This is a genomic window from Nonomuraea sp. NPDC046570 (genome assembly GCF_040645915.1).
Taxonomy (GTDB): Bacteria; Actinomycetota; Actinomycetes; order Streptosporangiales; family Streptosporangiaceae; genus Nonomuraea.
Map to the genome: position 1 here is coordinate 1 of NZ_JBEYZF010000011.1, position 54094 is coordinate 54094.

The window sequence follows — 54094 nt, forward strand, 5'->3', positions numbered from 1 at the left end:
CACTGGCACCGGTGGCGACAACGCCACCAGACCCGCGCCCGACGAAGCCACTACCAGCGACGACAACTCAAAGATCGGTAAGTGCGGCTGGAGTACTAGGCTAGAAACATATGATCCAAAGTATTCAATGCGAGGGGAGCGTGTGATGTGAAACCAAAAGAATCTATTCTGCCCGAGAGCAGAGTCAAGAGCACCCCAAAGGCCGAACCCGCCACTAAGCCCACTAAGGAGACCGGCACTCCCCCCGAAGATACAGACGACTTAGTCAAAGACTTTGCCCTAGAACGCTACAAGTACATTCTTCAGCAGATCAACGCGGTAAACGAGAACGTATATCGATTTCTCGCGATATACCAGGCCATGGCCAGCACCCTGGTAGCCGCCGGGCTCGCACTATTCGTTGGATACCGAACATGGGGCATAGCGCCCTCCGTCACACGGTCAGGAATAGTCGGCCTCATGCTCCTGATCACCGTGATCGGACTGTTCACCATACTGCTGATATTCATCGGGATACTGTCCTGGCTGGACTACAGAAGAGAGGAGTGCGCACTCACCGACAGCATCGTCTACACCGGCTTCCGCAAGAAGCCCAAGCTGGGCAACTTCTTCCGCTGGTACGAAACCTACATCGTGCTCTTCATCACCTTTTCACTGGGCTTCATGTGGTGGTACGCAACGGCCTACATCCTCCCTTTCGTCAAGTAGGACACCCATGACCACACCAGGAATTGACTATGTCGGCGTAGGAGTCGGCGCCGTCGTATTCGACGGCACGCGTCGCGTCTTCCTCGCCCAGCGTGGCCCGCGAGCGCGCAACGAGACAGGCACCTGGGAGTTCCCAGGCGGAATGGTCTCCTTCGGAGAAACGCTCGAAGAGGCGATCAAGCGGGAGTTCGACGAGGAGTACGGCATGAAGATCGAGCTGACCGGCATGCTCGGCGCCTTCGACCACATCCTGCTCCTGGAAACCCAGCACTGGATATCGATCACCTACTGCGCGAATCACATCGGCGGCGACCCGGAAATCCGAGAGCCGGAGAAGTGCAGCGCCATCGGCTGGTTCAGCCTTGCCGACCTCCCAGCGGAACTGTCCGAGATAAGCAAGAAGAACGTCAGCGCACTGGCCCGCTTTGATCAGTCTCCGTGAAACGGCCTACCCGAGGCCGCGCAGGTGGAAGAGTTCGGACGGCGAGATGGGCATCTTGTCGATCGGGAAGCCCTCCGCGTCCTCGATGGCCGACGCGATCACCGCCGAGACCGGGATCACGCCCGCCTCCCCCGCCCCCTTGACCCCCAGCGGGTTCAACGGCGAGGGGGTCTCCAGGTGGGCGGTCTCGATGTGCGGCACCTCGGTGGCGTACGGCATGAGGAAGTCCATGAAGGACGCGTTCAGCAGCTGGCCGTGGGAGTCGTAGACCATCCGCTCGTAGAGCGCTCCCCCCACCCCCTGGGCCACCCCGCCGTGGATCTGCCCCTCGACGATCATCGGGTTGATCAGCCGCCCGCAGTCGTGCACCACCGCGTACCGCAGAATCCGGATCTCCGCCGTCAGCGGGTCGGTCTCCACGATCGCCGCGTGCATCCCGGACGCGAACGTGGACCGCAGGGGCGAGTAGTAGTCCCGCCCTTCCAGCCCTGGTTCCTCCCCTTCCGCGATCGGCGGCCGGTCGTAGGAGGCCGTGCCGGCGAACTGGGTCGCCTTGGCCGTCTCCGCGTCGAAGGAGTAGCGCAACGGATTGGACAGCACCGCCACCGTGGACAGCGGGATCGACGCGGTGGGCGAGCCGGTCACGTGCACCACGCCTTCGGTGATCTCCAGGTCGCGCGGGTCCGCCTCCAGGGCGTCGGCGGCGATGCGCAGCGCCTTGTCGCGTACCTTGCGGCAGGCCAGCGCGATGGCGTTGCCGCTGACCACGGCCGCGCGGGAGGCGAAGGTGCCCACGGCGTACCCGAATCTGCGGGTGTCGCCGGTGACCACGGAGACGCGTTCGATCGGGACGCCGAGTTCGGTGGCGGCGATCTGCGCGAACGCGGTCTCGTGGCCCTGGCCCTGGGAGGTGAGGCCGGTGGAGACATGCACCCGGCCGTCGGAGGTGACCTGGACGTGCCCGCCCTCGTACGGTCCGACGCCGGTGCCCTCGACGTAGCAGCCGATGCCGATGCCGAGCCCGGGGCGCCGCTCGAAGGTGTCCCAGCCGATGAGTTCCTTGAGCAGCCGCAGCGACTCGGGGTAGTCGCCGCTGTCGTAGATGAGCGGGCGGCCGTCCTGGAAGATCATGCCCTGGTCGTAGGGGAACTGGTCGGGCTGGATGAAGTTGGCCGCGCGCACGTCGGCCCGGTCGAGCCCGAGCGCGGCGGCGATCTTGTCCATGGTCCGCTCCATGCAGAACACGGCCTGCGGCCGGCCCGCCCCACGGTACGGCGTGACCTGCACGGTGTTGGTGTAGACGGAGGAGAACTCGACCCGGTAGGCCCCGATCCGGTACGGCCCGAGCAACTGCGTCGAGGTGATGATCGGCACGATGATCCCGTACGGCGTGTAGGCCCCGTGATCGTGCAAGATGGTCACGTCGAGCCCCTGGATCCGCCCCTCGCCGTCGAAGCCGACCTTGACGTGCTGCACCTGGCCGCGCTCGTGCGCCGAGGAGATGAAGTGCTCGCGCCGGTCCTCGGTCCACTTGACCTCGCGGCCGAGTGTCATCGCCGCCCACGGGACCAGGATCTCCTCCGGCCACGGGTGCACGATCTTCACACCGAATCCGCCGCCGACGTCCGGCGCGATGACTTCGACGTTGGTCAGCGGCAGCTCCAGTTTGGCGGCGATCGCCATCCGGACGCTGGTGGAGGTCTGGGTGCTGGAGTAGACGCGCAGGTCGCGGCCGTCCCAGCGGGCGAACACGCCGCGTCCTTCGAGCGGCATGGACGCGCTACGCTCGATGTCGAGCCGGAAGGCCAGCGTGTGCGGCGCGCTCTCGATCGCCTGGCGGGCGTCCCGGCCGTCGGCGGCGGCGACCTCCTGCACGAGGTGGGCGCCCACGTTGCCGGGGACGTCCTCGTGGACGAGCTGCGCGCTCTGGACGGCCTCCTCGATGCCGACCACGGCTTTGAGCACCTCGTAGTCGACGTTGATCAGCGCGCACGCGTCCTCGGCGAGGTACCGGTCCTCGGCGACCACCATCACGACCGGTTCGCCGACGTGCCTGACCAGGTCGCGGGCGAGGGCGAGCGCGGTGCGGCCGTGGGTGAGCGCGGGGTGCGGGATGAGCAGCGGCAGCGGCTGGGCGAGCTGTCCGGGCAGGTCCTCCCAGGTGTAGACGGCGACCAGGCCCTCGACGTCGAGGACGGCGGAGACGTCGATGTCGAGGATGCGGGCGTGCGCGTGCGGCGAGCGGACGAACGCGACGGCCAGCGTGCCGGGCCCGCCGAGGTCGTCGACGTAGCGGCCCTGGCCGGTCAGCAGCCGGGCGTCCTCCCGTCGTTGTACGGGCTCGCCGAACAGCTTTGTCGTCACGATTCCTCCGCCATGATCTCCGCGGCGCGGTGCACGGCCTTGACGATGTTCTGGTACCCGGTGCACCGGCACAGGTTGCCCGAGACGCCTTCGAGCACTTCGTCTTCGGTGGGCGTCGGGTTGTCCCTGAGCAGGGCGGTCGCCGTACAGAGGAAGCCGGGGGTGCAGAAGCCGCACTGCAGGCCGTGGCATTCGGCGAAGGCGCGCTGCACCGGCGACAGGCCGTCCGGCCCGGCCAGTCCTTCGACGGTGGTGAGGGAGTGGCCGTCCACGCTGACCGCGAAGGTGAGGCAGGAGCGCACCGGGTCGCCGTCGAGCAGGACGGTGCAGCAGCCGCACACGCCGTGCTCGCAGCCCACATGGGTGCCGGTCAGGCCCAGGTCGTGGCGCAGGCAGTCGGACAGCAGCCGCCTGACCGGCACCGTCACCTGCCTGGTGACACCGTTCACGACCAGCGTGATCTCACGCTCCACCCGCGGCCTCCCTCAATGCCTGCTCTGCGATGACCGCGACGAGGTGCCGCCGGTACTCGGCCGTCGCGTGAATGTCCGCCTCAGGTTCCGTCCCGGCCTGTACGGCCCGCGCCGCCGCCGCCCAGTCGACGGCCGAGGGCGGCCGGTGACCGCATTGTTCGGTGACGTCCACCACGAGGGGGACGGGGCCGACGCCGATGCAGGCGGCTCTGGCGGAGCCGACCAGCAGGTCGTCGTCGAGGGTGACGACGGCGGCCACTCCGGCCAGCGCGTAGTCGCCGTGCCTGCGGGCCACCTCCCGGAACGACACTCCTGACCTCTCCGGCAAGTTCGGGAAATATGCGGAAACGGCTAGTTCGCCGGGTTGGATGGCGGACTCCAGCGGGCCCACGAAGAACTCCGAGGCGGGGACGTCTCGCCACCGTGTGCCGTTCGCGGGCGTCCCGGGCCCGGTGAGCGGGTCCTCGGGCGAGCCGCGCCGCGCCAGCCGTACCGAGCCGTCGAGCAGGGCGAGGACCGCGGGCAGTTCCGCGGCGGGGTCGGCGTGCACCAGGCTGCCCACCACCGTGCCCCGGTTGCGGATCACCGGGTGGGCGACCAGCCGCAGCGCCAGGCGCAGCAGCGGCTGCGCGTCCGCCGCCTCCGGGGACCGTTCCACCTGCGCGTGCCTGGCCAGCGCGCCGACCGTGACGCCGTGCTCGTCCACGTCGATGGTGGCCAGTTCCGCGAGCCCGTTGATGTCGATCAGGTGCTCGGGCGCGGCCAGCCGCATGTTCAGCAGCGGGATCAGGCTCTGCCCGCCCGCCAGGACCTTGCCGTGCTCCCCCGCCCCGGCCAGGTCCGCGAGGGCCTGGCCGAGGTCGCGTGGAGCGTGGTACTCGAAGGGCGCGGGTTTCACCCGGTGGTCTCCCTGATCTCCGCCGGACGGCCCGCGATGACACGGAGCAGGTGGTAGCCGCCCACCACCACGATGGTGCCGAGCGCGATGCCCTCCAGCGTGAACTCGCTGCTGATCACTTGCTTGACCGGTCCGATGGCCAGGATGATGCCCGCGCCGATCGGAACCATGTTCACCGGGTCGGAGAAGTCGACCCGGTTCTCGATCCAGATCTTGGCGCCGAGGAGGCCGATCATGCCGTACAGGATCACCGTGACGCCGCCGAGCACGCCGTTCGGCGTGGCGGCGATCAGCGCGCCGAACTTGGGGCACAGGCCGAACAGGATCGCGATCACACCCGCGATGTAGTAGGCGGCGGTGGAGTAGACGCGGGTGGCGGCCATGACGCCGATGTTCTCCGCGTAGGTGGTGGTCGGGGAGCCGCCGACCGCGCTGGTGATCACGGTGCCGATGCCGTCGGCGGCGACGGCCCGGCCCATGTACGGGTCGACGTCGGTCTTGGTCATCTCGCCGACGGCCTTGACATGGCCGATGTTCTCCGCGATCAGCGCGATGATCGCGGGGAGCACGAGCAGTACGGCCGAGGTCTTGAAGTCGGGGAGGTGCATGTTCGGCAGGCCGATCCAGTCGGCCTGGGCGACCGCCTCGAAGCTCACCCGGGGGTGCGTGTCGACCTTGCCGGTGGCCGCGTTGAAGGCGGTGATGTCGCCGAACACCCGGTCCGCGCCCCAGGACAGGCCGAACCCGACGATCAGCCCGAGCAGGATGCCGATGCGACCGATGAACCCCTTGAAGGCGACGATGAACACGAACGTGACCAGCATCGTGACCAGCGCCATCCACTGGTCCGACGGCCAGTAGATGTCGGCGACCACGTACGCCAGGCCGAACCCGATCAGCATGACCACGGCCCCGGTGACCACCGGCGGGAAGATCCGGTTGATGATCTGCACGCCGAGGAAGTGCACCGCCAGGCCGACCAGCGCGAGCAGGAATCCGACGACCAGGATCGCGCCGGTCACGATCGCGTCGACCGCGGGCGTGTCGCCGCCGAACAGCGCCCTGATCGCGAGCACGCCGCCCACGAACGACGCGCTGGTGCCGAGGTAGCTGGGCACCTTGCCCTTGACGATCAACAGGAACAGGATGGTCGCGACACCCGACATCATGATCGCGACGTTCGGGTCGAGCCCCATCACCAGCGGGAACACGAACGTCGCGCCGAACATCGCGATGACGTGCTGGGCGCCGAACCCGACCATGCGCGGCCAGCTCAGCCGCTCGTCCGGTCTGACCACCTCGCCCGGGGCCAGATGTTTGCCGTCTCCGTGTTTGGTCCAGCCCACAACCATTGAGAGCCCCTCATTCACCGGGCCGTCGGTTCGGTGGCCACCCCGCAGGCTCCTCCGCGGCGGATCCTCGTGCTGCCGTTGCGGGCACATTAGGCCCGCAGCCGGTCCCTTACACGGGCATGATCTGCCAAATCTGCGACGATTACCAGGAACCGCCTCGCGCACGTCGCGCGTTGATCGCCCGCAGCGCGTGGTAGCCGAAGAGCAGGACGACGGTGCCCAGCGCGATGCCGCTCAGCGCGAAGGTGCCGGAGATCGGCAGGGCGACCGGGCCGATCGCGCAGATGATCCCCGCGCCGGTCGGCACCATGTTCACCGGCTGGGCGAAGTCGACCTTGTTCTCGATCCACATCTTGGCGCCGAGCAGGCCGATCATGCCGTACAGGATGGTGGTGACGCCGCCCAGCACGCCGTTCGGGGTGGCGGCGATGAGCTCGCCGAACTTGGGGCTGAGGCCGAACAGGATCGCGATGATCGCGGCGATGTAGTAGGCGGCGGTGGAGTAGACGCGGGTGGCGGCCATGACGCCGATGTTCTCCGCGTAGGTGGTGGTGGCGGGGCCGCCGACCGAGGTGGCGACCACGGTGCCGATGCCGTCGGCCATGACCGCCCGGCCCAGGTAGCCGTCGACGTCGGCGCCGGTCATCTCGCCGACCGCCTTGACGTGGCCGACGTTCTCCGCGATGAGCGCGATGACCACCGGCAGCACCAGCACGATCGCCGACACCTCGAACACCGGGCCGTGCAGCGTGGGCAGCCCGAACCAGTCGGCCTCGGCGACCTTGTCGAGGTTGACCCGGAAGTGGTCGGCGACCACGCCGTCGGCTCCGGGCGAGTGGATCTTCCCGCCGACCCGGTCCCACACCCAGGAGAGCACGAAGCCGAAGATCAGGCCGAGCAGGATGCCGATCCGGCCGAGGAAGCCGCGGAAGACGCCGACGAACACGAAGGTGGCCAGCATGGTGATCAGCGCCACCCACGGGTCCTGCGGCCAGTACACGTCGGCGGCCACGTAGGCCATGCCGAAGCCGATGAGCATCACCACGCCGCCGGTGACCACCGGGGGAAAGATCCGGTGGATGATCTGCACACCCAGCCGATGGATCGCCAGCCCGCACAGCGCCAGCACCACGCCCACGACCAGCAGCGCGCCGGTCACGGTCGCGCTGTCGCCGCCGGCCGCCCTGATCGCCACCACCGCGCCGACGAACGAGGCGCTGGAGCCGACGTAGCTGGGGATCTTCCCTCTCACGATCAGCAGGAAGACGATCGTCGCCACGCCGGACATCATCACGGCCAGGTTCGGGTCCAACCCCATGAGCAGGGGGAACACGAAGGTGGCGCCGAACATCGCGATGACGTGCTGGGCGCCGAACCCGACCATGCGCGGCCAGCTCAGCCGCTCGTCGGGTCTGACCACCTCGCCCGGCGTGAGATTCTTCCCGTCGCCGTGCACCTTCCAGCCGAGCGCCATCCCGCCACCTCTACTCGCCACCCGCCTGACCAGCGGGTACCCGTCTCTCCTATGTAATGTCGGAGAGCACAATAGAGCGTGCGCCGGCGCGCGCCTCGGTCAGGTCACCCGGATGGCGAATCCCTCGCCGGTCACCGTCTGGCCGGAGCGGATCTTGCAGGTCTTGCGGAGCTCGACCTCCCCGTCCACCAGCACCATCCCCTCCGCGATCAGGTGCTTGGCCATCCCGCCGGTCTCCGTCACGCCCATGTACTTGAGCAGGTCGCACAGCGGGATGTAGTCACTGGACAGCTCAAAGGTCTCCTCCACGCGGGTCAGCCTACGGGCACGGCTCAGATGCCGCGCATCCGCAGGACGTGCAGCGCCAGGGTCAGGTTGAGGCGCAGGTGCGGGTCCTCGGTGAAGTTGCCCAGCATGCGCTCCAGCTTGCCGATGCGGTAGCGCAGCGTGTTGTAGTGGAAGTGCAGGCGCCTGGCGGTCTCGGCGACGTTGAGGTTCGTCTCCAGCAGCACCTGCAGGGTCCTGCGCAGGTCGGCGTTCTCCCCGTCGGCGTCGGTGGCCAGCGAGCCCAGCGTCTCGCGGACGAACGCGTGCAGTTCGGCGGTGTCGTTCACCAGCGACAGCAGCCGGTAGACGCCGAGCTGGTCGAAGTGCGCCACCGCGCCCGGCCCGTGCAACTGGCGGCCCACCCGGGCCGCCTTCAACGCCTGCGCGTACGCCTCGGGCAGCCGCTCGGCCCCCGGGCAGGAGCGGCTGGTGCCGGTGGAGAACGTGGCGGGCATCGCGTCCGCGAACGAGGTGGCCGCGTCCCTGGCCACCCGCTGGGCGTCCACCGAGGCGTCGACCACCGCGACCACCTCGTGCGAGAAGCCCGCCACCGCGCCGCGCTGGTCGTGGCGGCGCATCGCGGCCGTCCACGAGGTGACCAGGCGGTCCTGGGTGACCCGCTCGTCGCCCTCGGGGTCGAGCTCGGCCACCAGCACGGTGACGGGGCGCTGCAGGTCCCAGCCGAACGCCCGCGCCCGCGCGGCGATCCGCTCGGCCGTGCCCGCCCGGCCGGTGAGCACGTCGCGCAGGAAGTCGGCCCGGTACTTGCTCTCGACCGCGTTGACCGCGTCCTGCCGGGTGACGACGAGGGCGGCGACGGTGGCGGCACGTTCCAAGATGCCGATGTCGCTCTCCCGGATCGTTCCCGCGGGGCTGTGGGCGACGATCCGGCCGTGGTGGTGGCCGCCGGCGACGACCGGGACGGCGGCGAAGCCCGCGGTGCGCCCGGCCGTACCCTTGGCGCCTTCGCGGGACAGGGCCTCGTGCAGGCCCGCGACGTGCTCGGGCGGGCCGGCCGCGGCCAGCACCCGGCCCGCGCCGTCGACGGCCGCGACCGTGACGTCGAGCAGGCCGGCCACCTCGGCCGTCACCTCGCCGAGCCCGCCGCCCGCGAGCACCACCTGGACCAGCGCGCGGTGCGCCTCCTCGGCGCGGACCAGTACGGCCGCCTGCCGGTTGAGGATGTCGGTGAGCACCTGGTTGAGGATGTCGTCGAAGCCGACGTCGTTGGGCAGCAGGATCAGCGGGAAGCCGAGCCGGTCGGCCTGCTCCACCATCTCCTCGGGCAGTTCGTCGACGTAGCGGCCGAGCTTGATGGCGAGCGCGGCCAGCCCCCGCTCGTCGAGGTCGGCGACCAGCCGGCCCAGCGACTGCGGGGTGTTGCGTAAGGGGTAGCCGGTGGTGAGCAGCAGCTCGTGCGGCTTGACCCAGGACAGGATGTCGGGCACCTCCATGACGTTGAGGCGCTGCACGATCCGGTCCAGTCCGCGCTCTCCCGCGATGAGCTTGGCGTCGGCGAGCGTCGAAACCCCCAGCACCTCCCCGACCGACACTCCATGAATGATCGTTCCGGTGCTGGCCAGGCGAACGGGGGGCTCCATGCGGTGATTGTGACCGATGAAGCCGTCTGTCAGGAAGAGCCAACCTTCAGGCTCACTGTTGGCAAATTTCTCCGTACGGAGGGTTGGAGGGCCGTTCTACGGTCAGGACCATGACCCACAGGGAGGTTCGTTGACGCTCGGTACCCAGCGGAGGGCCTTGCCGCGCACGCACGTGACCGGGGCGGCCAGCTCGGCGGTCCGCCCCGCGCTGGAATCGCCGCGCCGGCCCGCACGGGTCCTGGCCACCTTTCCCCTCTGCGTCTACCTGGAGATACGCACCGAGCAGGAGCCGACGACGATCGCCGTGATCACCGGCGACGCGACCCGGCTGCCGAACTCGCTGCTGACCTCGGGCGCACTGCCGCAGGTCACTGTGGGTGACGACGCCTCGGTCGGCGACGGCTCGGTCGAGCTCGGCCGCCAGAGCCTGCGCGCCCGCCGCTGGTGGGACCCGGCCCCGGCCCTGCCCCCCGTCGAACTGGTACGGCTGGCCGAGTCGGCCACCCGGCTGACCGCCTGCGCGGGCCGCAGCCCCGGCCTGGCCGGCAACGGCGCGATCGCCCTGCTGGCCGAGGGCTGCGCGGCAGGCTCGCTGGTACGCGCGGTGACCGCGGCCGAGCAACTGGTGGGCCTCGGCCCCGGCCTGACGCCGAGCGGCGACGACGTGCTGGCCGGGCTGCTGCTGGCGCTGCGGCATCTGGGCGCCGCCGCCCGGGTCGGCAGGGCCGTCTGGCTGGCCGACTGGCTGGCCGCGACCGTCACCTTCGACGCGCGTACCCGCACCACGCCCATCTCCGCGACGCTGCTGCACTGCGCGGCCAGGGGCGAGGCCAGCCCCGAGGTGACGGCGGTGCTGCGCGCCCTGGCCGAGAGCCGGCCGCCGGAACCGGCGCTCGGCAGGCTGGCCCGCCTCGGGCACACCTCGGGCGCCGACCTGACCCAAGGGCTGCGCATCGGCGTCGCCTCCGTGCTGGCGCTGGGCGAGGCCGCGTGAGCAGGGACCTGGTGGCCGTCCGCACGGGCGTCTACCACGACTCGGTGAGCCTCATGCGGGTCAGCTCAGCTCTGTCGGAGCTGGCCGGGGTCGAGGTGGCGATCGTCGCCATGGCGACCAAGCTCAACCTGGGCCTGGCTCGCGACCTCGGTTTCGAGCTGCCCCCGGCCGATCCGTCCGACCTGCTGGTGGCGGTGCGGGCCGACGACGTGGACGCCGCGACCGGTGAGCTCGACCGCCTGCTGGGGGCGCTGTCGAGCCGCCAGGTCGCGGAGTCCGCCGACTACCCGCCGCGCACCACCAGGTCGGCGGCCAGGCGCGGCGGGGCGAGCGTGGTGCTGGTGTCGGTGCCGGGCGAGTACGCCTTCGCCGAGGCGGCCGACGCGATCGAGGCCGGGCTCGACGTGATGGTCTTCAGCGACAACGTGCCGCTGGAGCAGGAGGTGCGTCTCAAGGAGCTGGCCGCGGAGCGCGGGGTGCTGGTCATGGGGCCCGACTGCGGGACGGCCGTGATCGGCGGGGCGGGTCTGGGTTTCGCCAACGTCCTGCGGCCGGGCCCGGTGGGGGTGGTGGCCGCCTCGGGCACCGGGGCGCAGCAGGTCACGTCCCTGCTGGACCTCGCGGGCGTCGGGGTGAGCCATGTGCTCGGGGTGGGCAGCCGGGATCTGTCGGCCGAGGTGGGCGGGCGCTCGACGACTGCCGCGCTGCGGATGCTGGACGAGGACCCTGCCACGGAGCTGATCGTGCTGGTGTCCAAGCCGCCGTCGGAGGAGACGGCTCGGGCGGTGCGGGAGGTCGTGGAGAAGCTGCGCACACCTGTGGTGACCGCGCTGCTCGGCACCGGCGGACCCGACCTGACCGCGGCGGCCGAGGCGGCGCTGCGGGCGCTCGGGCGGGAGGCGCCGCGGTGGCCGTCCTGGCCGCGTCCCGCGGTGTCCGGGCGGCTCAGGGGGCTGTACTCCGGCGGGACGCTGTGCACCGAGGCGAGGATCATCGCGGGGGGCGGCGAGTTCGTCGACTACGGGGACGACGCCTACACCCGGGGGCGCGCGCATCCGATGATCGATCCGACGCTGCGGCTCGAGGCGCTGGCCTCGGCCGAGCCCGGGGACGTGGTGCTGATGGACGTGGTGCTCGGGCACGGCGCCGAGGCCGATCCGGCCGCGCGGCTCGCGCCCGCGATCGCCGCCGCCGGGGTGCCCGTCGTGATCGCCCTGATCGGCACCGAAGGCGACCCGCAAGGGCTGCGCCGCCAGGCGGAGGCGCTGTACGCGGCCGGAGCGTCCGTCTTCACCTCCAACGCCGAGGCCGCCCGGCATGTGGGCACACCTACTGACAAGCGAGGCCGCTCGTGACCCTTCTGTCCGGCGAGCCGCACGTCATCACCGTGGGGGCCGACCTGCTCGGGGAGGCGCTGGACGCGCAGGCCGTACCGAGGACCGCCGTGGACTGGCGGCCGCCGCTGCCGGGCACGTCGGCCGCGCTGGCGCGGGTCCTCGCCGACCCGCGCCGGGCCGCCGCCAACGAGCGGGCCGTCGGCCGCCTCACCTCCGCGCGCCCCCAGCTCGTCGGGGTACGGCCCGCGGGCGAGGTGCTCGGCCTGGCCCCGGGCACGTTCCTGCACGCGGGGCCGCCGATCACCTGGGAGCGGGCGTCGGGGCCGATGCGCGGCGCGCTGATCGGCGCGATGCTGTTCGAGGGCCTGGCGAGCGACCCGGCCGACGCCGCGGACCGGCTCGCGGCGGGCCGGGCCACGCTGGAGCCGTGCCACCACCATCGCACCGTCGGGCCGATGGCGGGCGTGGTCAGCCCGTCGATGTGGATGTTCGAGGTGGACGACGCCGAGCACGGCGGCACCGCCTACTGCTCGCTCAACGAGGGCCTGGGCAAGGTGCTGCGCTACGGCGCGTACGGACCCGAGGTGCTGGCGCGGCTGCGCTGGATGGGCGAGGTGCTCGGCCCGGCGCTGGCCGCCGCGCTGCGCCTGACCGGGCCGCTCGACCTGCGCGCGCTCATCGCCCAGGCGCTGCAGATGGGCGACGAGCTGCACAACAGGAACCGGGCGGCCACCTCGCTGCTGGTGCGCGAACTGGCCCCCGCGGTGGTCGACGCCGCGCCCGCGCACGCCGCCGAGGTGCTGCGCTTCGTCAACGGCAACGACCACTTCTTCCTCAACCCGGCCATGGCGGCGGGCAAGGTCAGCACCGACGCGGCCAGGAACATCCCGGGCTCGTCGCTGGTGGTGGCGATGGCCCGCAACGGCACCGACTTCGGGGTACAGGTCTCCGGCCTGGGCGACCGCTGGTTCACCGGGCCCGCGGGCGTGCCCGACGGCCTCTACCTCGGCGCGTACGGCCCCGCCGACGCCAACCCCGACATCGGCGACTCCACCATCACCGAGACCTCGGGCCTCGGCGGGTTCGCCATGGCCGCCGCGCCCGCCATCGTGCGCTTCGTCGGCGGTGAGGTGTCCGACGCGATCACGGCGACCAGGTCCATGTACGAGATCACGCTCGCCGAGCACCCCGCCTACCAGATTCCCGGGCTCGGATTCCGCGGCACGCCGGTCGGCATCGACGTGACGCTGGTGGCGCGGACAGGCGTGCTGCCGGTGGTCAACACCGGTATCGCCGGACGGGTGGCGGGGACCGGCCAGGTCGGCGCGGGCCTGGTCAGCCCGCCCGCCGAGGCGTTCGTGGCCGCGTTGAACGCACTCGCCGATTGATTCTTTAAGTATATTTCGCGCTTCCATTCTCGAATGGCCGCCCACTATCGTGGCCAACCTCGCAATCTGGAAGAATCGCCAGCCGCGCTCGACGACGCATGGTGAGAATGAGGTTGGAGATGGGGGACGACGCATGATCGGTAAGGTCCCCGCCGAGGGGCAGCGCGCGCCCGAAGGCACCGCGCGCGGCCAGGGCCGCCTGGTCGGCCGTCGCTACCGGCTCATGTCGCCGGTCGGCCGCGGCGGCATGGGCGTCGTCTGGCACGCCCACGACGTCCTGCTCGACCGCGACGTCGCCGTCAAGGAACTGATCCTCCCCTACGGCCTCGACCACACCGGCGCCCAGGTGGCGCACCGCCGCGTCCTGCGCGAGGCCCGCTCCGCCGCCCGCCTCGGCCACCCCGGCATCGTCACCGTGCACGACGTCGTCGAGGAGGACGGGCGGCCGTGGATCGTGATGGAGCTGTTCCGCGCATGGTCTCTGGAGCAGGCCGTACGGCAGAGCGGGCCGCTTCCCGTGGTCCAGGCCGCCGAGATCGGCATCCGGGTGCTCGACGCGCTCAGCCACGCGCACGCCGCCGGGATCCTGCACCGCGACGTCAAACCCGGCAACGTGCTGCTCACCGCTGACCGGGTCGTGCTCACCGACTTCGGCATCGCCGCCATCGAGGGCGACGTCTCGATCACGCAGACCGGGCTGCTGATGGGGTCGCCCGCCTACATACCGCCCGAACGGCTGTCCGGGCAGCCGATCACCCAGGCGGCCGACCTGTGGTCCTTCGGGGCGACGCTGTACGCGGCCGTCGAGGGCCGGCCGCCCTACGAGGGGCCCGACGCGATCGCCGTGCTCGGGGCCGTGCTCACCCAGGAGCCGGTCAGGCCGGTGCGGGCCGGGGCGCTGCTGCCCGTCATCGAAGGGCTGCTGCGGAAGAATCCGGCCGAGCGGATGACGTCCGAGCAGGTGAGCGACCTGCTGGAGGCGGTACTGCGGAGTCACGGATCCAGTACGACAAGGGGGACGGGGCACATTCCGACGCCGTCGGACTCGACGCCCATGCATCTGCTGCCGCCGCTCGATCCGCCTTCGGGGCCGCTGCCGTCGCGGATCGTGGAGACTCCCTCGGGGCCGGTGCGGGTGGCCTACGATCCGGCGGAGCCTTCGGGCGGGTACGCGATGCCGTACGACTCGTTGTCCGGTTCCGCGGCGCATCGGACGGAGATGATCATTCCGCCTGCGCAGGGTGGGGCGGGGTTCGACGCGTTCGGCTCGGCGTCGGGTGGTGGGACGGCGTCGGGCGGATACGACGTGCTGAACAGCCCGTCCGGCCCTCACGGCGCCGCCCCGTCCGGCCTCGCCGCCTCGGAGTCCCATGAGGCGGCCACATTCGGCGGTCCCTCAGGGCCGCACTCCCTCGGGGGCCCCTCAGGCCCGCACTCCTTCGGGGGTGCTTCAGGCCCGCACTCCCTCGGGGATGCTTCCGGGCCGCACGACCTGGCCTCCTTCGGCTCCTCTTCCGGCCCGTACCAGCTTCCCGGGTTGGGCGGGTCTTCGGGACCTCACGAGGTCGCCGGATTCGGCGGTCCCTCAGGGGCGCACGAGGTCGCCGGCCCGGCGGACAGCGGGCGGGGGGCGGCGCGGCTGCCCGGTTCCGATGGCGTTTCCGACGCCCGTCTCGCCTCTGGAACGCCCTCGGGTGCGCGGCCCGCGTTCGACCCGCCGCCGGAGCCGCAGCCCGTGCTGCCGCCCGGCGTCGACAGCCGCGACCTGCGTTCGGCCGCCGACGGCGATCATGTGACGGTCTCTCCGTGGCCGCTGTCCCCCGAGGACGTGGTCCGGCGCCCCGGCGCCCGCTCCGGCACCAGGGGGAAGCCGAGCGAGGGCCCGCCATCCAGGAGGAGCCGCAGGTCAGCCGGGAACGGGTGGACCCGAGACGGCCGCCCGACCGCGCGCCTGATCGTGTCCGCGCTGGGCGCCGTGGGCGTCGCCGTCGTGGCCCTGATGCTCGTCACCTCCGGCAACCCCCCCAGCGAAACGCTGCCCACCACCTCGAGCGCGCCCCCCGCCCAGCCGCCCGCGACGATCCCCGATGGCTTCAAGGAGCACACGCCGGACGGGTTCAGCGCGGCGGTCCCGTCCTCGTGGAAGCTGTCCACCTCCGGCGGAGAAGCCACGTTCACGGGTCCGAAGGACTCGGGCATGAAGATCACCGTCGAGCAGACCACCCCGCAGGCCGACGGCGGCGTGTCGGATCTGACCAGACTCGAGACCGACAGCGGCGTCGAGGCCTACATCCAGGTCCAGCTCCAGCCGGTGGCGTACAACGGCTGGAAGGCCGCCGACTGGGAGTACACCTACACGCTTCCCAACGGCGTCCCCATGCAGACTCTTACCCGTCACGTCACCCTCGACGACAAGACCGCCTTCACGATCACCTTCACCATGCCCCAGCTGAAGTGGTCCGACGAAGCCAAAACCCGCCAAACCTTCTTCAACACCTTCCGCCCCACCACCTGACCTCCCGGAAGAGGCACCGGCCAAGCGCTGTCAGGCGAAGCGCGGAGTGATCTGCCAGACCCTCATTTTCAGGTCGGTGTCCTCGGTGTACTCGTGGATCAGCAGGTTGAACTCGGCGGCGAAGACGCCATCGTTCCCGGTCGGGCGTTTGTTGTGGGTCAGGACGAGCATGGGATGCGAAAGCGCTCCGGCGTGCTTGATGTCCTCGTCGCTCGGACGCACCCCGCTTCGGCGAGGCCGGGATGCGTGTGGAACTCCAGGACGATGCGGCCCTTCTCCGCCGCCTGCTTCCGCGCGGGGTTCATGTTGATCGCGCTGTCGCCCACCGCCACTCCGGCCTGGAGGTAGACGAGGTCGCCGTTGGTGATCCGGTAAGGGGCAATATTCCAGAAAGCCATCATCGTGTTCCTGCGATGACCCGAATCCCCCCGGTGCGGGCAGGGAGCGCGGCTGGGATAGCGTCCTGGCCATGCGAGTTGCGAGCGTCCACATCTACCCCGTGAAGTCCACCATGGGACACGACGTCGAGGCTGCCGACGTCGAGCCGTGGGGCCTGGCCGGGGATCGCCGTTACCTGGTGATCGACGGGAAAGGCGAGATGCTGACCGCCCGCCAGCACCCCTGGTTGCTCTCCTGCCGGGCCGAGGTGGACGCCGACGGCCTGACGCTCACCGGCCCGCACGCCGCCCCCCTGCGGGTGACGCCGACGCCCAGGACGTACACGATCAAGGTGCGGCGTACCGAGGTGGAGCTCACCGACTGCGGCGACGACGCGGCGGCGTGGCTGTCGACCCTGGCGGGCGAGCCCGTACGGCTGGCGTGGCTCGACGACCCCACCCGCCGCCCCGTGAACCCCGAGTACGGCAGGCCCTCCGACCGGGTGAGCCTGGCCGACGGCTACCCCTTGCTGCTCACCTCCACCTCCTCGCTGGCCCGGTTGAACGACTGGATCGCCGAGACGGCCGCCGAGCGCGGCGAGGAGGTGCCGGTGCCGCTGGCGATGCGCAGGTTCAGGCCGAGCGTGGTGGTCTCGGGGGCCGGGGAGCCGTTCGAGGAGGACGGGTGGACGCGGGTGCGCGTCGGCGAGGTGGACTTCCGGGTGGCCAAGCTCTGCGACCGCTGCGTGATGACCACGATCGACCCCGGCACGCTCGCCAAGGGCAAGGAGCCCCTGCGGACGCTGGCCAGGCACCGCCGCTGGGACGGCAAGGTCTGGTTCGGCGTCAACCTGATCCCCGACGCGCCGGGCCGCGTCTCGGTGGACGACCCGGTGACGCTCCTCTGAGCGAGTCCGCGGCCTCCTCCGCCGAGGAGAACACCGCGCCGCCTGCGAGGACACGAGGTCGAGGATCCCGCTGAAGTCGATCTCAATCCAGTTGCAAGTGGCCTCGCTAGCATCGCCGCCATGATGAAGAAGTTGATCACGTTGACCGCTGTGGCCGGGACTGTCGCGCTGACGGCTCCGGTTCCCGCGTCCGCCTCCGTCACCACGATGTTGCGCCTGCGCGGCGGCCTCACCCTGGAGATCCCGAGTACCTGGCAGGTCTACGGCAGCGCGGACCGGGTCCGGGTGGTGACCGGCTCCTGCGCGCGCCCGAAGGGCGGATACTTCGAGCCCCGCTGCGACAGCTTCTGGGTGATCGGCCCGAAGGCACTCAAGACAGGCGCCGAGGGCTTCCGCCCCTACAACCCCGACCAGGGCCCGTTCTACCCGGCTTCCGATGTGCCGCCGTGCCCGACGAACCCTCGGTACGGCCAGGTCATCGGCAAGGCGATCGCGGTGGGCTACCGCAACATCGGCGTGGCCACCAAGGCGCACTACCGCGTCTGGCCGGGCCGGTGCGTGAGGCATGACAACGGCGAGCAGAAGTCGACGTTCAACCAGCGCGAGTGGTACCTACCGAAGACGAAGACCCTGATCGTCGACCAGTGGGCCACCCCCGGCCTGGCCGCCATCCTGAAGAACGCCGTCTGGGAGAACTGACCCCCCGGCCTGCTCCGTGGTTTCGCCGACGGCGTCCTGAAACAGCAGGACGCCGTCGATCCATTTGATCGGACGATCGCCGTCGCAGGGGGAATCGGCTTTTCCGTCAGGGCCATGCCAGCAACTGGAACCAGACGGACTTGCCGGCGGGGTTGAGGGTCCAGCCCCAGTTGTGGGAGAGGTTCTGGACGATGGGGAGTCCTCTGCCGGACACGCCCAGATAGTCGGCTCGCCGCATCCGGGGGATGGCGACGCAGGAGTCGTGGACGTCGACAATCATCAGTTCCTTCTCCCTGCTGACTGTGACGCGTATGGCATCCCGAGCGGAAACGCCTGACGAGCCGTGCGAGAGCGCGTTGGTGACAAGTTCCGAAGTAAGGAGTTCGGCGATTTCTCGCACCTCGCCGTCCACCTCCCAGTCGGCGGCCACATCTCGAACGAATCGGCGGGCGGATGCCACGTTCTTCGGTGCGCACGGTATCCATTTCTCACCCAGGAAGGCTTGCGCGAAGTGCGACCCGTAGCGACATTCGGCCCGTACCGCGCATGCCATGAGAGTTGCTTTCCTGGTGTCACCGACTTCTTCGGTTTTCATATGTGCATAATGCCAAGAGGCGGTTACGCTTAGCGCTGGAACGGTTACCAAGGGCGAGCGCTGGGATTCATGCAGCCGTTGTTGAAGTCCGGCAAGGAGGGCATCGTGGCCGACCTCTATACACCCCAGGCGATATGGGGCAGAGAACTGCGCCATCACCGCAAATCTGCGGGCCTCACCCAGGGCCAGCTCGCCGAAAGGATCCACTTCAGCGAGTCCCTGATCAGCGGAGTGGAGACGGGCCAGCTCCCGGCCAGCCCAGAGTTCGCAGAGACATGCGACAAGATCCTCAACACGAACGGAGTCCTCTACCGGCTCCTCGACTGGAGGAAGGCCCAAGCCCTCCCGTCCTGGTTCGGGAAGTGGAAGGACAAGGAACAGGACGCCGTCACCCTCCGAATCTACGAGCCGATGGTGATGCCCGGCCTCCTGCAAACCGAGGCTTACGCGCTTGCCTTGTTGGGCAACGAGGCGGCGACCGCTGCCCGTCTTGAGCGTCAGACCATTCTTACCCGTGACAACCCGCCACCCCCGACCCTTCGATGTGTGATTGACGAATTGGCCCTACATCGTTTGGTCGGGAGCCCCGAGATCGTGCGTGACCAGCTAGAACGCTTGGTCGCGATTGCCAGCTCCCAGGTGAGCGTGCAGGTCGTGCCGCGCGGATGCGTGCGCACAGGCATTCTGGCGGGGTTCGCGATCGCCACGCTGGAAGGCGGAGCCGAGGTAGCGTATCTGGATACAGCCATCCGCGGACTCACGACCAGCGATCAGGACGACGTCACAGCGGCAGTGGCCCAATTCGAGGCCATTCGCATAGAGGCACTTCCGCTGGGCATGTCGATAGATCTCATTAAGAGAACGGCAGAGGACAGATGGACCTGAGTGAAGCGCAGTGGCACAAGTCAAGCTTCAGCGGAAACAACGGTGGGAACTGTGTCGAGGTCGCGGAACTCCGCGACACCATTGATGTCCTCGGCCACAAGGCCGAACGCTCCGCGCTGATCGCCGTACGCGACTCCAAGGACCCCGACGGCCCCAAACTCTTCTTCACCCCCACCGAATGGGAAGCCTTCCTCAGCGGCGTGAAGGCCAACGAGTTCGACCTACCTCACCACCCCTGACATCTCGGTATCCCCACCACCCTCACCAAGCTCCGGTGATGTGATTCCGAACCACCGTCGAGGCAGAGGCGCATGCCGTCGGCGGCGACGGCGCGGAGGGCCGCGCCGAGCGGGCACCCTGACGCCCGGGTGCATGTCCCCTGAGGCTTCCGCGCTCTACGGCTCGCCGTCACGGCGGAGGCAGCGCGGGTGGCTCACCAAGGGGTGGCGAGCCGAGCCGGATCGGCTCTCGCCGGGCACAGCGTGGACTCCGGCAGGCGAGCCAGCAGATCTGGCCACACTTATAATCATTTTCCAACTAAATCATCTTTCTTGCGGTTCCATTTTTTCGATGATATGGAAGGAATGAGGCTCTTCAGACAGGAGCGGGGGTCACATGAAGGCAGTTCGGCGACTCGGAAAGACTCCGTTGGAGCGTGGCGACACGACCTCCGTATCGGGGTCGCCGGATATCATCGAATTGGATGACGGAAACTTCGCCGTCATCGGGACCGATATCACCGACCAGCTCGGCGTCAATCCCCTGCACGACGCGAGATGTGCGGCGGACGAACGGATCGTGTGGATCTCACGCGCCACGCTGATCTCGGCGAAGAGTGACATTCCGGAGCAATAAATGCGTCCCCCGCAGTGGGCAACCGTGACCGGCAGGCGACTCGATCTCGACGGATTCGAGGCGTGTTTCCTGGACGCCTGGTCACGTGTGGAGTCGCGGTTCCTCAAACTCGAGTGCTGGCAGAGCTATCGGGAGCGCGAGGTCACCACGTCCCAGGCCGCCTACGAACGGGGTGCCGTCCAGGAGGCCGAGCGGCTGCTGCGGCGGGAGGCGGAGGCCGAGCGACCGCTCTACCAGGATGTCCAGAGCAGAGGCATCGACTACGCCCGGATCCGTCTGGTCCAGGAGCCGCTCACGCCGTACCTCGGCTACGAGCTGATCGCCTACCGGATCCGGGTGAAGCTCGGCGAGAACATCGAAGTGGTGCGCTGCGATCCGGCCATGAACCTTCCCGGCACGGAGTTCTTTGATTTTCTCCTTTTCGACCGGCATACCGCGTTGATTCACGATTACGGAGAGATCGGACTTCAGTCGGGAGGGTGGGTGACGAACGACGTCGCCGTCATAGCTTCTCTAGAGAAAAAGGCAATAGAGCTTAGGCGGCAGGCCGTACCGCTCGAGGAGTTCTTGGCGGCGGTGTGACGGGAAATTTGGACGAGGACATACGCTGCGGATAGGTTCCGACAATGGGTCGTCCTCGGCGACTGAGAGCCCTCACCGTTTTCTCCGCTCCGATACTCGGCATCGCGCTGGTGGCGATTGTGCTGGCCGTACCCGCGTTTCTCCTGTTTCGCTCCGACGAGACGACACTCGATCGCTGGTGACGAAGAAGGACCATTACTGCAACCTGATCCGCAACCTGCAGAAGGTCGCGTACGAGCTCGCCGAGCTACGCGGCGAGGCGTCCAGGCGCTGAAGCCAGGGACCCTGCCGTGGCGGGTATCACAGACGTCCCATTTAGGCTAATGTGCGACACTTCATCGGTGACGACCGCTCCCGCCAAACCCCCGGTGACGGCACCCTCCATTCAGCGCCGAACCCTCGCCGTCCTCTCCTCCGCGCAGATCACCGGCGGCGTGGGCGTGGCCGTCGGGCTCGCGCTCAGTTCCGTCGTCGTCGACGAGCTGTCCGGCTCCGTGGTCATCAGCGGCTTCGCCGGCACCGCCACGGTCCTCGGCGCCGCCCTGCTCGCGCTGCCCATCGCCAGGGCCGCGGCCGGTACGGGCGGGCGCAGGGCGGGCCTGGGCCTCGCCTACCTCGCCGCCCTGGCCGGCTGCCTCATCTCGGTGGTGGCGATCACCATCACCTCGTGGCCGCTGCTGCTGGCGGGGCTGGTGCTGGTGGGCGGAGGCAGCGCGGGCAACCTGGCCGCGCGGTACTCGGCCACCGACCTGTCGCCGCCCGGACACGCGGCCCGGCACCTGTCGCTGGTGGTGTGGGCGGCCACGATCGGCTCGGTCGCGGGCCCGAACCTGGCCGACCCCGCCGACCGTATCGGCAGGGAGCTGGGCCTGGTCGGCACCGCGGGCCCGTTCGCGTTCGCGGCGCTGGCCTTCGCCGCCGCCCTGCTGATCATCATGGCGGGGCTGCGACCCGACCCGCTGGTGCTGGCCCGCTCGGTCGACGGCGTGGCGGCGGTGAAGCCCGGCAAGCACAGGACGATGCGGGACGGCTGGGCGACCCTGCGGGACACGCCGGTGGCCCGCCGGGCGCTGATCGCGATCGCGGTCAGCCACACCGCGATGGTGTCGGTCATGTCGATGACCCCGGTGCACCTGCGCCACGAGGGCGCGGAGCTTGAGGTCATCGGCCTGGTCATCAGCCTGCACATCGCCGGGATGTACGTGCTGTCGCCGGTGGTCGGCTGGCTGGCCGACAAGGTGGGCAGGGTGCCGGTGCTGGTGCTCGGCATGGCCCTGCTGCTGGCCGCGTCGGTGATGGCGGGTACGGCGGGCGAGCACCGCGTGGGGCAGGTCACCGCGGGGCTGGTGCTGCTCGGCGTGGGCTGGTCGTGCGGGCTGGTGGCGGGCTCGGCGATGCTGAGCGAGGCGGTGCCGATCGAGCGCCGCCCGGCCGTACAGGGGCTGTCGGACCTGCTGATGAACGTCTGCGGCGCCACCGGGACGGTGGTCGCGGGGGCGATCGTCGGCGGGCTGTCCTACGGGTTCCTCGGGATGGCGGTCGGCGTGCTGGTGACGGTCACCGGGGTGTGGCTGACCCTCACTTGGCGTCTGCGTAGCAGCTGACCGCGACCGCCTCCATCGGGAAACGGACCGGTGTGACGCCGAACAGCAGGCGGCTGGCCTCGGCGGCGGCTTCGGTGACCGCGGTGATCACCTGGTCGGCCTGGTCGAGCGGGCAGTGCACCATGACCTCGTCGTGCTGGAAGAAGACCAGCCTGGCGGGGTCGGGCAGCAGCCCGCGCAGGACCGCCATCAGCGCCAGCGCCCATTCGGCCGCGGTGCCCTGGACGACGAAGTTGCGGGTGAAGCGGCCCCGGTCGCGGGCCGCGCGGCTGCCTTCGGGGCCGGAGACGAGCTCCCTCCAGCCCGCGGAGGGCGGCGGGCTGGTACGGCCCAGCCACGACCTGACCAGGCGGCCCTCCTCCCCCGCCTTGGCCGCGTCCTCGACGAACTGGTAGGCCCGCGGGAAGCGCTGGCGCATGACGGCCAGCAGCTTGGAGGCGTCGCCGCTGGTCCCGCCGTACATGGCGGACAGCATCGCGATCTTGGCGTTCTCGCGTTCACCGCCGAAGGAGCGGGCCAGCGCGGAGTACAGGTCGATCTCGCCGGCGGCCCTGGCCAGCCCGTGGTCTCCGGCCATCGCGGCCAGCACCCTGGGCTCCAGCTGGGCGGCGTCGGCGACGATCAGGACCCAGCCGTCGTCGGCGACCACCACCTTGCGCATCACCTTGGGGATCTGCAGCGCGCCGCCGCCGCTGGTGGCCCAGCGGCCGGACACGACGCCGGCCACCACGTACTCGGCGCGGAAGCGGCCGTCGCGCACCCACTGGTCGGCCCAGGCCCAGCCGTGGAAGCTGAACAGCCTGGCCAGCTCTTTGTAGGCGAGCAGCGGTTGGACGGCGGGGTGTGCGAGCTGCTTGAGCTCCCACGACCTGGTCGACTTCAGCGCGACGCCCGCCCCCTTGAACGCCTTGACGAGCTGCTGCACGGAGTCGGGGTTGACCGGGTGGCCGAAGGCGGCGGCCACCTCGTCGGCCAGCGCCTGCAGCCGGGCCGGGCGCATGCCGTGCACGGGGCGCGGGCCGAGCAGCTCGGTGAGCAGCCGGTCGTGTACGTCGAGGCGCCACGGCATGCCGTCGTGGCCCATCTCGGCGGCGATCAGCGCGCCGGCCGACTCGGCCGCGACGAGCAGCCGGAAGCGGCCGGGGTCGGGCAGCGCGGCGATCCTGCGCCGCTGGTCGGCCAGCACCTCGAGGAGCAGGGCGGCGTCCGGTTCGGCGCGCTCCTCGTCGAACAGGGTGTCCTGCCGGGCGGCGGGCCCGGCGGGGTCGTCGGGCACCGGCAGGCCGTGCAGCCTGGCGTGCGCGGCGAGCGCCGAGCGCGGCTCGCCGTAACGGCCCTCGTGGGCCAGCAGCAGGCCCTCCGTCAGGGCGAGGTCGTGGCAGCGGGCGACCCGCACGCCGGCGCGCAGCAGGGGCGGGTAGGCGGTGCGCGCGTCGGCCCAGACCCAGCGGGGCCTGCCGGACTCCAGCTCCCGCACGGCCGCCGCCAGGTCGTCGGCATGGCGGGAGGAACCCTCGGCGGGGCGGATCGTCCCACCGCCGGAGGAGTCGGGAGCCACCGCTACGTACACGCCTCCAGGGTGCCAGGCGGCACCGACAGTCTGATGGTCACCTCGTCCTCCAGCGGAGGGTCGAGCTCCTGCGTCAGGCAGCCGGTGGCGGCGAAGCAGCGGATCTTCAGCTCGTCCGGTGTGACCGAGATGTGGAGGAAGTTCTTGAAGAACGGCGGGGTGTCCCAGTCGGACAGCTCCGACAGGTATCGGTGGAACACCCGGCCGACCGGCAGCCGGAACGGCATCGGCCAGGCGCCGAGGATTCTCGCCGCCCACCGCATCCGCCTGGTGATGACGACCTCGGGGTCGAGCGCCCGCACCGGCGTGTTGCGGATCCGGTCGGCCATGATGCAGGCCGCCTCGCGGGGCTTGAGGTAGAGCCAGTTCATGCGCAGCCGCCTGGCGTAGAGCTGGCTGTAGAACGACAGCGAGTCGCCGCGCAGCGGGTAGCACTTGAAGTCGTCCTCGTGCACGCCCGCCACGTCGACCCGGCCGGTGGTGTGGGTGGCGTGCATGAAGGCGCCCGCGCCGCCGGAGACGATGTACTGGATCACCCGGTCGCCCACCCTGACCGGGTAGCGCTGGTAGTTGTGCACGTCCCCGCCGATCGCGGCGACGTAGCGGTGCGCGGGGTCGCGGACGATGTCGTCGATCGTGCCGCCGTCCTCCAGCACGGACGGCTTGTGCACGTTGCGCGTGTAGATGGGCTTGCCGGTGACCAGCACCTTCGGCCGGGGGTCGAGCGAGGTACGGCGCAGCCACGCGGCCTGCTCCCGGTCGATCTCGCCCCTGATCCCGGTGTCCACGCCGACGATGAGCAGGCTCTCGGTCTCGATCGCCCAGTACGGCGCGGGCTGGACCGCCTGCTGCGCGGGAGCGCCCCGGAGGGCTCGCGCCTGGGCCAGCCGTACCTCGTCGATCTTGTCGGGTTTGCGCCACAGCCACGCGCGGGGGCCGCCGGAGGCGCGCGCGGGCAGTGCGGGGGCATCGCAGAAGACGCGCATGAAGCCGCCGAGGCCGTCGTACCAGTCGTGGTTGCCGGGGATGGCGTAGATGGGGGCCGGGTAGCCCTGGTAGGGGCGGAAGAACTTGTCGCCGTACTCGTTGCCGGAGCCGGTCGGGTAGATCACGTCGCTGGCCACGACCGCGAACGAGGTGCCGGCGCCGATCTTGAGCAGGCCGGGCACCACGGCGTACTGCGAGGCGTCGCCCTCGCCGGGGTCGCCCAGTAACAGGAAGCTGAAGCTGCCACCCACGGCGGGCCTGATCCGGAACTCGGGGTCGGCGCCGCGTTCGCACTGCTGGGCCACCCAGCGCGCCCGCTCCCCCTTGGACGGGTCGCCGAACAGGCCCGCGAGGATCTCGTTGCGCGAGCGCCACAGGGTGGCGGGGTGGAGCCAGGAGAAGCTCCGCCGGCTGGGTATCAGGTCCTTGAACGTGCCGATCTGCTGGCAGGCCCACCCGGCGCCCTCCTCGGACGTCCGCGACGACACCTGCTTCCCGCGCTCGGCGGCGACTTCCACCATGACCACATCTTTGCCGCGATCTTTCCCGGATGCACCCAGGACCCGACATGCACACCGTCTGTGATCAAGACGATACGGAAAGGTGTTCAACCCCTTGTTGGGCGGGGAACGGGCGCGGTAACGTCATCCCCCAAGCAAGCGGTTGTCGACCTGCGGGGCGGCCAGGTCGGCGGGGGCAGCCCCCGTCCCGTGTGAAGGTCCCGAACGCGAGAGGGGCTGGTCATGGCCCGGAACGGTTTCGATGACGCGACCCGGCGAGGCACGGCGGGCGCGGCGGTGGTCGAGGGGCTGCTCGCCTACGCCGAGACGCAGTCACGCGCCTGGGTGCGCGGGCGCTCGGCGCGGAGCATGGAGCGGGCGATCGCGCTCAGCAGGACGCTGGCCGCCAATGACCCGGAGGAACATACGGCGCTGCTGGCCCGGGCGCTGCGCACCGGCGCCCGGCAGTTGCTCAGGCACCGGCGGGCGGCCGAGGCTCTGCCACTGGCCGAGGAGGCGGTGGAGCTGTCGCGAGGCGCGGGCGGCGCCCCGCTGGTCGTCGCCCTGGAGTGCCTGTCGGACGTGCTGAACGCGCTGGGCCGCCGGGGCGAGGCGGCCGACCTGCGCGCCGAGGCTCACAAGATCATGGCCGGGTGACCCCGGTCAGGGGACGAGCGCTCCCGGGTTGAGCACGCCGGCGGGGTCGAGCCGGTCCTTGACGGCGCGCAGGATCTCCACGCCGAGCGGCCCGATCTCCTCCGCGTAGGCGTCGCGGTGGTCCCTGCCGACGCCGTGGTGGTGCGAGATCGTCCCGCCCGCCGCGACGATCGCCGCGCTGACCGCCGTCTTGGCCCGCTCCCACTGCTCGACCGGATCGCCGCTCTGCGCCGTGACCACGGTGAAGTACAGCGAGGCGCCGGTCTCGTACACGTGCGAGATGTGGCACATCACCAGCGGTGAGCCGAGTTCGGCGTGCAGGGTGAGCCGCACCGCGTCGTACAGCCTGGGCAGGTTCGACCAGAATCCGGCCGTCTCCAGCGTCTCCACGGTCGCGCCCACCGCGAGCAGCGAGTCGCGCAGGTAGGGCGCGGCGAAGCGGCCGTGCGCCCACGCCCGCCCCGGCTCCTCACCGAGCGCGACCCCACCGTGCCCGGCCAGTACGGCTCCCGCCGCCTCCCGCCGCGCCCGCACGTCCGCGCCCTCGAACCCGGCGATGACCAGGCAGCCCGGCTCCCCCGCCCCGATCTCCCCCGGCTTGGCCAGCCCGACCATGGTCTCGGTCTCGTCGGACAGCCGCAGCACGGCGGGCAGCGGACCCTGCTGGGCGAGCGCACGCAGGGCGGCCGAGCCCGCCGCGAACGAGGCGAAGCGCCAGCCCTCGTACACCTTCTCGGCGGGCGCCCGCCGCACCCGCAGGCGCAGCGAGGTGATCACGCCGAACGCGCCCTCGGAGCCGAGGACGAGCTGGCGCAGGTCGGGCCCGGCGGCCGACTTGGGCGCGCGGCCCAGCTCCAGCGTGCCGCGCGGGGTGGCCACGGTGAGCCCGGCCACCAGGTCGTCGAAGCGGCCGTATCCGGCCGAGGCCTGGCCGCTGGAGCGGGCGGCGGCGAACCCGCCGAGCGTGGCGTACTCGAAGGACTGCGGGAAGTGGCCGAGGGTCAGGCCGTGCCCGGCCAGCAGCCGCTCGGCCTCGGGGGCGCGGGTGCCCGGCCCGAACTCGGCGACCATGGACTCGGCGTCGAGCGAGCGCAGCCCGGCCAGCCGGGCCAGGTCGAGGGCGATCACCCCGGCGAAGCCGTCGCGGGCGGCGGCCAAGCCGCCGACGACCGAGGTGCCGCCGCCGAACGGCACCACGGCGACGCGCTCCTCGGCGCAGGCGCGCAGCACCTGGAGGACCTCCTCGTGCGAGCCGGGCAGCACGACGGCGTCCGGGGCGTCGGAGCCGTCGCCCGCGCGGATGCGCAGCAGGTCGGGGGTGGACTTGCCGCGGGTGTGCCGGATCCGGGTCTCGTCGCCGGTACGGACATGTTCGGCGCCTACCGCGCCCGTCAGGCGGGCCAGGGCGGAGCCGGGGAGCGCGGGGGGCGGCAGCCGTACCTCGGATAGGGCGGCGGCGGGGGTCGCGGGGGCGCGCACGCCGAGCAGGTCGTGCAGCAGCTCGCGGACCGGTTCGGGCAGGTCCGCTGCCTTGGCGGGGTCGCCCCAGCCGCTCCAGAGCATCGGTTCGGTGTCCACCTGTCACTGCCTCGCTTCCTGGGCCCGTCGCCTTCGCTCTACACTGTGACATATGTTGTCCAATCGTCACAACGACGACCCTGTTCTGGACGCGGCGCGGGACTGCGTGCTCGCGTACGGCGTGCGCCGCACCACGCTGACCGAGGTGGCCAGGCGGGCGGGGGTGTCCCGGATGACGCTGTACCGGCGCTGGCCCGACGTGCGGGCGCTGGTCGGCGAGCTGATGACGCGCGAGTGGGTGCGGGTGGTCGAGGGGCTCGACACCGGCGACCCGGTGCGCGCGGTGGTGGCCGGGGTGCGGGCGCTGCGCGGGCACCCGCTGTGGCGCAAGATCGTCGAAGCCGATCCCGAGCTGCTGCTGCCGTACCTGCTGGCGCGCCGGGGGGCGACACACGAGGCCGTGCTCGCGGTCCTGGAGCGGGTGACCGGCGATGCGGCGAAGGCGCGCGGGGTGCTGCTGGTCGCGCAGTCGTTCCTGCTCTCGGCGCCGACGATGCTCGATCCCCTCACGCTCGACGATCTCGACGCCGAGCTGGCGACGATCCTGGAGGAATATCTACGATGAAGTCCTCGCTCAACGCGGCGCGCAGGCGGCGCGAGCTCGCCCAGGTCGCCGAGGAACAGGTGGACGTGCTGGTGGTGGGGCTGGGCGCGACCGGCGCGGGCGTCGCGCTCGACGCCGCCGCGCGCGGGCTGTCGGTGGCCGCCGTCGACGCGCACGACCTGGCGTTCGGCACGTCCAGGTGGAGTTCCAAGATGATCCACGGCGGGCTGCGCTACCTCGCCAAGGGCCAGGTGGGGGTCGCCAGGGAGAGCGCGGTCGAGCGCGGCGTGCTGCTCGCCGCCACCGCGCCGCACATGGTGCGCGCCCAGCCGTACCTGCTGCCGCTGACCCCGGCGGTCTCCCGCGGGCAGGCCGCGCTGACGATGACCGGCTACCTGCTCGGCGACGGGCTGCGGGCCGCCGCGCGCACGCCCCGCCGCCTGCTGCCCGGCCCGTCCAGGCTGGGCGCGCGCCGGGCGCGCGAGCTGGCCCCCGTGCTCGAACCGGACGGCCTGCGCGGCGCGCTGCTGTCCTGGGACGGCCGCCTGCTGGACGACGCCCGCCTGGTGGTGGCGATCGCCCGCACCGCCGCCGCGCACGGCGCCCGGGTGCTGACCAGGTGCCGGGCGCTGGAGCTGGGCCGGAGCGGCGCGCGGGTGCGCGACGAGCTGACCGGGGAGGAGTTCACCGTGCGGGCGAGGGTCGTGGTCAACGCGGCCGGGGTGTGGGCCGGGGGGCTGGTGCCCGACGTCACGCTGCGGCCCTCGCGCGGCACGCACCTGGTGCTGCGGCCGGGCACGCTGCCGGGGCTCAGGGCGGGGCTGCACGTCCCGATTCCCGGCGAGCTGAACAGGTTCGCCCTGGTACTTCCCCAGGCGGACGGGCGCGTCTACGTCGGCCTCACCGACGAACCCGTGCAGGGCCCGGTGCCCGACGTCCCCGAGGCGCCCGAGGAGGACGTCAGCGCCCTCCTGGGCGTCCTGAACACGGTGCTGGGGTCGCCTGTGACCCGCGACCGGGTCGCGGGCGCCTACGCGGGACTCAGGCCCTTGCTCGACTCGCCCGCGGGCCGCACGGCCGATCTGTCCCGGCGGCACGCCGTGCTCGTCTCGGGCGAGGGCGTGGTCACGGTGGTGGGCGGCAAGCTGACCACCTACCGGCGGATGGCGCAGGACGCGGTGGACCGGGCCGTCGCGCTGGCGGGCCTGCCCGCGGGCCCGTCGGGCACGACGCGGATCCCGCTGGCGGGCGCGGGCCCGGTCGCCGTGGGCGTCCCCCGGCGGCTGGCCGAGCGGTACGGCGGCGAGGCCGGGGCCGCCCTGGAACTGGTCAGGCGGTATCCCGAGGAGGTCGGGCTCGGGCTCACGCTAGGCGACCTGGTCTGGGCCGTACGGCACGAGGGCGCTCTGGACGAAGGGGATCTGCTCGATCGCAGGACCAGGATCGGGCTCGTCCCCGAGGACCGGACCGCGGCGCTGGCCGCCGCCACGGCCGCCCTCGCGTGTTGAGGCCCCCGGCGGCCACCTCCACCTTACCTTTAGGTTAGTCTTACCTAAGTTCTTGATCGGGGGGTTGAGCGATGGCCAGGGGATGCGATCATCCCGTCGGATGTCACACGGGGGACGTGCCCACCCTGGCCAGCGCCACGGTGGGGGCACGCAGTTGGCTCCTGATCGAACACCAGGGTCCATGGGCCTCACATCTGGAGAACTGCGACCTTCCTCAAGGAATCGCGGAACTCGTGCGGAGAGCCCAGGAACGCGGTATTAGACCCCAGCTCATCCGCCGCCCCGGAAAGCGCACCCGCCCGCGGGAGCAGGGCATCCGTGTGCTAGTAGCGCACGCGCACGGGGACGCACCCTGGCTGGCCGGCGGTGTCGTCGCAGGTCCAGACGATCTTGACTTGGACGCCGTCGTGGCCGGAGTGGTCCCGGAGTCCTGCATACTTGAACACGAGCCGGTATTTCTGGTCTGCACGCACGCCAAGCGCAATGCGTGCTGCGCCCGCATTGGACTACCCCTCGCTCGGTCGCTGGCAGAATTTTTGCCGGACAGAGTGTGGGAAACGTCACACGTTGGCGGCGATCGATACGCCGCCAACCTCGTGTGCTTGCCACACGGAATTTTCTACGGCAGCATGTCTCAGGCTGCTGCGATCGCAGCGGTCAACGCGTACCGGTCCGGCGAGGTGATTCTCGACCGTTACCGGGGACGCGCAGGCATCCCTGAGCCATTGCAGGCCGTCGAGCATTTCGCCCGTGTCCACACGGGAGAGCTCTCGGTCCGCGAAGTGGCCGTGGAATCCTCAAGGTCGGACGGCGACGTCACCGAGGCCATCGTGCGCTGCGGAGACGTCCGGTTCCAGGTAGTGGTTGAGCCATCGGTGTTCCAAACACCGTGTGGTACGGCTTGCGCCGAGACGATCACGACCTACCGGCTGGTCTCGCTGGACAGGCTCACCCCTGTGCGGTACGCCACGCCCGCCCTCACCTGATCACGGGAACATCACGGTCCTTTGCTGCGTTTGGACCAGTGACGCCAAAAGCGTCCAATGCGGCTCAAGTACTGAAATACCCTCTCAAGAAGGTGGTTTTCTCATGTCTCAGGTACGTCGGCAGGTCGCCCGCCCGCGCCCCAGCTGGGGTTGGCAGGATGATGCCGCGTGCCGGGGTGAGGACCTCGTGCTCTTCTTCGGTCCCGATGGCGAGCGGCAGCCCGAGCGCGACGTGCGTGAGCGGAAGGCCAAGGCGATCTGCGCCCAGTGCCCCGTCCGCGCCGAGTGCCTCGACTACGCGCTGTCCCGTCCGGAGAAGTACGGCACGTGGGGCGGCCTGAACGAGGACGAGCGCGCCTCCGAGCGTCGTCGTCGCATGCGCCGCGCAGCGAGTGCCGGCATCTCCGCCGCCTAGTTCCACCCGGCAGCACCCAGATTCTTCGCGTGATCACGCAGTTGTCCCGATGATCCTCTCGAACCCGGTCGGGACAACTGCCTGATCAGGCCTTTCCCCCTGCTGGAATGTCCTTCGTGCCGATCCGTCGGCGAAAGACCCAGTAGGTCCAGCCCTGATAGAGCAGAACGAGTGGCAGGAAGACGACCGCCACCCAGCTCATGATGCCGAGCGTCTTCGGCGTGGCCGAGGCGTTGTCCACGGTCAGGCTGTAGGCGGGATCGATCGTCGACGGCATCACGTCCGGATAGAGCACCGCGAACAGGCTGCTCACCCCCACCCCGATGGCGACGGCCGACATCGCGAAGGCCCACCCGTCCCGGTCCACGCGCACCGCGACCAGGGCGGCGACGAACGCCAGCGCGGCCACCCCGGCCACCACCGCCGTCACCGGCGTGCCGCCGTGGAACTGCGTCCAGACCAGGAACCCCACGGTCAGCACCGCGGCGACCACTCCCGCCCGCAGCGCCAGAACGTTCGCCCTGTGCCTGATGTCCCCCGTGGTCTTCAGCGCCAGGAAGATCGCTCCGTGCGTGGTGAACAGCGTCAGCGTGGTCAACCCGCCGAGCAGCGCGTACGGGTTGAGCAGGTCCCCGAACGTGCCGACATACTCGTGGCGCTGGTCCAGCTCGACCCCGCGGACGATGTTGCCGAAGGCCACGCCCCACAGCAGCGCCGGGACGAACGAGCCGATCACGATGCACTTGTCCCAGTTCGCCCGCCAGGTCGCCGAGTCGCGCTTGGCGCGGTACTCGAAGGCCACCCCGCGCACGATCAGCGCCAGCAGGATCAGCAGCAGCGGCAGGTAGAAGCCGCTGAACAGGGTGGCGTACCACTCGGGGAAGGCGGCGAAGGTGGCCGCGCCCGCGGTGACCAGCCACACCTCGTTGCCGTCCCACACCGGGCCGATCGTGTTGATCATGACCCGGCGTTCCACGTTGTCCTTGGCCAGCACCGGCAGCAGCACGCCGACGCCGAAGTCGAAGCCCTCCAGGACGAAGTAGCCGACCCACAGGACGGCGATCGCCACGAACCAGACGTCGTTGAGCTGCACGTTCCGCTCCTAGTAGGCGACGGCCATGGTGCCGTCGTCGGTGGGCTCGTCCAGGGAGGGCGGGCCCGCCTTGGCGTACTTGATCATCAGGGCGACCTCGATGACGGCGAGCACGCCGTACAGGAGGGTGAAGGCGGCCAGTGAGGTGATCACGGTCGCGCCGCCGACCGTCGGGGAGACTCCGGCGGGGGTCTTCATCAGGCTGAAGACGACCCACGGCTGCCTGGCCATCTCGGTGAAGATCCAGCCGAAGCTGTGCGCGAGGAAGGGCAGCACGATCGACCAGACGGCGACCTTCCAGATCCACGGCCGGTCGGGCAGGCGGCCCCGCCGGGTGAGCCAGAGCATGACCAGCGCCACCAGCGCGGCCAGCATGCCGAACCCGATCATCAGCCGGAAGCCCCAGTAGGCGATCGGGATGTAGGGGCGGTAGTCGCCGGGGCCGAACCTCTGCTCGTAGTACGCCTGGATGTCGTTGATCCCCTCGACCTTGCCGTCGAAGGTGCCCGTGGCCAGGAACGAGAGCAGGTACGGCACCTCCAGCGAGAAGATCGGCTCGGTGCCGTCGAGGGTGCCGACGGTGAACAGCGAGAACGGCGCGGGCTGCTCGGTCTCGTAGAGCGCCTCGGCGGCGGCCATCTTCATCGGCTGCGTCTCGGTCATCACCTTGCCGAGCAGGTCGCCCGTGACCAGGATGCCGAGCGTGCCGACCAGGGCGGACACCAGGCCGAGCCGCAGGGACGGGCGGAACACGTCGAGGTCGCGTCGCCTGGCCAGATGCCAGGCCGAGATCGCCATCAGGATCACCCCGCCGGACAGCCAGCAGCCGAAGATCGTGTGCGGGAACGTGGCGAGCACGACCTTGTTGGTGAGCACCGCGCCGAAGTCGGCCAGTTCCGCCCGCCCCTTGAGGGTGTAGCCGACCGGCCACTGCATGAAGGAGTTGGCGGCCAGGATGAAGTAGGCCGACAGCACCGTGCCGATGGCGACCACCCAGATGCAGGCCAGGTGGAGGCGCTTGGGCAGCCGGTCCCAGCCGAAGATCCACAGGCCGAGGAAGGTGGACTCCAGGAAGAAGGCGAGCAGCGACTCCAGGGCCAGCGGGGCGCCGAAGATGTCGCCGACGAAGCGGGAGTAGCTACTCCAGTTCATGCCGAACTGGAACTCCTGCACGAGCCCGGTCACCACGCCCATGGCGAAGTTGATCAGGAAGAGCTTGCCCCAGAACTTGGTGGCCCGCAGGTAGGCCGTCCTCCCCGTGCGCACCCAGGCGGTCTGCAGGATCGCCACGAGGAATGACATGCCTATGGTGACCGGGACGAACAGGAAGTGGTACACCGTGGTGATACCGAACTGCCAGCGTGCCAGGTCCAACGCGTCCATGCTGATCACACTAGGTTTGCCCGCTTGTACGGAATGTGCTGACACGCCATGACAGATGTCATGAACGCTTCATGACGCGTGAACGAGGCTTTGCCGTACGAACGGCTCGATAGTCGGATCATGATCAGAGATGCGGACACCGGCGCGGCGGTCAGCCTGCGCGGGTTGCACAAGAGGTTCGGCGACGTGCGGGCGGTCGACGGGGTCGACCTGCTCATCGCGCCCGGCGAGGTGGTCGCGCTGCTCGGCCCGAACGGCGCGGGCAAGACGACCACCATGGAGATGCTGCTCGGGCTGACCACGCCCGGCAGCGGGGAGATCACCCTGTTCGGCAGGAGCCCGGCCAGGGCGACGGCGGGCGGGCTGGTCGGGGCGATGCTGCAGTCGGGCGGCTTCCTCGACCAGATGACCGGCCGCGAGATCGTCCAGGTGATGGCCGCGCAGTACCCCGCGCCGCTCACCGTGGACGAGGCCCTGACCAGGGCCGGGATGCTGGAACACGCGAAGCTGCGGTACGGCGGGCTGTCCGGCGGCCAGAAGCAGCGGGTCAGGTTCGCCGCCGCCCTCGTCTGCAACCCGGACCTGCTGGTCCTGGACGAGCCGACGGTCGCGATGGACGTGCGGGGACGCCAGGACTTCTGGGCCGCGATGCGCGAGTACACCTCGGGCGGCAGGACCGTGCTGTTCGCCACCCACTACCTGGCCGAGGCGCAGGACTTCGCCGACCGCGTGGTGCTGATGCGCGCGGGCCGGATCATCGCCGACGGCTCGGTCGCCGAGGTCACCTCCCGGGTCGGCGGTCGCACGATCACCGCTGCCGTCCCGGACGCGGACCCCGTACGACTGGGCGAGTTGCCCGGCGTCGCGGCGGTCGAGGTGCGCGGCGAGCAGGTACGGCTGCACTGCCCCTCCTCCGACGAGGCGCTGCGCGCGCTGCTGGCGGAGTACCCCGGAGCCCATGACGTCGTGGTGAGCGCGATGTCGCTGGAGAACGCCTTCGTGGCGCTGACCACCGAGAAGGTGTCATGAGAACGCTGATCGTCACGGAACTGAAGCTGCTGTCCAGGTCGCCCGACTTCCTGGCCATCTCGATGGCCTTTCCCGTGGTGTTCTTCCTGGTCATGTCGGAGGTGTTCGGCGGCGGGCGGATCGGGCCGGTCGACATGATCACGTACATGATGATCAGCATGGCCGCGTTCGGGGTCATCTCCGGCTCGCTGAACATCGGCGCCCGCGTCGCCCTGGAGCGGCGGTCCGGCTGGAACCGCCAGCTCCGGCTCACCCCGCTGCCCGGCTGGTCGTACGTCGCCTCCAAGGTGGCCGTCTCGATGGTCATGGTGCTGCCCACGGCCGTGCTGATCCTGCTGGCCGGGTTCCTCGTCAAGGGCGTGACGCTGGAGGTCGTCCAGTGGGGGCAGATCCTGGCCGCGATCTGGCTGGGCTCCCTGCCGTTCGCGGTGCTCGGCGTGCTGATCGGGATGGCGGTCAAGCCGGAGACCGTCTCGGCGATCACGGTGGCCTCGTTCCTGCTGCTGGCGATGTTCGGCGGGCTCTGGATGCCGGTCGAGGTGCTGCCGGGCTTCATGGCCGGTCTGGCGCGGGCGCTGCCCAGCTTCTGGCTCGCCGACCAGGCGCGGGAGTTGATCGGCGGCGGCTCGGTCTCGCTGCCCGGCCTGCTGGTGGCCGGGGCGTGGTTCGCGGGGGCCTCCGTCCTCGTCGTCGCCTCCTACCGCCGCGACGCGGCCCGGTAACCCCTCCCCCCAAGGGGGATACTGTGTGAACGCTATGATCCCCCCGGCTGCAGACGAGCGTCTCATCAGATCTGTCGGCAACCCCTGGCTGTGGCTGCTGTTCGCGCTGCCGTTCTCGATCCCGCTGTGGTTGCGGGTGGCGGGCGCGGGCTCGGCCGGAGAGGTCGCGGCCCTCGTCGCCTACATCGGCGTCTACCTGGCCGGCTACAGCTGGGCTGCGCACCAGGCGCTGCGGTGGCGGGTGCTGTTCTGCGCCGCGGCCGTCGCGCTGGCCACACTGCTGGTCGTCCGCTACGACCCCGAGCCGATGTTCTACGCCCACGCGCTCGCGCTGATCGCGATCACGCTGCCGCTCCTGTGGGCGGCGCTCGGCAGCGGCGTGCTGCTGAGCGTCGTCCTGGTCGTCGACGGCCTGGCGCGCGGCCATGTGGGCTTCGAGCTCATGATGCTGCTCACCGTGGTGTTCACCTCGCTCGGCGTGGGCGGCTTCTGGCGGCTCTCGCAGCGCGTCAAGGCGGCCAACGCCCGGCTCGCCGAGCTGGCCGTCCTGGAGGACAGGGAGCGGCTGATGCGCGACCTGCACGACGCGCTCGGGTCCACCCTCACCACGCTCACCGTCAAGGCCGGGCTGGCCGGGCAACTGCTGGCGGCGGGGGCGAGTGAGCGGGCGGCGACCGAGATGTCCGACGTGGCGGACCTCGGCCGCCGCGCCCTCGCCGACGTCCGCGCCGCCGTCTCCGCCGGGCATCCACTGTCCCTCTCCACCGCCCTGGCCGACGCCCGCGCCACCCTCACCGCCGCCGGCATCACCCCCGACCTCCCCGCCTCCCCCGCCCCGATCCCCCCGCCGTCGGAGGGCGTCTTCGCCCACGTCCTCACCGAAGGCGTGACCAACGTGGTACGGCACAGCGGCGCCTCCCGCTGTGAGGTCCGCCTCGGCTCCCACTTCATCGAGGTCCTCGACGACGGCGGACCCCCCGCGAAGGAGCCGGGCACCGGAACCGGCCTGAACGGGCTGGCCACCCGCGTCGCCGCCATCGGCGGCCACCTGGAGGCCGGCCCCCTGCCCGGCCGCGGCTTCCGCCTGCGCGCCGAGACCCCGGAGCCCGCGTGATCAAGGTGCTGCTCGCCGACGACCAGGCGCTGCTGCGCGGGGCGCTCGCCACCGTGCTCGGGCTGGAGCACGACCTCGAGGTCGTCGCCCAGGCCGCGGACGGCGACACCGCGCTCGAGCTGGCCGAGCGCACCCGCCCCGACGTGGCGCTGGTGGACATCCAGATGCCCGGCAGAGACGGCCTGTCCACCATCGCCGGGCTGTGCGCGCTGGGCTGCAGGGTCGTGATCCTGACCACGTTCGGCCGCCCCGGCTACCTGTCCCGGGCGATGGCGGCGGGCGCGGCCGGCTTCGCGGTGAAGGACATCCCGCCGGAACGCCTGATCGACACCGTCCGCAAGGTCGCCGCCGGACTGCGGGTGGTGGACCCGAACCTGGCCGCCGAGTCCCTGTCCGCCGGAACCAGCCCGCTGACCGCCCGGGAACGAGAGGTCCTGATCACCGCGTCCACCGGGGGAACGGTCAGCGACCTGGCCCGACGGCTCCACCTCACCGAGGGCACGGTCCGCAACCACCTGTCGGCCGCCATCGGCAAGACGGGCGCCCGTACCCGCGCCGAAGCCGTCCGGATCGCCGACGAGCGCGGCTGGCTCTGAACGCGGGTCACCCCGAGGACAGCAGGGACAGCACGTCGGCGTCGGTGAGCTGGTCGAAGTGGCGGTACCACTGGCCCACCGCCTCGAAGGCGGCCGGGGTGGCGAGCACCACGACCTCGTCGGCCTCGCCGCGCAGGGACCGGACGGTGTCGGGCGCGCCGACGGGCACGGCGAGCGTCAGGCGGCCGGGTTTCGCCTCCGCGACCGCGCGCAGGGCCGCCCGGGCGGTGCCGCCCGTCGCCAGCCCGTCGTCCACGACGATCACGTCCCGGCCCATAAGCTGCGGCAGCGCCCGCGAGCCCCGGTACACCGAGACCCGGCGGGCCAGCTCGCGCCGCTCGGCCGCGACCACGTCGGCCAGCGAGGCCGGGGTGAGACCGAGGCGGTACAGGAGGTCGTCGTCGAAGACCGGCTCGCCGCCCTCGCAGATCGCCCCGACGCCCAGCTCCGGCATCGGCGGGTAGCCGATCTTGCGGCAGACCAGCACATCGAGGTGGCCGCCGAGGCGGCGCACGACGGGCACCGCCACCGCGACCCCGCCGCGCGGCAACGCCAGCACCACCGGATCGACGGCCCCGAGCAGCCGCTCGGCCAGCAGGGCCCCGGCCTCGGCCCGGTCCGCGTAGAGGTGCCCCATGTGACACTCCTACCCGGACCGGGCCATGATCCTGTCTCCCCCGCCGCCTCAGGGGCGGTTCCGGCCGGTGCGGCGCATCTCCTTGTGGATGATCTTCCACTTGTTCTGGACTTCCTTGCGCAGGCGGGCGTCGGTGCGCGTGGCCATCCACGCCGCCTCGCGCTGGAGCTTGAACCAGCTCTCCAGCCGACGCTCCGGCAGCTCCCCGCTCTCCAGCGCGGCCTGTACGGCGCAGCCCGGCTCGCCCTGGTGGCCGCAGTCGGCGAACCGGCACCGCTCCGCCAACTCGTCGATGTCGGAGAAGACCAGGTCGACGCCGTCGGTCATGCCGTACAGGCCGACGCGGCGGATGCCGGGGGTGTCGATGATCAGGCCGCCGCCGGGCAGCGGGATGAGCTCCCGGTGCACGGTGGTGTGCCGCCCGCGCCCGTCGGCGGCGCGGACCTGCTGGGTCTCCATGACCCTGCCCTCGGCCAGCGCGTTGACGAGGGTGGACTTGCCCGCCCCGGAGGGCCCGAGCACCACGGCGGTGCGCGAGCCGTCCAGGTAGGAGGCGACGAGTTCGACGCCCTCGCCGAGCAGCGAGGAGACGGCGTGCACGTCCACGCCCGGCGCGGCGGCGGCCACGTCGGCGAGCAGTTCGTCGAGGCCGCGCTCGAACAGGTCGGACTTGGTGATGAGGACGACGGGCGTGCCGCCGCTCTCCCAGGCCAGCGCTACCAGCCGTTCGATGCGGCCGAGGTCGGCGAAGTCGGCGGCGTGCATGGACGGTTCGGCGACGAAGACGACGTCGACGTTGGCGGCCAGGACCTGGCCCTGCCCGTCGCCGGACAGGCCGCCGCGCGAGACGCGGCCGACGCCGCCCCGGACGAACGCCGTCGTGCGGGGCAGCACGGCGTCGAGCTCGTAGCGGCCTTCGGGCAGGAGCGTGAGCGCGGCCCAGTCGCCGACGCAGGGCAGCGCGACCGGGTCGTCGGCGGCGGCCCGCCGTACCCGGGCGCTGTACTTGACGTGGTGTTGCCCGTCGGCGGCGAGCACTTCGGCGGCGCCCCGGTCGACCCGGGCCACGCGGGCGGGAGTGGTGTCGTGCGGGAGCTCGGCGGCGAGCGAGTCGGTCCAGCCGAGCAGAGCGAGATCGTGCGTTGTCAACGCGGGAATACCCTTCGGAGACAGGTGCCCAGCGTCAGGCTGGCACCTGGAGGTTGTCGGACATGACGGAACTCGAATTGACCCGCATAGTCCTCACCTCCCGAAGTCGTTGACCGGCCCTCACGCTATCACGTGCGATCGATCATCATCTGGACGCCGTACTCGAGAATCTTCCTCGCGCTTTGAACCCTGGGGCGTGCGGCCCGCGTACTGCCTGCCGGACGCCGGAACGCTCCGGCCGGACAGGGAGGAACGATCATGACCCGGTCGGGGCGCGGCACGGTCGTCACCGCGGGATCCGCGCCATGATGCGACAGAGCACCTGTCCCGATCCCCCCGGAGCCGTCGCGATGGTCCCCCCTCGAAGGCCGCCCTGGCGCTCGCGCCCGGCCCGGGAGCCGGACGGCGAGCTGATCGTCTCGCGGCTCTACCAGGAGTACCACCGGCCGCTGCTCTCCTTCGTCGTCCGGCTCACCGCGGGCGACCGGCAGTTCGCCGAGGACGTCGTGCAGGAGACGATGATCAGGGCGTGGCGCAGCGCCGACCGGCTCGACGCCGACGCCCCGTCGTTGATGCCTTGGCTGGCCACCGTGGCCAGACGTATCGTGATCGACGAGCGGCGTCGCAAGGACGCCCGCCCCCCGGAGTCGGGCGAGGGCCCGCTGGAGAGCGTGCCGGTGCCCGATCAGATGGAGGACCTGCTGCGCCAGGTGGTCGTGTCAGAGGCGATGAGGTCGTTGTCGGCCGCGCACCGCGAGATCCTCAACGAGACGATCCTGCGGGACCGCTCGGTCAACGAGGCGGCCGAGGCCCTGGGCATTCCCGTGGGCACGGTCAAGTCCCGGGTCTACTACGCCGTCCGCGCGCTGCGGGTGGCACTGGAGGAAAGGGGGGTGACGGCGTGAACGCGAAGATCGAGCACACCGACGTGGGCGCCTACGCCCTCGGCCTGCTGGAGGAGCCCGACCGGCGCGCGTTCGAGGCGCACCTGTCCGGCTGCCCGTCCTGTACGGCGGAGCTGTCCGGCCTGTCGGGTGTGGCGGGCGCGCTGTCCGGCCTGGGGCCCGTCGAGGACGCCGAGCCGCGCCAGGACGACGCCGAGATCATCGACCTGCTGCGGCGGCGCGGGGCGGCGGCGCGCCGTACCAGGCGGGGGACGTTCGTCATCGGGATCGCGGCGGCGGTCACGCTGGTGGCGACCGGGGTGACGATCGGCGGCGCGATGGCGGGCGGGCAGGGAGGGTCCGGGGCGGTGGCCGGCAGTCACGCCGGGGCGCACGAGGCGGGGCCCGCTCAGGAGTTCTACGAGGCGGGCGCGCCCGTCGCGGGAAGCGGGGCCGACGGGGTGACCGGTGGGCTGGTGGTCGAGGGGAAGAGCTGGGGGACGCACGCGGCGCTGAAGCTGGCCGGGGTCAGGGGGCCGCTGAGGTGCGAGCTGATCGCAGTGGCCAAGAACGGGGAGCGGCGCGTCATGACCGGGTGGGCGGTACCCGCCGAGGGGTACGGCGTGCCGGGTTCGAGTAATCCGGCCCTTTATATGCATGGCGGAAGTCCGTTCATGCCCGCGGAAATCGACCGCTTTGAAGTGAACACGACCTCAGGGAAGACGCTGCTTACCGTCGATATCTGAGCCAACGCTACTCAAGGACCCTCTCGCCGCAGGTGGGAGGGTCTTTCGCGTGCGCCGCCGGCTCATTCGTGAATGTGTAAATTTACGGATTCGCGGATTGAACCTCGTCGTGGCCGGGGCCGTACTGCCTGCCGTACTCCGGCTCATAAAACGAGAGGTTCGTCATGAACAAGCGCATTCTTCTTCTGGCCGCCGGTCTGCTCGCCGCCGCCACTGCCGCTCCCACCGCCGCCAGTGCGGATGTCCCGGCCGCCGCCGACGAGGTGTACCTCGCCGCCGGGCTGCGGGGTGCCAACGAAGTCGGCGTCAAGGGCGACGGGGACGGGCGTTCGACCACCGTGCTGCGGATCAAGGGCAACGAGGTGGCGTTCGCGATCAGATGGAACAAGGTGGACGCGCCGACCGCGGCGCACATCCACCTGGGCGCCAAGGGCAAGAACGGCGACGTCAAGATCGACCTCATCAGGCAGGCGCTGCCGAAGACCGTCCTCGGCGTCAGGGGCACCGTCACCGTCCAGGACCGGGCCCTGCTCGACGCCCTGGTCAAGGACCCGGGCTCCTTCTATGCCAACCTGCACAACGCGGCCTTCCCGAAGGGCGCCGTGCGCGGCCAGTTCCACCGGCTCTCCCGGCCGGTCGACCTCGGCGGCGTGCTGCACGGCAGCAACCAGGCCACGCTGCGGTCCAAGGCCGACGGGGCGCAGGAGGTCCAGGCGGACGACGGCAAGAAGCGCGGGGACGCCGACGGCTCCGCCACCTGGTGGCTGCGGCCCAACGGCGCGGCGCTGGCGTACACCGCCACCTGGTCGGGCGTCGGCGCGCCCACGAACGGCCACATCCACAAGGGCGTCAAGGGCAAGAACGGCGATGTGGTCGCCGACCTGTTCTTCGAGGCCAAGGGGCTGCAGGCGAACCTGACCGGAGTCGCGGGCGAGGCGCCGGTCAAGCGCGCGGTGGTCAGGCGGATCGCCGCCGCGCCCGGGAACTACTACTCGAACCTGCACACGGTGGACTTCAACGGCGGGGCGGTGCGCGGGCAGCTCTCCGGGAAGGGCTTCGGGCACCCGAAGGCGGCCACGGCCGAGGTGCTGCGCGGGGCGCAGATCTACGCCTGCACCAAGCAGCCCGGCGGCGGCTTCGCGTTCACCCAGCTCGGGGTGACGGCCAAGCTGCGCCGCGGGATCGACCACTCCTTCGTGACGCCCGCGGCCGGACCGCCGCAGTGGATCGCGCCCGATGGCAGCGCGGTGCGCGGCAAAGCCGTCACCAAGATCCCCAACGGGGAGAAGAACATCCCCGAACTCGTCCTCGACGCCACCCAGTCGGGCACGGGCGGCGGCCTGCTGGCCGGCAGCACCCAGATCCTCCGCCTGAACACCGAGGGGGGCGTGGCGCCCAAGGGGTCGTGCAAGGCGGGCAGCCAGGCGAGGGTGCCCTATGGCGCGGACTACCTGTTCCTGGGCTGAACGCGCGACGGCGAGACCCCGGCGTGAACGCGCGCCGGGGTCTCGTGGTGTCCGGGGACCTACGAGAGGCCCGGCGCGGGGAACTGCGAGGTCAGCTCGCTGACCTCGTGGTGGACGCGGGTGATGACGTCCTCCGCGTCGCCCTTGGCGAGCGCCGTGACGACCTCGTCCATCCACGCGCCGATCTGGCGCATCTCCGCCTCGCCCATGCCGCGGCTGGTCACCGACGGCGTGCCGATGCGGATGCCCGACGGGTCGAACGGCTTGCGCGTGTCGAACGGGACCGTGTTGTAGTTGGTCTCCAGGCCCGCTCGGTCGAGCGCCTTGGCCGCCGGCTTGCCGCCGATGCCCTTGGGCGTCAGGTCGAGCAGGATCAGGTGGTTGTCGGTGCCGCCCGAGACCAGGTCGAAGCCGCGGCTGGACAGCTCCTCGGCCAGCGCCTTGGCGTTGGCGACTACCTGGTGGGCGTACGCCTTGAACGCGTCGGTGCCGGCCTCGTGCAGCGCGACGGCGATGCCCGCGGTGGTGTGGTTGTGCGGGCCGCCCTGCAGGCCGGGGAAGACGGCCTTGTTCAGCGCGGTCGCGTGCTCGTCGGTGGTGGCCATCAGCATGGCGCCGCGCGGGCCGCGCAGCGTCTTGTGCGTGGTGGTGGAGATGACGTCGGCGTGGCCCACCGGCGAGGGGTGGGCGCCGCCCGCGACCAGGCCCGCGATGTGCGCGATGTCGGCGGCCAGGATGGCGCCGACCTCCCTGGCGACGGCGGCGAAGGCCTCGAAGTCGATGGTGCGCGGGATCGCGGTGCCGCCGCAGAAGATCAGCTTGGGCCGCTCGCGCAGCGCCACCTCGCGGACCTCGTCCATGTCGACGCGGCCGGTGTCCTGGCGCACGCCGTAGCGGACCGGGTTGAACCACTTGCCGGTGGCCGAGACCGACCAGCCGTGCGTGAGGTGGCCGCCGAACGGCAGGCCCATGCCCATGACGGTGTCGCCGGGCTTCAGGAAGGCCAGGTAGATGGCGAGGTTGGCGGGCGAGCCGGAGTACGGCTGGACGTTGGCGTGGTTGACGCCGAAGAGAGCCTTGGCCCGGTCGATGGCGAGGGTCTCGATCTGGTCGATGACCTGCTGGCCCTCGTAGTAGCGCTTGCCGGGGTAGCCCTCGGAGTACTTGTTCGTCAGAACGGTGCCGGTGGCCTCGAGGACCGCCTTGGACACGTAGTTCTCCGACGCGATCAGCTTGACGGTGTCGGCCTGGCGGCGCTCCTCCGCCTTGACGAGTTCGGCGATCCGCGGGTCGACGTTGGCGAGAGAACTCATGACTCCCCTGTCATCATTGACATTTTTGCGAAGACCCAGGCGCTCGGCCTCCGCTCTTTCGCTCCCCGGTGGTGGTCCCACCAAATGCGCCAGTCGCGACGCCCTAGACGATAGCGGACGCGCAGGGCTGCGGTTGGTCAGGCCGAGACGCGGGCGGCGCGGGTGGTCCCCTCGCCCTCCCAGAGCCGGTCCACCTCGGCGTTGAGGATGGCGCCGATGAGCACGGCGAGCGCGGTGATGTACAGCCACAGCAGCACCGCGATCGGCGCGGCCAGCGAGCCGTAGATGGACAGCGGCGAGACCCACGCGGCCAGCACCGCGCGCAGCACGGCCGCGCAGATGATCCAGAGGAACAGTGCCAGGATCGCCCCCGGCAGCTCGCGGTACCACTTCGTCCGCACGGGCACGCTGACATGGTAGAGCACGGTCAGGAAGAGCACCGAGCCGATGATCACCACGGGCCAGTACAGCAGGTCGATCATCCCGGCGTAGCCGGGCAGTGTGCTTCTGAGCAGGGTCGGGCCGATGACCAGGACCGGCATGACGACGATGCCGATGACCAGGCCCACGATGTACAGCCCGAAGGACATCAGGCGGGTGCGGATGATGCCGCGCTCCTCGCCCAGCCCGTAGGCGACGGAGATCAGGTCGACGTAGACGTACAGCGCCCGCGAGCCCGACCACAGCGACAGCAGGAAGCCCACCGAGATCAGCGAGACCTTGCTCGCGTCGTCCTGCAAAACGTCCGCGAGGAGCGGCTTGACCACCTTGTCCACCGCGCTCTCGGTGAACAGCAGCCCCGCCTGGCCCTCGACCCATCTCCTGACCTGGTCGACCAGGTTCTCGTCCAGCCAGGTGCTGATCTTGGCGAGGACGCCGATGAGCCCCAGCACGAACGGCGGCAGCGAGAGCAGCGCGAAGAACGCGGCCTCGCCGGCCAGCCCGGTGACGCGGTAGTTGACCCCGGCGTTGGTGGTGGCGCGCACGATGGCCCACGACCGGGTGTCGCGCACCCAGCTCAGCCCGGCCCTGGCCCTGGACATGCTGAGCCGCGGGCCGCGCCGCTTGGGCCGCGGGGGCCTCGCCGGCGCTTCCGTGGACGTCATGACACCCAAAGGTATTCGTAGTCGTTGAGTGGAACCTGTTCCGACCAGCAACGATCAGGTCTCGTGTCGTCTACCCGGCGGATCGGTGTGAAAACGGATCGTCGCTGTCGACGATACGCGCACCGAGGGGCAGCAGGGAGACCGGAATGAGCTTCAGGTTGGCCACGCCGAGCGGAATGCCGATGATCGAGATGAACAGCGGGATCGAGGTCAGCACGTGACCGAGCGCCAGCCACCAGCCGGCGAAGACGAACCAGATGATGTTGCCGACCGTGGACAGGCAGCCCGCCTCGGGGTCGCGCACGACCGTCCTGCCGAACGGCCACAGCGCGTAGGCGGCGATCCGGAACGACGCGATGCCGAACGGGATCGTGATGATCAGGACGCAGCAGATGATGCCGGCGATCGCGTAGCCGATGGCCAGCCAGATTCCGGCGAGGACGAGCCAGATGACGTTCAGCAGTGTCCGCATGGTGACAGCATGTCAGGAGCGTGTCGCGCCGATCATCCGGTATCCCCCTGAATCCTCCCTGAGGGCTCCCTGCCCCAGGAGGAATAATGGAGGGGTGATCTGCGAGAAGTGCAAGGAGAAGCGGCACGAGGAGTGCCGGGGCGGCTCCTGGTGCGACTGCCAGCACCAGGACCAGGCCGTGCCCGCGGAGTCCGGCCTCGACTGGCCTCGGCAGGGCTGAATCAGGGGCGCGACGGCCCTGTGGCTGAGATCCTGGCCGGGGAGGCCGGATGAAGACACTCTTGGACCGTTTGGCCGTCTGCCTCGGCATCGTCGGCGGCTGCATCGCCATCTTCCAGTTCGTCGCGTCCGACCAGGTGTCGAGTCCCTGGTTCAAGGCGCTGATCGAGCGGCGGGAGGTGCCCCCCTGGCTCACCTCCGGCTGGCACTGGGTGGAGGGGATCCGCCACGCCCTGCCCGGCTGGGCCACGCTGTGCGGCCTGGCCGCGATGGTGGCCCTCGCGCTGAACGCGATCATGCGCGTGCAGCTCTGGAAACCGCTGCTCCTGGCGGCGCTGGTGTGGTTTTTGTGGCCGTCGATCCCGCTGTGGGCACTGCTGCTGACGGCGGTCCTGACCGTGGCGTACGGGATGATCTTGACCGCCGCCTGACGGCAGGAAACGTCCACAGTCTGGACCCGGCCTTGGACACGGGCGATACGCGAGGTATCGTTCACACCATGCCAGCGGACCCGATGCTCGTCGTGCGACGTCACGTCGACCTTCTGCGTGTCCGTAGTGCCATCTGTTGCGACGCCCGCTAACTCCTTCCCGTTTTCTCTGAAACGGCGCGCGTCGCCCACCCCATCCTCCCCTGCGTTCGATGACGAGCCAGGAGGAATGTCGCGCGCGCCCACGAATCCTAAGGACGCGCATGACCACCCCAGCCAGCCGGCACCACAAGCGCCCGCGTGGAGAAGGTCAGTGGGCTCTCGGCTACCGCGAGCCGCTGAACAAGAACGAGGAGAACAAGAAGAACGACGACGGCCTCAACGTCCGTCAGCGGATCATCGACGTCTACTCCAAGGCGGGATTCGACTCCATCGACCCGGCCGACCTGCGCGGGCGGATGCGCTGGTACGGCCTCTACACCCAGCGCAAGCCCGGCATCGACGGCGGCAAGACGGCGATCCTGGAGCCCGAGGAGCTCGACGACCGCTACTTCATGCTCCGCGTGCGCATCGACGGCGGCCAGCTCAGCCTGGAGCAGCTCCGGGTGATCGCGGACCTGGCCAACGAGTACGGCCGGGGCACCGCCGACGTCACCGACCGCCAGAACATCCAGCTGCACTGGATCGAGATCGAGGCCGTCCCCGACATCTGGGCCCGCCTGGAGGCGGTCGGCCTGTCGACCACCGAGGCATGCGGCGACACCCCGCGGGTGATCCTCGGCTGCCCGCTGGCCGGGATCGACACCGGCGAGGTCATCGACGGCACCGCGCAGATCCGCGAGGTGCACGACCGTTTCATCGGCGACCCGGCCTACTCCAACCTGCCGCGCAAGTTCAAGACGGCGATCAGCGGCTGCCCGGCGAGCTGCACCGTGCACGAGATCAACGACGTGGCCTTCGTCGGGGTCGAGCTGCCGACCGGTGAGAAGGGCTTCGACCTGTGGGTCGGCGGCGGCCTGTCCACCAATCCGATGCTGGCCAAGCGGCTCGGCGTGTTCGTCCGGCCCGACCAGGTGGCCGACGTCTACGGCGGCGTGATCGGCATCTTCCGCGACTACGGCTACCGCCGCCTGCGGCACCGGGCCAGGATCAAGTTCCTGGTCAACGACTGGGGCGTGGAGAAGTTCCGCGAGGTGCTGGAGACCGAGTACATCAAGGAGCCGCTCCCCGACGGCCCCGCCCCCGAGCTGCCGCGCGGCGGCCGGCGCGACCACGTGGGCGTCTACCCGCAGCAGGACGGCAACTTCTACGTCGGCTTCGCCCCCAGGGTGGGCCGCCTGGACGGCGACAAACTGCACCTGATCGCGGACCTCGCCGAGCGGCACGGCTCGACCCGGGTACGGACCACGGTCGAGCAGAAGATGGTCATCCTCGACGTCGCGCCCGACCAGGTGGACAGCCTCACCCGGGAGCTGGAGGCGGCCGACCTGCAGGTCAACGCGTCCACCTTCCGCCGCCAGACCATGGCCTGCACCGGCATCGAGTTCTGCAAGCTGGCCATCGTCGAGACCAAGGCCACCGCCTCGGACCTGATCGACGAGCTGGAGCGGCGGCTGCCGGACTTCAAGGACCCGCTGACCATCAACGTCAACGGCTGCCCCAACTCCTGCGCCCGCATCCAGACCGCCGACATCGGCCTGAAGGGCCAGCTCGTCGTCAACGAGCGCGGCGAGCAGGTCGAGGGCTTCCAGATCCACCTGGGCGGCTCGCTCGGCGTGAACGCGGGCTTCGGGCGCAAGGTGCGCGGCCTGAAGACCACCGCCGAGGGCCTGCCCGACTACGTGGAGCGGGTGGTCACCAACTTCGAGGCGCAGAAGAAGGACGGCGAGACCTTCGCCGACTGGGTGCAGCGCGCCGACGACGCGGACCTCAAATGAGCGAGCGAGCGGTTCCCTTCCACTGCCCCTACTGCGGTGACGAGGACCTGGAGCCCTACGAGGGCGACGGCGGCTGGTACTGCCGCTCGTGCGCCCGCGCCTTCAAGCTGAAGTTTCTCGGGATCGGAGTCAGGACATGACGCTCGTCGACATCGAGGTCGGGCTGAGACAGCAGCGCGGCACGCTCGACCTGCAGGCCATCGTGGAGTCCGCCGCGGTGTTCCTGGAGGAGGCGCCCGCGCGCGAGATCATCCGCTGGGCGGCGGCCACCTTCGGCGACCGGCTCTGCCTGACCTCCTCGATGAGCGACGCGCTGCTCGTCGATCTGGTCAGCCGGGTCAAGCCGGGCGTGGACGTGCTGTTCATCGACACCGGCTACCACTTCGCCGAGACCGTCGGCACCCGCGACGCGGTCCGGCAGGTGTACGACGTCAACGTCATCGACGTCAAGCCGTCGCGCACGGTCGAGGAGCAGGAGCGCGACCTGGGCCCCCGCCTGTTCGGCCGCAACCCCGACCTGTGCTGCTACCTGCGCAAGGTGGAGCCGCTGAACCGGGCGCTGGAGCCGTACCTGGCCTGGATCTCCGGCATTCGCCGCGACGAGTCGCCGACCCGCGCGGGCACCCGCGTCGTGGAGTGGGACACCAAGCGGCAGATGGTGAAGGTCAACCCGATCGCCAGGTGGACGCAGGACGAGGTCGACAACTACATGGCCGACAACGGGGTGCTGGTCAACCCGTTGCACTACGACAACTACCCGTCGATCGGCTGCGCGCCCTGCACCCGGCAGGTGGCCGACGGCGCGGACCCGCGCAGCGGGCGCTGGTCGGGGCTGGGGAAGACCGAATGCGGCATTCACCTCTGATCGCGGTGGCGCACGGGTCGCGTGACCCGCGCGCCGCCGCGACGGTGGAGGCCCTGCTGGAGCGGGTACGGCGGGCGCGCCCCGGCCTGGAGGTGCGCTCGGCCTACCTCGACCACGGCCCGCCCACCCTGGGCCAGGCGCTGCACGGGCTCGGCGAGGCCGTGGTGCTGCCGCTGCTGCTGACGGCGGCGTACCACAGCCGGGTCGACCTGCCGGCGGCCCTCGCGGAGGCCAGGGCGCGCGACTCCCGCCTGCTCGTCCACTACGGGGGGACGCTCGGGCCGCACCCGCTGCTGACCTCCGCCCTGGAACGCCGCCTCGCCGAGGCGGGCGTGCCCGCCGGTGACCCGGACACCGCGATCGTGCTGGTCTCCGCGGGCTCCAGCGACGCCTCCGCGAACGCGGTCATCGCCCGGATGGCCCGCACCTGGTCGAAGCGGGCGGGCTGGTGGGCCGTGACCCCCGCCTACGCCTCGGCCGCGCGGCCCACCCCGGCCGAGGCGGTGGCCCGCCTCCGCGCCGCGGGCGCCCCCCGTGTGGTCGTGGCCCCCTACCTGCTGGCCCCCGGCTACTTCGCCGACAAGGTACGGCGCAGCACCCTCGACGCGGGCGCCGAGGTGGTCGCCGACGTGCTCGGCCCGGCCCCCGAACTGGTCACCGTCCTGCTGGAACGGTACGCCGAGGCCACGTCGAGGCAACTGGCCGCAACCGGGTAGCCATAACACCGGCGCCCGGCCGTACGGGAGATGTTCTAGGCCGCGCGAACATGGGCGGTCGCACCCCAGATGCGACCACCCATGTGTTCATGTCCCGCGCGCCCCGTCGGGGGCGAGGTCAGCGCGGGAAGGCGAAGGCGGCTCCGGTGGCGATGGCCACGGCGAGGGCCACGACGACCAGGACCGTGCCCAGCGGGTCGCGGCGGCGGGGCAGCGGCGCGGAGACCGGGCGGCGGGGCCGGTACGGCTGCGCGGTGGGGGTCGGGCGGGGCTTGGTGGGGGTGGCGCGCGGCGTGGGCCTGGCGACCGACCGGACGACCGCGATCGGTGGCGGCGGCGGCGGTTCGGGAGTGGGCGTGGGGGTCGCCGGAGGCGGTGTGCGCCTCGGGGTGGGCTTGACGGGGGGCGGGATCGTGGGAGCGGGGGGCTCCGGGGTGGGCTCGTACGACGGAGGCGGCGGAGACGGCGTCAGCGACGGCGCGGGGCCGCAGTCGACGCAGCAGTCGGGGACGCCCATGCCCACGTGCACCCCCACGACCACGTCGACGCCGACCGCCACGCACACGGTGATCCCCGGAACGGGATCGGCCGCGACGCTCGGCGCCCCCAGGGGCACCACGAGCGTGGCCCCGACGATCACGAGCAGGGCCCGCGCCCCTGTCAGCCGCGTGGAACGGGCGGGGGTGGCGCCGGTCGGGCGGGGTGGAGTACCCACGGTGCGGGCGGGCACGGTCACAGAGCCCCGTTGATGCGCTGGAGCTCGGCCAGGAGGCTGGTGAAGGCGTCGGGTTCCACCGCCAGCGCCCCGTCGAACACATGTGACACGTCGACCGTCAGGTAGGTCCCGGCGGCCAGCAGGCCCGCCATCAGCGCCAGCGGCACCAACGTGAGCCCGCGCGGCCGGGACCCGGCGAGGAACGGCAGCAGCAGGACGCCGATCCCGGTCAGCACGGTGATGACGAGCAGCCCGCCGGGCGGGGTGGTGGCCGCGTCCATGGCGCGCTGGCGGCGGGCCGAGGAGATCTCCTTGAGGTGTTCCAGCACCGTCGTCCGCACGTCCTTGGCGTCGTCGGTCCGCGCGGGCAGGGCGGTGACCTCGCGGCGCAGCCCTTCGAGCCGGGTCCAGCCGTCGGAGCTGAGCTTGCCGTCGGCGGCCATGAGCCGCCATTCCGGGCCGCGCACCAGGTGAACGTAGTCGCGCAGCGCCGTCTGGGTCTGCGCGGCGACCGGGGCGGGCAGCTCGGCGGCGGCCCAGTAGGCCTCGGCGACGGCCTGACTCTCGGCGTAGGTGTTGAGCCTGGCCGCGTCCGCCGTCGTCCACGGCACGACGATCGCGATCGCGAACGCCAGCAGGAACAGCGCCGAGATCATGGCTCCGGCGTGGCCGGTGGTGGGACCGCCCGGATCGGTGTCGTCGGCCCCCTTGACGAAACGGGCCGCGATGGCCACCACACCGATGGCGCAGCACGCGACGAGCACATAGACAGCCATGACCCTCTCCTGACCTCAAGCGAACCCAGCTTGGACAATCACGGAGGGTAACGCAACAAACGCGCTGCGCGCACGCTGTTGAGGATTCAACCGCCGCACGTGTCGGCGTTTCCGACGACCACCTGCTTTCCCTCACCCGGCACGACGGTCACCGCGCAGCCCTTCCCGTCCCGCTCGGCGACGGAGACCTGCCACCGCGCCGGGTACGGCTTCGCCTCCGCCGGGCCCCCAATGACCTGCAAGGACACCCTCATGGTGTTCTTCCCGGCCCGCAGGAGCATCTTGGGGTTGGACCACACCACGCCGCCGGGCAGACAGGCGCGCGGGGACATCTCCCTGCCGTTGATCGTCACCGTCACCTGCCGTCCCTCCGGGCAGATGGCGTGGAGCAGGAACCTGCCGCCCGAGGCTTTGAAGGTCACCTCCTCGGTCCGCCCGCCGCGCTCGTACTCGGCGGCGATCAGCGCGCGCGCGATGTCGTCCACCTGGGCGGCCCGCGCCAGCACCCCGCCCCAGTCGTACGCCACCGGCGGCTGGGCCGTCGCGATCATCGCGACCGCGCCCGCTCCCGCCGCGGCGACCGCGGCCAGGGCGCTCCCGCGGCGCCGCCTGATCCGCCTGGCCCGCCGTTCGACGCCGGCGACGGCCACACCCCGGTAGGGGCCGTCCCCGCTGTCGCGCTCCAGCAGTTCGCGCAGATCCTGTTCGGTGATGGTCATGGCCTGCTCTCCATCCTGATCGCGGCCTGGGCCTGGGGGTCGAGCCGCAGCTTGGCCAGCGCGCGGCTGGCCTGGCTGCGTACGGTCGCCGCCGAGCAGCCGAGGACGGCGGCGATCTCCTGATCGGCCATGTCCTCGAAGTAGCGCAGCACGACGACGCCGCGCTGCCGGGCGGGCAGGGCGATCAGAGCCGCGCGGAGGGCGTCGCGGGCCCCGATCTCTCCCTCGTGGTCGCGCTGGTCGGGCAGCTCGGGCAGTTCCCCGGTCGGCACCTCGCCGCGCCAGCGCCGCCGCCACCAGGAGGCGTGGGTGTTGGTGAGGATGCGGTAGACGTACGGATCGGGGTTGTCCCCGACGCGGCGCCAGGCCAGCCACGCTTTGGCGAGCGCGGTCTGCACCAGGTCCTCGGCCTGCCCCCAGTCTCGGCAGAGCAGGTAGGCGGTCCTGACTAAGCGGGCCGAGCGCTGCTCGACGTAGCGCTCGAAGTCGGCTCGGTCCCGCATGTGTCGTCCTCACTGCTCGGCGGCGTCAAGGACTACTACGCCCCGAAGGTCCCCGGGCGTTGCACGGATCAGCGCGGACGCGGTGAGGGGAGCGAGGCGGTCGCGGGTTGAGCATTCGCCGTGAGGTGAACGAGGGGCCCGAGCTCAGCCTTCGCCGTGAGGGGGCGGGGAGTGCGGGCTCGATTTCGCCGTGAGGTGGGTTCGGGTCAGTCCTCGTGGCGGCGGCCGGTGTCGCGGGGCAGGCCCGTCCAGGGGTTGTGGGAGTCGCGGGGCATGCCCGTCCAGGGGCTGAGGCGGCCCTGGTCCGATTCGCCGGTCAGCAGTTCTCGCCACTGCTCGCGCCAGGCCGACAGCCCGCGCTTGATCGGCTTGGCCTGGGAGTCGCCGATGATCTTGACGTCGCCCATCAGCACGAACGCCTTCACCTTGATCCGTGGCACGTCCATGCCCTGGGGCGCCTCCAGGACGTTGACCCGCTTGTCGCCCATGATGGCGACGCCTTCGAGGTCGACGTCGACGCCGTCCGGCACGATGATCTTCACGTCGCCCATCACGGCGGTCGCCACGATGTCGACGGTGTTGCCGCGTACCTCGGCCTCGCGCAGGTCGAGCACGACGTCGCCCATCACCGCGACCGCGCCGAGCTCCCCGTCGATCTGCCACTTGCCGCGCCTCTTGGAGTCACCCAGGACGGCGACGAACCAGCGCCTCTTCCGCTCGGAGGGCTGCGATCGCGCCGCGGGCATGGATGCCGTCCCCGCCGCGGGAAGGTCGGCGACCAGCAACTGGAGCTGCGCGTGCGTGGCCGAGGTGTAGGCCGCCTCGGTGCGCTCGGTCAGCTCGGTCAGGGTGAGCCGGCCTTCCACCGACGCCACCTTGAGGTGCTCGACGACGGCCTCGCGCTCCGCGTCCGAGGCCCGGAGCCCGCCCGGATCAGTCATACTCGCAACATATCGCGTTTCATGGCGACTCATGTTCCTTCGCAGGGAGGAATCACGTCATAGACCGAAAGCTGTAGCCGTACCAGGTCATCAGCGAAGCCACCAGGTACGGCAGGCCGGTGCGGGTCGCCGCGATCGGCCCCATGTGCCCCTAAGCTCCCCTGTATGCATGAGGAACAGCTCTACCGTGCCGCACTCAACGGCGACCTGGAGACCGTGAGCGACCTGCTGGCCGGCGGCGCCGACCCGAACGCGATCAGCACCGGCGAGGACGAGGGCCTGCCGCTCTGCGCGGCGGCCGCCTGGGACCGGGTGGGCGTCGTCGGCGCGCTGCTGGCGGCCGGCGCCGACGTCAACGGCAGGGAGAGCGGCGGCTGGCACGCTCTGCTGTGGGCAGCGGCCAACGGGCACGCCGAGACCGCCGAGGCGCTGATCGAGGCGGGCGCGCAGGTCGACACGCCCAACGACGACGGCGACACGCCGCTGACGCTGGCCACCAGGCGGGGCGCGCTCGGCGTGGTCCGGGTGCTGCTGGAGGCGGGCGCGGACGCCAGGAAGTACGACGGCGACGGCGACACGCCGCTCGACATCGCCGTGGACTGGGTGGGCGTGCACCTGGAGAGCGCGCTGCTCGACCAGATCGAGCAGGACGGCTGGGACTACATCGTGGGCCGCCAGTTCGCCAAGGACGGCACCGAACTGGTCACCGTGGCCGGTCAGTCGTCCGAGGGCGAGAGCGAGCAGGTGCAGGCGCAGCGCGGGCACGCGGCCGTCGCCACGCTGCTGGAGGAGGCCACAGGCGCGTTCACGCCGGTGGAGCAGCTCGTCGCGCGGGCGATCGCGCACCGCGACACCGACGAGGACGCCGAGACGTGGTGGATCGTCGCCGACGCGCTGGGCAAGCGGGGCGACGAGGAGACCTACGACGCGCTGGCCAAGCTGTGCGTGAGCGAGGACGCCCGGGAGCGGGAGTTCGGCGTGGACGCGATCTCCCAGTTCGGGTTCGACGAGGGGGCCAAGCCGTACCTGGAGCGGACGCTGCCGCTGCTGCGCCGGATGGCGACGACCGAGGGCAACCCGCAGGTGCTGCGGTCGGTGCTGGCCGGGCTGGGCCACCAGGGCGACCGGCGGGCGCTGCCGGAGGTGCTGGGCATCATCGGCCGGGCCGGGCACATGCGCACGATGACCGACGCCATCGCGCTGGCCGACGTGCTGCCGCCGGAGCACGCCGAAGGGCTCGCGCTGCTGATCGCGATGACCGTGGACGAGGACGAGGAGGTCCGCGACTGGGCGACGGCCGGGCTGGCCAAGCTCGACGCCGACACGCCGCAGATCCGCGACGCGCTGGCCGCGCGGCTCGAGGACGGCGACCTCAACACCGTCGCCGAGGCCACCCGCGGCCTGGCCGAGCGCGGCGACCCGCGCGCCGAGCAGGGCGTC

The 54094-nt window shown here is 70.9% G+C and carries 58 protein-coding genes and 1 riboswitch (1 of these 59 cut by a window edge); of the genes, 33 read left to right on the plus strand and 25 right to left on the minus strand.

The features are described from left to right. Window positions 1-147 precede the first annotated feature (147 nt). A complete protein-coding gene (locus ABZ911_RS19085) occupies window positions 148-708 on the plus strand; it encodes a hypothetical protein (protein WP_358056902.1) in 561 nt (186 codons plus the stop codon). A gap of 7 nt (window positions 709-715) precedes the next feature. Then, a complete protein-coding gene (locus ABZ911_RS19090) occupies window positions 716-1150 on the plus strand; it encodes an NUDIX domain-containing protein (RefSeq protein ID WP_358056904.1) in 435 nt (144 codons plus the stop codon). A 6-nt stretch (window positions 1151-1156) separates the two neighbouring features. Here the strand turns inward: ABZ911_RS19090 and cutA are convergent, their stop codons facing one another. The 7 genes from cutA to ABZ911_RS19125 all read right to left on the minus strand — a co-directional run bounded on the left by cutA (window position 1157) and on the right by ABZ911_RS19125 (window position 9639). Then, window positions 1157-3514 (minus strand): aerobic carbon-monoxide dehydrogenase large subunit, encoded by a 2358-nt coding sequence (gene cutA, locus ABZ911_RS19095; RefSeq protein ID WP_358056906.1) that lies wholly within the window; start codon window positions 3512-3514, stop codon window positions 1157-1159. After that, entirely contained in the window at window positions 3511-3987 is a 477-nt protein-coding gene (locus ABZ911_RS19100; RefSeq protein WP_358056908.1) for a (2Fe-2S)-binding protein, read from the minus strand. Before ABZ911_RS19100 ends, cutA begins: the two co-directional genes overlap by 4 nt. Then, the gene (locus ABZ911_RS19105) at window positions 3977-4885 is read right to left on the minus strand and encodes an FAD binding domain-containing protein (protein ID WP_358056910.1); all 909 of its coding nucleotides are present in this window, start codon (window positions 4883-4885) and stop codon (window positions 3977-3979) included. Before ABZ911_RS19105 ends, ABZ911_RS19100 begins: the two co-directional genes overlap by 11 nt. Next, a complete protein-coding gene (locus ABZ911_RS19110; protein ID WP_358056912.1) occupies window positions 4882-6237 on the minus strand; it encodes a solute carrier family 23 protein in 1356 nt (451 codons plus the stop codon). The genes ABZ911_RS19105 and ABZ911_RS19110 overlap by 4 nt, the downstream gene beginning before the upstream one ends. Before the next feature lie 142 nt (window positions 6238-6379). Further along, complete coding sequence (locus ABZ911_RS19115; RefSeq protein ID WP_358056914.1) at window positions 6380-7711, minus strand: solute carrier family 23 protein; 1332 nt, start codon at window positions 7709-7711, stop codon at window positions 6380-6382. A gap of 99 nt (window positions 7712-7810) precedes the next feature. After that, a complete protein-coding gene (locus ABZ911_RS19120; protein ID WP_358056916.1) occupies window positions 7811-8020 on the minus strand; it encodes an RNA-binding S4 domain-containing protein in 210 nt (69 codons plus the stop codon). A 23-nt stretch (window positions 8021-8043) separates the two neighbouring features. Further along, a complete protein-coding gene (locus ABZ911_RS19125) occupies window positions 8044-9639 on the minus strand; it encodes a PucR family transcriptional regulator ligand-binding domain-containing protein (RefSeq protein ID WP_358056918.1) in 1596 nt (531 codons plus the stop codon). Window positions 9640-9769: 130 nt separating this feature from the next. On the opposite strand from ABZ911_RS19125, the gene ABZ911_RS19130 reads away from it, so the two are divergent. From ABZ911_RS19130 to ABZ911_RS19145, 4 genes are all read left to right on the plus strand, one after another. After that, window positions 9770-10633, plus strand: a complete 864-nt coding sequence (locus tag ABZ911_RS19130) for a DUF2877 domain-containing protein (RefSeq protein ID WP_358056920.1) — start codon at window positions 9770-9772, stop codon at window positions 10631-10633. After that, on the plus strand, window positions 10630-11988 hold the full coding sequence (locus ABZ911_RS19135; protein ID WP_358056922.1) for an FdrA family protein: 1359 nt from the start codon (window positions 10630-10632) through the stop codon (window positions 11986-11988). The genes ABZ911_RS19130 and ABZ911_RS19135 overlap by 4 nt, the downstream gene beginning before the upstream one ends. Continuing rightward, the gene (locus ABZ911_RS19140; protein ID WP_358056924.1) at window positions 11985-13358 is read left to right on the plus strand and encodes a DUF1116 domain-containing protein; all 1374 of its coding nucleotides are present in this window, start codon (window positions 11985-11987) and stop codon (window positions 13356-13358) included. Before ABZ911_RS19135 ends, ABZ911_RS19140 begins: the two co-directional genes overlap by 4 nt. A 133-nt stretch (window positions 13359-13491) precedes the next feature. After that, window positions 13492-15873 carry a protein kinase gene (locus tag ABZ911_RS19145; RefSeq protein ID WP_358056926.1) on the plus strand — a complete coding sequence of 794 codons (2382 nt, stop codon included), beginning with the start codon at window positions 13492-13494 and terminating at the stop codon, window positions 15871-15873. A gap of 30 nt (window positions 15874-15903) precedes the next feature. Here ABZ911_RS19145 and ABZ911_RS19150 read toward each other — a convergent pair whose 3' ends face one another. Next, window positions 15904-16044, minus strand: a complete 141-nt coding sequence (locus ABZ911_RS19150; RefSeq protein WP_358056928.1) for a hypothetical protein — start codon at window positions 16042-16044, stop codon at window positions 15904-15906. After that, a complete protein-coding gene (locus ABZ911_RS19155) occupies window positions 16032-16271 on the minus strand; it encodes a hypothetical protein (protein WP_358056930.1) in 240 nt (79 codons plus the stop codon). The genes ABZ911_RS19150 and ABZ911_RS19155 overlap by 13 nt, the downstream gene beginning before the upstream one ends. A gap of 71 nt (window positions 16272-16342) precedes the next feature. On the opposite strand from ABZ911_RS19155, the gene ABZ911_RS19160 reads away from it, so the two are divergent. Further along, the gene (locus ABZ911_RS19160) at window positions 16343-17158 is read left to right on the plus strand and encodes an MOSC N-terminal beta barrel domain-containing protein (protein WP_358056932.1); all 816 of its coding nucleotides are present in this window, start codon (window positions 16343-16345) and stop codon (window positions 17156-17158) included. Window positions 17159-17278: 120 nt separating this feature from the next. Then, window positions 17279-17857: a hypothetical protein gene (locus ABZ911_RS19165; protein ID WP_358056934.1), complete on the plus strand. Its 579-nt coding sequence runs from the start codon at window positions 17279-17281 to the stop codon at window positions 17855-17857. A gap of 106 nt (window positions 17858-17963) precedes the next feature. On the opposite strand, the gene ABZ911_RS19170 is transcribed toward ABZ911_RS19165, so the two are convergent. Beyond that, complete coding sequence (locus tag ABZ911_RS19170) at window positions 17964-18452, minus strand: ATP-binding protein (RefSeq protein WP_358056937.1); 489 nt, start codon at window positions 18450-18452, stop codon at window positions 17964-17966. 105 nt (window positions 18453-18557) lie between these two features. On the opposite strand from ABZ911_RS19170, the gene ABZ911_RS19175 reads away from it, so the two are divergent. The 5 genes from ABZ911_RS19175 to ABZ911_RS19195 all read left to right on the plus strand — a co-directional run bounded on the left by ABZ911_RS19175 (window position 18558) and on the right by ABZ911_RS19195 (window position 22378). Beyond that, a complete protein-coding gene (locus ABZ911_RS19175) occupies window positions 18558-19337 on the plus strand; it encodes a helix-turn-helix transcriptional regulator (RefSeq protein WP_358056939.1) in 780 nt (259 codons plus the stop codon). Then, window positions 19328-19576 carry a DUF397 domain-containing protein gene (locus ABZ911_RS19180; RefSeq protein ID WP_358056941.1) on the plus strand — a complete coding sequence of 83 codons (249 nt, stop codon included), beginning with the start codon at window positions 19328-19330 and terminating at the stop codon, window positions 19574-19576. Before ABZ911_RS19175 ends, ABZ911_RS19180 begins: the two co-directional genes overlap by 10 nt. A 376-nt stretch (window positions 19577-19952) precedes the next feature. Next, window positions 19953-20192 carry a hypothetical protein gene (locus ABZ911_RS19185; RefSeq protein ID WP_358056944.1) on the plus strand — a complete coding sequence of 80 codons (240 nt, stop codon included), beginning with the start codon at window positions 19953-19955 and terminating at the stop codon, window positions 20190-20192. Between the two features lie 24 nt (window positions 20193-20216). Next, window positions 20217-20774 carry a DUF6879 family protein gene (locus ABZ911_RS19190; protein ID WP_358056947.1) on the plus strand — a complete coding sequence of 186 codons (558 nt, stop codon included), beginning with the start codon at window positions 20217-20219 and terminating at the stop codon, window positions 20772-20774. A 341-nt stretch (window positions 20775-21115) separates the two neighbouring features. After that, window positions 21116-22378: an MFS transporter gene (locus ABZ911_RS19195; RefSeq protein WP_358056950.1), complete on the plus strand. Its 1263-nt coding sequence runs from the start codon at window positions 21116-21118 to the stop codon at window positions 22376-22378. Here the strand turns inward: ABZ911_RS19195 and ABZ911_RS19200 are convergent. Next, complete coding sequence (locus tag ABZ911_RS19200; protein WP_358056953.1) at window positions 22353-23948, minus strand: bifunctional 3'-5' exonuclease/DNA polymerase; 1596 nt, start codon at window positions 23946-23948, stop codon at window positions 22353-22355. The two genes, ABZ911_RS19195 and ABZ911_RS19200, sit on opposite strands and share 26 nt — an antisense overlap. Then, window positions 23939-25456 carry a metallophosphoesterase gene (locus ABZ911_RS19205; RefSeq protein WP_358056956.1) on the minus strand — a complete coding sequence of 506 codons (1518 nt, stop codon included), beginning with the start codon at window positions 25454-25456 and terminating at the stop codon, window positions 23939-23941. Before ABZ911_RS19205 ends, ABZ911_RS19200 begins: the two co-directional genes overlap by 10 nt. A 222-nt stretch (window positions 25457-25678) precedes the next feature. Here ABZ911_RS19205 and ABZ911_RS19210 point away from each other — a divergent pair, with 222 nt between their 5' ends. Beyond that, the gene (locus tag ABZ911_RS19210) at window positions 25679-26092 is read left to right on the plus strand and encodes a hypothetical protein (protein WP_358056959.1); all 414 of its coding nucleotides are present in this window, start codon (window positions 25679-25681) and stop codon (window positions 26090-26092) included. A gap of 6 nt (window positions 26093-26098) precedes the next feature. Here ABZ911_RS19210 and ABZ911_RS19215 read toward each other — a convergent pair whose 3' ends face one another. Continuing rightward, window positions 26099-27655 carry an FAD-binding oxidoreductase gene (locus tag ABZ911_RS19215; protein ID WP_358057597.1) on the minus strand — a complete coding sequence of 519 codons (1557 nt, stop codon included), beginning with the start codon at window positions 27653-27655 and terminating at the stop codon, window positions 26099-26101. A 67-nt stretch (window positions 27656-27722) separates the two neighbouring features. Here ABZ911_RS19215 and ABZ911_RS19220 point away from each other — a divergent pair, with 67 nt between their 5' ends. The 4 genes from ABZ911_RS19220 to ABZ911_RS19235 all read left to right on the plus strand — a co-directional run bounded on the left by ABZ911_RS19220 (window position 27723) and on the right by ABZ911_RS19235 (window position 31123). After that, a complete protein-coding gene (locus ABZ911_RS19220; RefSeq protein ID WP_358056962.1) occupies window positions 27723-28235 on the plus strand; it encodes a helix-turn-helix domain-containing protein in 513 nt (170 codons plus the stop codon). Continuing rightward, entirely contained in the window at window positions 28232-29722 is a 1491-nt protein-coding gene (locus tag ABZ911_RS19225; RefSeq protein ID WP_358056965.1) for a glycerol-3-phosphate dehydrogenase/oxidase, read from the plus strand. Before ABZ911_RS19220 ends, ABZ911_RS19225 begins: the two co-directional genes overlap by 4 nt. A 71-nt stretch (window positions 29723-29793) precedes the next feature. Further along, window positions 29794-30708: a sucrase ferredoxin gene (locus ABZ911_RS19230; RefSeq protein WP_358056968.1), complete on the plus strand. Its 915-nt coding sequence runs from the start codon at window positions 29794-29796 to the stop codon at window positions 30706-30708. A 103-nt stretch (window positions 30709-30811) separates the two neighbouring features. Beyond that, window positions 30812-31123 carry a WhiB family transcriptional regulator gene (locus tag ABZ911_RS19235; RefSeq protein ID WP_358056971.1) on the plus strand — a complete coding sequence of 104 codons (312 nt, stop codon included), beginning with the start codon at window positions 30812-30814 and terminating at the stop codon, window positions 31121-31123. An 85-nt stretch (window positions 31124-31208) separates the two neighbouring features. Here ABZ911_RS19235 and cydB read toward each other — a convergent pair whose 3' ends face one another. Together cydB and ABZ911_RS19245 are read right to left on the minus strand one after the other, a co-directional pair. Continuing rightward, complete coding sequence (gene cydB / locus ABZ911_RS19240) at window positions 31209-32216, minus strand: cytochrome d ubiquinol oxidase subunit II (RefSeq protein WP_358056974.1); 1008 nt, start codon at window positions 32214-32216, stop codon at window positions 31209-31211. A 9-nt stretch (window positions 32217-32225) separates the two neighbouring features. Continuing rightward, window positions 32226-33599 (minus strand): cytochrome ubiquinol oxidase subunit I, encoded by a 1374-nt coding sequence (locus ABZ911_RS19245; RefSeq protein WP_358056976.1) that lies wholly within the window; start codon window positions 33597-33599, stop codon window positions 32226-32228. Window positions 33600-33719: 120 nt separating this feature from the next. On the opposite strand from ABZ911_RS19245, the gene ABZ911_RS19250 reads away from it, so the two are divergent. Genes ABZ911_RS19250 through ABZ911_RS19265 form a run of 4 tightly spaced genes read left to right on the plus strand, consistent with a single transcriptional unit; the run spans window position 33720 to window position 37060 of the window. Further along, complete coding sequence (locus ABZ911_RS19250; protein ID WP_358056979.1) at window positions 33720-34628, plus strand: ABC transporter ATP-binding protein; 909 nt, start codon at window positions 33720-33722, stop codon at window positions 34626-34628. Further along, on the plus strand, window positions 34625-35350 hold the full coding sequence (locus tag ABZ911_RS19255; RefSeq protein WP_358056982.1) for an ABC transporter permease: 726 nt from the start codon (window positions 34625-34627) through the stop codon (window positions 35348-35350). Before ABZ911_RS19250 ends, ABZ911_RS19255 begins: the two co-directional genes overlap by 4 nt. Before the next feature lie 34 nt (window positions 35351-35384). Further along, the gene (locus tag ABZ911_RS19260) at window positions 35385-36464 is read left to right on the plus strand and encodes a histidine kinase (protein ID WP_358057600.1); all 1080 of its coding nucleotides are present in this window, start codon (window positions 35385-35387) and stop codon (window positions 36462-36464) included. Continuing rightward, on the plus strand, window positions 36461-37060 hold the full coding sequence (locus ABZ911_RS19265) for a response regulator transcription factor (protein WP_358056985.1): 600 nt from the start codon (window positions 36461-36463) through the stop codon (window positions 37058-37060). Before ABZ911_RS19260 ends, ABZ911_RS19265 begins: the two co-directional genes overlap by 4 nt. 7 nt (window positions 37061-37067) lie before the next feature. On the opposite strand, the gene ABZ911_RS19270 is transcribed toward ABZ911_RS19265, so the two are convergent. Next, window positions 37068-37697: a phosphoribosyltransferase family protein gene (locus tag ABZ911_RS19270; protein WP_358056988.1), complete on the minus strand. Its 630-nt coding sequence runs from the start codon at window positions 37695-37697 to the stop codon at window positions 37068-37070. Between the two features lie 48 nt (window positions 37698-37745). Next, window positions 37746-38846: a ribosome small subunit-dependent GTPase A gene (gene rsgA / locus ABZ911_RS19275; protein WP_358056991.1), complete on the minus strand. Its 1101-nt coding sequence runs from the start codon at window positions 38844-38846 to the stop codon at window positions 37746-37748. Between the two features lie 350 nt (window positions 38847-39196). On the opposite strand from rsgA, the gene ABZ911_RS19280 reads away from it, so the two are divergent. The 3 genes from ABZ911_RS19280 to ABZ911_RS19290 all read left to right on the plus strand — a co-directional run bounded on the left by ABZ911_RS19280 (window position 39197) and on the right by ABZ911_RS19290 (window position 41942). Further along, on the plus strand, window positions 39197-39751 hold the full coding sequence (locus tag ABZ911_RS19280) for a sigma-70 family RNA polymerase sigma factor (protein ID WP_358056994.1): 555 nt from the start codon (window positions 39197-39199) through the stop codon (window positions 39749-39751). Continuing rightward, a complete protein-coding gene (locus ABZ911_RS19285) occupies window positions 39748-40476 on the plus strand; it encodes a zf-HC2 domain-containing protein (protein WP_358056997.1) in 729 nt (242 codons plus the stop codon). Before ABZ911_RS19280 ends, ABZ911_RS19285 begins: the two co-directional genes overlap by 4 nt. Window positions 40477-40640: 164 nt before the next feature. Next, entirely contained in the window at window positions 40641-41942 is a 1302-nt protein-coding gene (locus tag ABZ911_RS19290; RefSeq protein ID WP_358057000.1) for a CHRD domain-containing protein, read from the plus strand. A 59-nt stretch (window positions 41943-42001) separates the two neighbouring features. Here the strand turns inward: ABZ911_RS19290 and glyA are convergent, their stop codons facing one another. From glyA to ABZ911_RS19305, 3 genes are all read right to left on the minus strand, one after another. Further along, window positions 42002-43255, minus strand: coding sequence for a serine hydroxymethyltransferase (glyA, locus tag ABZ911_RS19295; protein WP_358057003.1), 1254 nt, complete (start codon window positions 43253-43255; stop codon window positions 42002-42004). A 26-nt stretch (window positions 43256-43281) separates the two neighbouring features. After that, a riboswitch (ZMP/ZTP riboswitch) is annotated at window positions 43282-43359 on the minus strand. Between the two features lie 33 nt (window positions 43360-43392). Continuing rightward, window positions 43393-44361: a YihY/virulence factor BrkB family protein gene (locus tag ABZ911_RS19300; protein ID WP_358057006.1), complete on the minus strand. Its 969-nt coding sequence runs from the start codon at window positions 44359-44361 to the stop codon at window positions 43393-43395. A 70-nt stretch (window positions 44362-44431) separates the two neighbouring features. Continuing rightward, the gene (locus tag ABZ911_RS19305; protein ID WP_358057009.1) at window positions 44432-44833 is read right to left on the minus strand and encodes a YccF domain-containing protein; all 402 of its coding nucleotides are present in this window, start codon (window positions 44831-44833) and stop codon (window positions 44432-44434) included. A 94-nt stretch (window positions 44834-44927) separates the two neighbouring features. Here ABZ911_RS19305 and ABZ911_RS19310 point away from each other — a divergent pair, with 94 nt between their 5' ends. The 7 genes from ABZ911_RS19310 (at window position 44928) to ABZ911_RS19340 (ending at window position 49000) form a co-directional block, all read left to right on the plus strand. Next, window positions 44928-45053 (plus strand): hypothetical protein, encoded by a 126-nt coding sequence (locus ABZ911_RS19310; protein WP_358057012.1) that lies wholly within the window; start codon window positions 44928-44930, stop codon window positions 45051-45053. A 49-nt stretch (window positions 45054-45102) separates the two neighbouring features. Beyond that, window positions 45103-45483: a hypothetical protein gene (locus ABZ911_RS19315; protein ID WP_358057015.1), complete on the plus strand. Its 381-nt coding sequence runs from the start codon at window positions 45103-45105 to the stop codon at window positions 45481-45483. Between the two features lie 68 nt (window positions 45484-45551). Then, entirely contained in the window at window positions 45552-45635 is an 84-nt protein-coding gene (locus ABZ911_RS19320) for a putative leader peptide (protein WP_358057603.1), read from the plus strand. Window positions 45636-45745: 110 nt separating this feature from the next. Beyond that, window positions 45746-47419 (plus strand): nitrite/sulfite reductase, encoded by a 1674-nt coding sequence (locus ABZ911_RS19325; RefSeq protein ID WP_358057018.1) that lies wholly within the window; start codon window positions 45746-45748, stop codon window positions 47417-47419. Then, on the plus strand, window positions 47416-47559 hold the full coding sequence (locus tag ABZ911_RS19330; RefSeq protein ID WP_358057021.1) for an Insertion element protein: 144 nt from the start codon (window positions 47416-47418) through the stop codon (window positions 47557-47559). Before ABZ911_RS19325 ends, ABZ911_RS19330 begins: the two co-directional genes overlap by 4 nt. Next, window positions 47556-48284 carry a phosphoadenylyl-sulfate reductase gene (locus ABZ911_RS19335; protein ID WP_358057024.1) on the plus strand — a complete coding sequence of 243 codons (729 nt, stop codon included), beginning with the start codon at window positions 47556-47558 and terminating at the stop codon, window positions 48282-48284. Before ABZ911_RS19330 ends, ABZ911_RS19335 begins: the two co-directional genes overlap by 4 nt. Continuing rightward, window positions 48266-49000: a sirohydrochlorin chelatase gene (locus tag ABZ911_RS19340; protein ID WP_358057027.1), complete on the plus strand. Its 735-nt coding sequence runs from the start codon at window positions 48266-48268 to the stop codon at window positions 48998-49000. The genes ABZ911_RS19335 and ABZ911_RS19340 overlap by 19 nt, the downstream gene beginning before the upstream one ends. A 118-nt stretch (window positions 49001-49118) precedes the next feature. Here ABZ911_RS19340 and ABZ911_RS19345 read toward each other — a convergent pair whose 3' ends face one another. The 5 genes from ABZ911_RS19345 to ABZ911_RS19365 all read right to left on the minus strand — a co-directional run bounded on the left by ABZ911_RS19345 (window position 49119) and on the right by ABZ911_RS19365 (window position 52654). After that, on the minus strand, window positions 49119-49736 hold the full coding sequence (locus tag ABZ911_RS19345; RefSeq protein WP_358057030.1) for a hypothetical protein: 618 nt from the start codon (window positions 49734-49736) through the stop codon (window positions 49119-49121). Next, window positions 49733-50491 (minus strand): hypothetical protein, encoded by a 759-nt coding sequence (locus ABZ911_RS19350; RefSeq protein WP_358057033.1) that lies wholly within the window; start codon window positions 50489-50491, stop codon window positions 49733-49735. The genes ABZ911_RS19345 and ABZ911_RS19350 overlap by 4 nt, the downstream gene beginning before the upstream one ends. Before the next feature lie 86 nt (window positions 50492-50577). Then, entirely contained in the window at window positions 50578-51210 is a 633-nt protein-coding gene (locus ABZ911_RS19355; protein WP_358057036.1) for a hypothetical protein, read from the minus strand. Continuing rightward, a complete protein-coding gene (locus ABZ911_RS19360) occupies window positions 51207-51713 on the minus strand; it encodes a SigE family RNA polymerase sigma factor (RefSeq protein ID WP_358057039.1) in 507 nt (168 codons plus the stop codon). Before ABZ911_RS19360 ends, ABZ911_RS19355 begins: the two co-directional genes overlap by 4 nt. A gap of 206 nt (window positions 51714-51919) precedes the next feature. After that, entirely contained in the window at window positions 51920-52654 is a 735-nt protein-coding gene (locus ABZ911_RS19365) for a DUF1707 domain-containing protein (RefSeq protein WP_358057042.1), read from the minus strand. Window positions 52655-52819: 165 nt separating this feature from the next. Here ABZ911_RS19365 and ABZ911_RS19370 point away from each other — a divergent pair, with 165 nt between their 5' ends. Continuing rightward, on the plus strand, window positions 52820-54094 hold the 5' portion of the coding sequence (locus ABZ911_RS19370) for an ankyrin repeat domain-containing protein (RefSeq protein ID WP_358057045.1). Its footprint extends 78 nt past the window's final position; the window shows 1275 of its 1353 coding nt (coding positions 1-1275); the start codon lies at window positions 52820-52822; its stop codon lies off the right edge, out of view.

Excerpts from the sequence above, each read along its gene's own strand:
- ABZ911_RS19255 (WP_358056982.1), top strand. The coding sequence starts at position 34,625 with ATGAGAACGCTGATCGTCACGGAACTGAAGCTGCTGTCCAGGTCGCCC.
- ABZ911_RS19230 (WP_358056968.1), top strand. The coding sequence starts at position 29,794 with ATGGCCAGGGGATGCGATCATCCCGTCGGATGTCACACGGGGGACGTG.
- ABZ911_RS19305 (WP_358057009.1), bottom strand. The coding sequence starts at position 44,833 with ATGCGGACACTGCTGAACGTCATCTGGCTCGTCCTCGCCGGAATCTGG.
- ABZ911_RS19325 (WP_358057018.1), top strand. The coding sequence starts at position 45,746 with ATGACCACCCCAGCCAGCCGGCACCACAAGCGCCCGCGTGGAGAAGGT.
- ABZ911_RS19335 (WP_358057024.1), top strand. The coding sequence starts at position 47,556 with ATGACGCTCGTCGACATCGAGGTCGGGCTGAGACAGCAGCGCGGCACG.
- ABZ911_RS19340 (WP_358057027.1), top strand. The coding sequence starts at position 48,266 with ATGCGGCATTCACCTCTGATCGCGGTGGCGCACGGGTCGCGTGACCCG.
- ABZ911_RS19280 (WP_358056994.1), top strand. The coding sequence starts at position 39,197 with ATGGTCCCCCCTCGAAGGCCGCCCTGGCGCTCGCGCCCGGCCCGGGAG.
- ABZ911_RS19260 (WP_358057600.1), top strand. The coding sequence starts at position 35,385 with ATGATCCCCCCGGCTGCAGACGAGCGTCTCATCAGATCTGTCGGCAAC.
- ABZ911_RS19170 (WP_358056937.1), bottom strand. The coding sequence starts at position 18,452 with ATGAAAACCGAAGAAGTCGGTGACACCAGGAAAGCAACTCTCATGGCA.
- ABZ911_RS19270 (WP_358056988.1), bottom strand. The coding sequence starts at position 37,697 with ATGGGGCACCTCTACGCGGACCGGGCCGAGGCCGGGGCCCTGCTGGCC.
- ABZ911_RS19150 (WP_358056928.1), bottom strand. The coding sequence starts at position 16,044 with ATGCTCGTCCTGACCCACAACAAACGCCCGACCGGGAACGATGGCGTC.
- ABZ911_RS19205 (WP_358056956.1), bottom strand. The coding sequence starts at position 25,456 with ATGGTGGAAGTCGCCGCCGAGCGCGGGAAGCAGGTGTCGTCGCGGACG.
- ABZ911_RS19180 (WP_358056941.1), top strand. The coding sequence starts at position 19,328 with ATGGACCTGAGTGAAGCGCAGTGGCACAAGTCAAGCTTCAGCGGAAAC.
- ABZ911_RS19350 (WP_358057033.1), bottom strand. The coding sequence starts at position 50,491 with ATGGCTGTCTATGTGCTCGTCGCGTGCTGCGCCATCGGTGTGGTGGCC.
- ABZ911_RS19290 (WP_358057000.1), top strand. The coding sequence starts at position 40,641 with ATGAACAAGCGCATTCTTCTTCTGGCCGCCGGTCTGCTCGCCGCCGCC.
- ABZ911_RS19115 (WP_358056914.1), bottom strand. The coding sequence starts at position 7,711 with ATGGCGCTCGGCTGGAAGGTGCACGGCGACGGGAAGAATCTCACGCCG.
- ABZ911_RS19365 (WP_358057042.1), bottom strand. The coding sequence starts at position 52,654 with ATGACTGATCCGGGCGGGCTCCGGGCCTCGGACGCGGAGCGCGAGGCC.
- ABZ911_RS19320 (WP_358057603.1), top strand. The coding sequence starts at position 45,552 with ATGCCAGCGGACCCGATGCTCGTCGTGCGACGTCACGTCGACCTTCTG.
- ABZ911_RS19090 (WP_358056904.1), top strand. The coding sequence starts at position 716 with ATGACCACACCAGGAATTGACTATGTCGGCGTAGGAGTCGGCGCCGTC.
- ABZ911_RS19250 (WP_358056979.1), top strand. The coding sequence starts at position 33,720 with ATGATCAGAGATGCGGACACCGGCGCGGCGGTCAGCCTGCGCGGGTTG.
- ABZ911_RS19145 (WP_358056926.1), top strand. The coding sequence starts at position 13,492 with ATGATCGGTAAGGTCCCCGCCGAGGGGCAGCGCGCGCCCGAAGGCACC.
- ABZ911_RS19165 (WP_358056934.1), top strand. The coding sequence starts at position 17,279 with ATGATGAAGAAGTTGATCACGTTGACCGCTGTGGCCGGGACTGTCGCG.
- ABZ911_RS19220 (WP_358056962.1), top strand. The coding sequence starts at position 27,723 with ATGTTGTCCAATCGTCACAACGACGACCCTGTTCTGGACGCGGCGCGG.
- ABZ911_RS19315 (WP_358057015.1), top strand. The coding sequence starts at position 45,103 with ATGAAGACACTCTTGGACCGTTTGGCCGTCTGCCTCGGCATCGTCGGC.
- ABZ911_RS19355 (WP_358057036.1), bottom strand. The coding sequence starts at position 51,210 with ATGACCATCACCGAACAGGATCTGCGCGAACTGCTGGAGCGCGACAGC.
- ABZ911_RS19360 (WP_358057039.1), bottom strand. The coding sequence starts at position 51,713 with ATGCGGGACCGAGCCGACTTCGAGCGCTACGTCGAGCAGCGCTCGGCC.
- ABZ911_RS19245 (WP_358056976.1), bottom strand. The coding sequence starts at position 33,599 with ATGGACGCGTTGGACCTGGCACGCTGGCAGTTCGGTATCACCACGGTG.
- ABZ911_RS19330 (WP_358057021.1), top strand. The coding sequence starts at position 47,416 with ATGAGCGAGCGAGCGGTTCCCTTCCACTGCCCCTACTGCGGTGACGAG.
- ABZ911_RS19225 (WP_358056965.1), top strand. The coding sequence starts at position 28,232 with ATGAAGTCCTCGCTCAACGCGGCGCGCAGGCGGCGCGAGCTCGCCCAG.
- glyA (WP_358057003.1), bottom strand. The coding sequence starts at position 43,255 with ATGAGTTCTCTCGCCAACGTCGACCCGCGGATCGCCGAACTCGTCAAG.
- ABZ911_RS19160 (WP_358056932.1), top strand. The coding sequence starts at position 16,343 with ATGCGAGTTGCGAGCGTCCACATCTACCCCGTGAAGTCCACCATGGGA.
- ABZ911_RS19185 (WP_358056944.1), top strand. The coding sequence starts at position 19,953 with ATGAAGGCAGTTCGGCGACTCGGAAAGACTCCGTTGGAGCGTGGCGAC.
- ABZ911_RS19155 (WP_358056930.1), bottom strand. The coding sequence starts at position 16,271 with ATGGCTTTCTGGAATATTGCCCCTTACCGGATCACCAACGGCGACCTC.
- ABZ911_RS19235 (WP_358056971.1), top strand. The coding sequence starts at position 30,812 with ATGTCTCAGGTACGTCGGCAGGTCGCCCGCCCGCGCCCCAGCTGGGGT.
- ABZ911_RS19300 (WP_358057006.1), bottom strand. The coding sequence starts at position 44,361 with ATGACGTCCACGGAAGCGCCGGCGAGGCCCCCGCGGCCCAAGCGGCGC.
- ABZ911_RS19215 (WP_358057597.1), bottom strand. The coding sequence starts at position 27,655 with ATGCTCTGGAGCGGCTGGGGCGACCCCGCCAAGGCAGCGGACCTGCCC.
- ABZ911_RS19210 (WP_358056959.1), top strand. The coding sequence starts at position 25,679 with ATGGCCCGGAACGGTTTCGATGACGCGACCCGGCGAGGCACGGCGGGC.
- ABZ911_RS19125 (WP_358056918.1), bottom strand. The coding sequence starts at position 9,639 with ATGGAGCCCCCCGTTCGCCTGGCCAGCACCGGAACGATCATTCATGGA.
- ABZ911_RS19110 (WP_358056912.1), bottom strand. The coding sequence starts at position 6,237 with ATGGTTGTGGGCTGGACCAAACACGGAGACGGCAAACATCTGGCCCCG.